Origin of the sequence: Paenibacillus sp. FSL R7-0333 (assembly GCF_038000365.1) — a bacterium.
Lineage (GTDB): Bacteria > Bacillota > Bacilli > Paenibacillales > Paenibacillaceae > Paenibacillus_AQ > Paenibacillus_AQ silagei.
The window spans coordinates 288,358-346,028 of record NZ_JBBOBZ010000001.1; the positions used below are offsets into that span (position 1 = coordinate 288,358).

The following is a 57,671-nucleotide window of genomic DNA, read 5'->3' on the forward strand; positions in this document are numbered from 1 at the left end:
TACCATTCGACAAGCTGCTGGGAACGGCGCTTACCGCGCGCAACTGGAACACCCTGAACAAGGTAGCAGCGCTGGCCAGTAAGCCGTAAAGGAAATAGTTGCTCTCCCAAATACCCCACCAGAATATATCACTTGGTGGGGTATTTGGCGTGTCCGACACGTTCAGCAAACATTCAGCGGGCATTCATTGCCGGTTAAGGTACGGATGCCATAATACACCTAAGAAATGAACGAATCGGAGTGGATCAAACGATGAAAATACTGAAGAGGCCGGGTACCGATGTTGTACTGGTAATGATTATGCTGCTGGCAGCCGTCCTGTACGGATACGGAATCTGGAATGACCAATATGCCAATACGTACTATACAACCGCAGTGGGCAGCATGCTGCAGAGCTTCCATAACTTCTTCTTCGCTTCCCTGGATTCAGCAGGGTCTGTAACGGTCGATAAGCCGCCGGTAACCTTCTGGCTGCAGACCTTAAGTGCGCTGGTCTTCGGCCTGCATGGCTGGAGTGTCATTCTGCCGCAGGTGCTCGGCGGTGTAGGCTCGGTACTCTTAGTCTATCTGCTGGTGAAGCCTTCCTTCGGACGGGCGGCGGCACGGCTTGCAGCGCTCGTTATGGCGGCTACCCCGGTAGCAGCGGCGGTAAGCCGGACGAACAATATTGATGCGCTGCTGGTATTCACTTTACTGCTGGCAGCATGGTTTCTCTTCCGAGGTACCCGGACCCACCGGACGGGTAGCCTGCTCGCCGCCTTCGGGCTCATCGGTGTCGCCTTCAATGAGAAGATGCTGCAGGCTTATATGGTTCTTCCGGCCTTTTATCTATTCTATCTTCTGGCAGCCAAGGTGAACTGGAAAAAGAAGACCGGCACCCTTGCAGCCTGCACTGCCGTACTGCTGGTAGTGTCTCTATCCTGGGCTGTAATTGTCGATTCCATTCCGGCAGATGAGCGGCCTTACATCGGGAGCAGCGGCACCAATTCTGTGCTTAATCTGGCTTTTGGCTATAATGGTGTGTCCCGCTTGACCGGTGACCGCGGGGCAGGCGGAAGCGGTGGCTTCGGTGGCGGTATGCCCGGAATGAACGGGGAAATGCCGGAATTAGGCGGTGAATTCCCGCCCATGGATGGAGCTGATGGACAAGGGGGCGCAGACGGGCAAGGGGCGACGAACGGCCGTGATTCCGCCGCCGCCGGGGACAATCAGAGCCGTGACAGCGGCGGGACTGCTCCAGGCCAGGACGGACGCGGTGGCGGAATGGTGCCGGGCGGTCAGGACGGCGGACGGCGCGGAGAAGGAGCGGAAGGCGGGTTCGGCGGCCCGAACGGACGCGGAGGAATGAACGGCGGCGGCATGTTCAACACAGGCACTGCCGGTCCGCTGCGGCTGTTCCAGCAGGAGCTGTCCGGCCAGGCGAGCTGGCTGCTGCCGTTCGTGCTGTTTGGCAGCATCGGGATCTTGGCCAGCCTGCGCCGCAGGAGCTTCACCCGGCAGCATAAGGAAGCCATCTTCTGGCTGGCCTGGCTGGTCCCGGTCATGGGATTCTTCAGCATTGCCGGCTTCTTCCACCATTATTACCTGATTATGATGGCTCCGCCGGTGGCGGCGCTGGCAGGTGCAGGCTGGTCTCAGCTCTGGAGCTACTATAAGGAACGGAAGGCCTGGCTGTCCTGGCTGCTGCCCGCAGCGGTGCTGGCTACAACGGTACTTGAGGTGTACATTATCCGTCCGTACGACGATACGATCGGCAGCGGCTGGTCCTCCGGTATTCTGGCAGCAGGTCTTGCCATGACGGTACTGCTGGTCATTCTGCGGCTGCTGAAGGCGCTACGCGATAAGCCCTCCTGGTTACATGCCGCTGCGGTAACTGGGTTCCTGGTACTGCTGATTGGCCCGCTCTACTGGGCATTTACACCGATTGTCTATGGGAATAATAGTATGACTCCAGCAGCAGGGCCGAACAGCGGCAGCTCCTTCGGGATGGGCGCAATGGGCAACATGCCCAACATAGCCAACATGCCCGACATAGCCAACATGCCCAACATAGCCAACATGGGCGGCATGGGGGGAAGGAATAACGCTGCCGGTATCAATGAGTCTCTGCTGACCTATCTCAAGGAGCATAATACCGGCGAGAAATATCTGTTCGCAGCGATGGATTATGGAACGGCAGGCCCGTATATCATCGACGAAGGGGAGCAGGTCGTCATCCTGAACGGCTTCAATGCGTCAGATACGCCCTACACCCCAGCCACTCTGAAGGAGCTTGTAGAGAGCGGGCAAGTGAAGTACTTCCTGGTCACCAGCGGCGGCATGGGCGGGATGCGGGGCGGCGGCAGCTCGGAGATTACGGAATGGATTACCTCGAACGGGACGGAGGTTCCGGCCGCAGACTGGCAGGGGACGCAGAACAGCGGCAATGCCGGAACCTTGTACGAGATCACCCTGAACTAACCTGCGGGAGCAGGAGATCAGGAAGCGCGTATATCCGGTCGTGTGCCGGCGCGCTTCCTTACTACTTTTGAGGAGGAGCTGCCCATGAGTGTTCAAGTGCGCTATTCCATTATAATACCGATGTTCAATGAAGAGGCTGTTATTCAGGAGACCTACCGGCGCATCAAAAAAGTAATGGGCATAACAGGCGAGCCCTATGAGCTGATCTTCGTCAATGACGGCAGCACGGACAACTGCGCGCAGATGATCGAGGAATACAGCTATTGGGATGAAAGTGTGAAGCTGATCGATCTGTCCCGCAATTTCGGGCATCAGGTCGCTATTACCGCAGGTATGGATTATGCGCTGGGCGATGCGGTCGTGATCATTGACGCGGATCTCCAGGACCCGCCCGAGCTGATTCCGGAGATGATTGCGGAGTGGAAGCAAGGCTACCAGGTCGTGTATGCCAAGCGGATCAAGCGAAACGGAGAGTCCCTGTTCAAAAAGTGGTCGGCCAGCTTATTTTACCGGGTGCTGCGTTATTCGACCGATATCTCCATTCCGGTGGATACCGGCGATTTCCGCCTGATGGACCGTAGAGTCTGCGATGAGCTGAAGCGTCTGCCTGAGAAGAACCGCTTCGTTCGCGGTCTCGTCAGCTGGGTTGGATTCCGCCAGAAGGCGATAGAATACGAGCGGGAGGAGCGGCTGGCCGGAGAGACCAAATATCCGTTCAGACGGATGCTGAAGCTGTCGCTGGACGGCATTACCTCCTTCTCTTATAAGCCGCTGAAGCTGGCGGGTGTTCTTGGAGCACTGCTCTCCGTATCCGGGTTTCTGTACCTGATGTATGTACTGTATATGGCGCTCTTTACGGATGCGGCCGTGAAGGGCTGGGCGTCGATGATCGGGATCACCTTGACCTTCAACGGGTTCGTGCTGCTCATGCTGGGTATTCTGGGGGAGTATGTCGGACGGATCTATGATGAATCGAAGGGCCGTCCCCTCTATATCGTTCAGGAATTCTACAGCGGCAGGCCGCAGCAGAACGCGCAGGAGCAGAGAGTCGCCAGTCTCAACAAATAACTATATTCCTTCCACATCAAAAAACCGCCTCTCCTCCAAAAAGGAAAGGCGGTTCTTATGTAACAGCTGTATCTGCTAAGCCTTCAGCAAATCGTGATCGACATACCGTGCACCGTTCAGCTCACTGATGATGTTGACGGCCACCTTGGCGCCGTCCCCGGCAGTGATAATCGTATGGGCCTCATTCCGGCGCTCATTATTTATAGTGGGGATCTATTGATTTAAAAGAAAGAATGTCCTCCATATCTAGTCGATGTATGATAATGCGCATGATATACAAAACCTAATGCTTGATCTACATTTAACTCAGGCCCTGCAGGGATAGTACCTCCGCCTGCTTCTAGCGCAACTAAAAATGCATTTGATGCATCAATTGACCAAACATTATTATTGTAGATATCAGGACTTGCCAGCCTTACAGTTGCTACACCAAGAGATATTCCAGGTCCTATTCCTACCTGCCCGGATATTATTTTAGCTTGGTAATGATTGAATTTTTTCTCGCTTCGTAATTTTGAAACAACTGAGTCCCAAATGGCATAGGTTACTCCTCCAATAACTACAGCAGTACCAGCTGCAAGTAATTGTGCTAGTAGCCATTCACCGATTATGACACCAATTGGTACCAATACTGGAACAGAAGCTGTTGTTTTATCCTGCTCAATTTGAAAAGTCTGGTTAGTCTCCGTGTCAGTAAATGTTGCATTAATTAGATCTCCGTTCTCTCCCGTAAGTTCATTAATTACAACATTATATATCTTTTCGTTTTTGCCTGTAATAGTTGAAGTTTCATTTGTAGTAAATGTAATTTCATGAGTGTTTTTGTCCAAGGTCATTTTACCGACAGTTTCATCAGCTCTAGATGTTTTGAAAAGTGTATTGGGAGTGTTTGCAAATTTTGTGGTTATGCTTAATGTTTCATCATTATTTTCTAAAACTTTATAATTTGATGAAAATGTTTCAACTTGTTGTTCATCAGCAAATACACTAAGTTTGGAGAATCCAAAAACTAATGCAACAGAGAGGACAATTGCAAATATTTTCTTAAGAGTTGACGGGATTTTCATTAATATATTTCATCTCGCTTCCAAATTTAATTTGTCAATGAACCGTATCCATAAACTTTATCATAACCTTTTGATCCTAGATCTTTAGACATATCTTTAAGTTTATTTTTTATAGCCTTGACCGTTGAAGAATTAGATGGGTATGACGAAGATGCCAACAAGTTTGCTACGATCCCTGTAACATGAGGTGCCGCCATTGAAGTGCCTTCATATATGCCATAACCATTGTTAGGTGCTAAACTTAATATTTCTACACCTGGTGCACTAAAGTCAATTTTTCCGGTTGATGCCAAATTATAGGGGTGTTCTAAATGGTCAATCGCAGTAACCGAAAAAACCTCTTCGTAGGCTGCGGGATAATCAACTTCGTTTCTGTAGTTATTTCCTGCCGCTGCAACTAAAATTATTCCTCGGTCGTAGGCATCAGTTACAACTCTTTTTAATTCGTCGTTTCCTTTTTTGATACCTATACTGATATTAATAATATCAACTTGGTTTTGGATGCACCATTTAATACCTTCGATAAAATCATCAATTTCACCCTTGCCATCTTTATCAAGAACTTTAACTGAGTACAGTTCTGCAGATAATGCAATTCCAATTAAGCCTATATCATTGTCGTTTGAAGCAATTACTCCTGCTACTGCAGTTCCATGACTAAACTCATCTGAGGCATCCTGATCGTGAGTGATTGTGTTGAATTCTTTAACAATTTTCCCCTCAAGATCTTTATGGAATTTGTCAATCCCACTGTCTAATATCGCCACTTTTACTTTTCTGATTACTTGTTTATTTTCGATTTGTGTTTGGTATTTAACTCCCCAAGGAACTCGCTGCTCAACACTAAAATCAATAGATTCAATATCAGATTCAGAAAGAGGGCTGATTATTAAAGAATGAGTGGAATATTTACTCATGAAATAAATCAGTATTGAAATTAAACCAACAAATAAAAAAATATAGGCATACTTTTTCTTGTTTGAAACATTTACCACCACCCATTTATAGTATAAATAAGGAAACTTAAAAATATTATATCATTATAGAAAATAATGTAACTATGTATTACGAACTATTTTTATAACCACAATTTGTTACTTTATGTCGACAGGTGGAAAATCATTTAGTCTAAATCCTTACACCCGATTAACATGTAAAAGCACTAAGCATTAAATTGTTTGATAAAAGCAAGTTTCGGTAGATTCCCGTGCTGTGACTTCGCGCTGAACCTGCCCTGGTTTCATCCGCTCGGGCGGACGGGAATCTTCCAGAATCTAAATCGGCTGTACGTCCATAAGATCAAGATCAGTAGAATTTCAGTATTGCAGGGCAAGCGCAGGTCTTAAGTCTGATTCTTTCGTCCTGCATACAAAATGAGACCATGAACGGAGTGAACAGATGATTCAGCTATGGCTTGGTGAAGTCCAGGGGTAAAGGCAAAATAAACTTGACGATGGGAATGGAGGCGGGGTACCATATATGTGGGATATTACCTTTATCTTGGGAATTTTGTCTGTGGTGAATTTGAAAATTAAACTTAAAATGTAAGGGGAAATATTTTTATTTTATCAAGGAGGTTTTTATTATTTTTGAATTAATATCACTGAAATTACCTGAAGGTTGGACAGTTCATATTAATGAATTTTCAGAAGAATTATACGATTCAAACACCTCTTTTGAATCTTTAAAAGAAAATCTTCTCCTGCTTTCTAATCCTTATAAAAATCGTATAGTTGATGTTGGTTGGTATCCTGCGAGACAGAAAGACGGTGAATACTGTTTGATTATTATGAAGATGGGTGTTAATGGTATAAATACTATGCTCTATTCATCTGATGAAGATGTAGTGTTTACTTATCGAATTAAAGATATTAATCAACTGGTGGATAAAATAAATGAAATATTAAAAAATACACCTTAACAAATATTTTTAATAATCCCGTAGGCAAGGTAGAGAGACCTTGAAAGCAGCGCCCTCACCCGGAGTGCTGGATTTATGCGAATAAGCATTTTTAAGCTAAAAACGAATAATCAAATGTACCAAATACAACAGATCGCCTTGTTGGATGAATTAAAGTGAAATCTATTGTAGAAAATGCAATTGGAGCTAGTACACGCACTACGGTCGTAGCGCTAACTCAAATAAAAGGGGCTGTCCCAATAGTCATGTAATGACCATTGGGACAGCCCCTTGGTGAGCAGTCGCAACCTATGCTTTCAGCAAATCGTGATCGACATAACGTGCACCGTTCAGCTCACTGATGATGTTGACGGCCACCTTGGCGCCGTCCCCGGCAGTGATAATCGCGTGGACACTCATTCCGGCAACGGTTCCGGCGGCCCAGATTCCGTCGATGTTGGTTCTGCCTTCCGGTGTGGCGGCAATCACCGTCTTGATTCTTGGCTCCGTACCTTCTTTGGTCGTTACTCCGGCTGCGGCAGCCAGATCCGTCAGAACACCTGTCGCCAGCACGACATGCTTAGCTTCATAAGTAGCTCCGCTCTCTATCCCGATGACGAAGCCCTCACCGCTGGCTTCCAGTGAGGTCGCCTGTCCGGCAACCAGCTCGGCCCCGAACTTTACGGCCTGCTTATGTCCGGTTTCTACAAGATCAGGTCCGCCGATCTCGCTAATTCCGTAATAATTCTCATACCAGCCTCTGCGGGTCATACCTTTGTCGTTGTCAATCAGCAGTGTTTTTTTGCCGGCCTTGGCTGCGAACAGGGCGGCGCTTGCACCGGCAGGACCGGCGCCGATAATGGCGATTTCGTACATGAGATACCCTCCTAAAAGTTTTGATAGCATAACCTCATTGAATCACTTCGCAAAACTCGCTTCGGAAGCATATGCTTTAAGTTTTGATAGCATAAACCTCATGGAACCACTTCGCAAAACTCACTTCGGAAGCATATGCTTAAGCTTTGATAGTCTATAACTATTATATCGCTATTTACAGCTCATTGGCTAATCCCGCAGACATGGAAGGGAGACCTTAAAGGCAGCCCCCTCACCCGGGGTGCTGGATACAGTAACGTCCCCCTGATGCGCTTCGGCAATGGACCTCGTAATCGACAATCCAAGCCCGGAGCCGCCGTATTTGCGTGTGCGGGAGGAATCGCTGCGGTAGAAGCGGTCGAAGACATGCGGGAGATGCTCCGCAGAGATGCCGGAGCCGTTATCCTTTACGGTCAGCTCTGCCAGTTCTCCCGCGGCGTGCAGAGATATATGGATGATGCCCTTGACCGCATCGGTATGCTGAACCGCATTGTGGAATAGATTAAGAAGGACCTGTCTGATCTGGTCAGGATCAACCAGGCACCGGATGCCGCAGGCCAGGTCGAAGACGACCTGCCGCTCCCCGGCCAGTACCCGGAGCTGCGCCTGCATGCCGTCGATCAGCTCGCCCAGCAGTACCTGCTTGACCCGCAGCCGGGGTGCGCCGTCCATCCGGGCGAGCAGAAGCAGGTCCTCCACCAGCTTGTTGATCCGCTTGGCTTCACCATGCATGCTACTGAGCGCGCTGTAGAGCTGTTCCCGGTTATCGGCAGCTCCGCGCAGCAGCACCTCCAGGAAGCCGTAGATGGACGTCAGCGGCGTCCGCAGCTCATGGGAAGCATCGGCGGCGAACCGGCGCATCTGCTCTTTCGCCTCCCGCTCATTCTTGAACGAAATCTCCAGCCGCTCCAGCATGCCGTTGAAGGACTGGGAGAGCTGGTCGATCTCAAGCTGGCCCTGATCCTCAGGGAACCGCACATTAAGGTTACCGGCATCGATGATCTGGGCCGATCTCCCCATGTTGGATAAGGGGACCAGCGTCTTGCGCAGCGCTGGCAAATACAGCAGCAGCCCGGCCAGCAGAGCCGCTACAGACAACGCGCCGAAGATAAGCAACTGCTGCAGGATGACATCCCTCAGGGGGCCGGTCTCCACCGTCATCTGCAGGAGCATCCGGGCAGCACCCGGTCTGCCGAGGTTCATGAAGACAGCCAGATGCTCACTGCCATCCCCGGCGGTAATCAGCCGGTAGTCCCCATTTGGCTTGAACGTGGGGAGCTTCAACAGCTGGTCATAGGCCTCATTACTCATTCTCGGAGCAGGCGAAGCGGACAGAGTCTCTTCCTTCAAATCCATGAAGCCGCCATCCTGATTGTAGATAGCGAGGGTAGTATGGGCGTCCAGCAGCAGGGGACGATGGTCTCCCCCGGGTCGTCTGTTACCTGCATTATTGAAGATTTCAAATGGCACAGAGCGTATCTGGGTCTCCATCGCCTCTGCCCGGTTGCTGTAGATGAAATTTCGCATGAGTACATACTGGAGTGTGCCGATCAGTATAAGCAATCCTGAGAGAATGAGCAGCGAGGTGACGAGCAACTGCTTGCGCAGGGAACGCGGAGCATGGAATCTGCCCGTGAATCTACGGGTCCGGGCAGTCATACCAGATCCACCCGGTACCCCGCCCCGCGCAAGGTGCGGATGATCCGGTGCTCCTTGTCGCCGAGCTTCTCCCGGAGGGAGCGGATATAGACCTCCACGATATTCTCCTCCCCGCCGAAGTCATAGCCCCACACCTTGTCCAGAATCATCGGCTTGCTCAGGACCAGTCCGTGGTTGATCACCAGATACTGCAGCAGCTCATATTCGGTCGGAGACAGCTCCAGCACCTCCTCCTTATGGCGGATCTCCTTGCGGCGGCCGTCAATCCGGAAGGGGCCGCAGCGGACCTCGCCGAGCAGGCCGGGGAACTGGTTGCGCAGCCGGGCCTGAATCCGGGCCAGCAGCTCCTCGAAGCTGAACGGCTTCACCATGTAATCATCTGCGCCCAGGGACAGACCCGTGACGCGGTCGTCCACCTCATCCCTCGCGGTCAGCATAATGATCGCCACCTCCGCTTCCTCGGAACGGAGGCACCTGCAGACCTCGAATCCGTCCATGCCGGGCATCATCACATCGAGAATAACGACATGCGGCTTGAAGTCGGCCGCCGCTGACAGGGCTTCAGCGCCATCTGCGGCGGTCTGCACCTCAAAGCCTTCATTGATTAGGCCCAGCTCCAGGAACTGAAGGATATGAGGCTCATCATCCACCAGGAGTAGCCGGACACCTTGGGCTGCTTTCATTAGCAATTCCTCCATATCCAGTAATTAAGTAAGTATAGTATGTCCATAGTTTGAAGCCACAGGTTGAAGGTTTGCTGAAAATAGGTCTTTGGAGCCAAACCTTCGATTCATTCGCGCTGATTGCGGTTAATCATATTAATCTAATTATAGTGATTTATCGCGCCATGAATATGAAATATAGTTAGAAATTAATCAGTTTAAGGCGGACAATAAAGGGTTTTGACGGCGGGTATAGAACACTATTAGAATAAAAGGATACAACCTGGTTTTTGCTTTTGATTCGGCTTAACCGGTAATATGTCCCGATCAGCTGTTTTCCTCCCCGTATCACCCGTATTCATCCTGTCTCTGCATTTCTTTTGGGCTACATCTTTTCACAACACTTCTTTTTAGGGTATTTACTTAGGTCTAACTTCACAGCATCACTCATTCAACCTAATTTATTACATGTTCCATTACCCATAAGTCAAGGAGGCTCTTCCATGAAGAAAAAAGAGATGGTAGCCATGCTATTGGCGGGAGGCCAAGGGAAAAGATTAAAAAGTTTGACCAAATCGATTGCCAAACCGGCTGTTTATTTCGGAGGAACCTACCGGATCATCGACTTCCCCCTAAGTAACTGCTCCAATTCGGGCATCGATACCGTGGGTGTGCTGACACAATATGAACCGCTGGTGCTGCATTCGTATATCGGAGTCGGCAGCGACTGGGATTTGAACCGCAAGGATGGCGGCGTATTCGTATTGCCACCGCATGAACGGGAGAATGGAAGCAGCTGGTACCGGGGAACGGCGGATGCCATTTACCGCAATCTTAAGTTCGTGGATCAATTCGATCCGGAGCATGTGTTAATTCTGTCGGGAGACCATATTTACAAGATGGATTATCATGCCATGCTGCAATATCACAAATCCAAGAACGCCGACTGCACCATCTCGGTCATTGACGTTCCATTGGAGGAAGCGAGCCGCTTCGGCATACTGAATACGGAAGATGATCTGAAGATCTACGAGTTCGAAGAGAAGCCAGCCCAGCCTAAGAGCACACTTGCTTCTATGGGGGTATATATTTTCAAATGGGATGTTCTGCGCAAGCATCTGCTTGAGGACGGGGAGAACGCCGGATCATCCCATGACTTCGGTAAGGACATTATTCCGATGATGCTGGGTGAAGGCCAATCCCTGTACGCTTATCCTTTTGAAGGCTACTGGAGAGATGTAGGTACGGTAGACAGTCTGTGGGAAGCGAATATGGATCTTCTGAGCGATACGCCTCCCCTGAACCTGAACGATACCGGCTGGAGAATCTTCACCCGTAATCCGAATCAGCCCGCACAATATGTGGCACCGGGAGCCAAGGTATCAAGCTGCATCATTAATGAGGGCTGCATCGTGCATGGCGAGGTGAAGCACTCTGTCCTCTTTTACGGGGTTGAAGTGGGCGAAGGCAGTGTCATCACCGACTCTGTCATTATGCCCAAGGTGAAGATCGGCAAGAACGTGAGAATTCACAAAGCCATCATCAGTCAGAACACGGTCATTGAGGATAATATGGAAATCGGCGCCGACCGGGAGAATGAGAATGAAATTCTGCTGATCGACAAACGAAGCAAGAAGCTCAAATCTGTAGCAGCCAAAACCATATAACCACAAGAGGGCGGGGGATTCCGATGAAAGAGCTTATGGGTGTAATTAATCTTGATCATGAATTGGATAATTTAAATGAACTGACCTATTTCCGCTGCGGGGCAGCGGTCCCCTTCGCCAGCCGGTACCGGCTGATTGATTTCGTCTTGTCCAACATGATGCGTGCAGAGCTGGAGAGCGTGGGACTGTTCGTCCGCCGCAAATACCGGTCGCTGATGGATCATCTCGGTGACGGCAAATCGTGGGATATGAACCGTAAGCACGGCGGACTGTTCATCCTGCCGCCAGACTGGAATGACCCTACGGACACTTCCCTGGGAGACCTGCAGCATTATCATAACAATCTGGATTTCTTCAAAAGGGCTTCGGCCAAATACATCGTCTTCTCCGGCAGCCAGCACATTAACACGGTGGATCTGCAGGACCTCTATCAGTATCACCTGGAGCAGGGCGCGGATGTAACGATGGTCTACAAGCAGATTGACGAGCTTCAGCCGGAGCATGATCCGTGTCTGCGGGTCGAGCTTAATGACGACAACCTCGTTACGAATATTCACCATGAGAAGCATCATCCGAATGTGTATCTGGACATCTTCATTATGGAGAAGAAGCTGTTCCTGGAGCAGGTGGAGCATTGCATTGCCCATGGCGAGAGCTATTTCTTCCGCGATGCCATTCAGAAGAACCGCCACAAATTCAAAATCTCCGCCTATGAATATAAGGGTTACCATGCCGTTATCAATTCGCTGGAGAGTTACTATAAGAACAGTCTGGAGCTGCTGAAGCAGGAGAATTACTTCGGCCTGTTCAAAGAGAATCCGGTGCAGACCAAGATTAAATACGAGGCGCCTACCCGTTATCTGGATAGTGCGTCGGTCAGCAACTCGCTGGTGGCCAACGGCTGTGTAATCGCCGGGGCGGTGGAGAACAGCGTTATTTTCCGGGGCGTACAGATTCGTAAGGGTGCGAGAATTATTAATTCTGTGATTATGCAGAAATGCGTGATTGAAGAGAATGCCGTGATTGAGAATGTGATCATGGACAAAGATGTGCATCTGAGCAAAGACCGGATACTCGTTGGAGACAGCAGGCGTCCATTTGTCATAGCCAAGAGCAGCAAGATATAATATCTGGATCAGGGGAAATGTGCCACTTCAGGGCATTTCTTCTGATCCAGTGTTGTAATAGGCACGATTATCAACCAATACATGCATGTGTAAGGAGGAACCTGCTGTTGTTCAACGATAAAGAGACTTTCAAACAAGTGTTCCGTGAGAAACTCATCGGGAAATTAGGCAAGCCGCTGGAAGAAGCTTCGAACGCCGACATTTATAATATTCTCGGCAACATGATCCGGGAGAGTGCCGGTAAGGACTGGGCGGACACCAATCAGAAGTTCAAGATCGACAAGGATAAGCAGGTATATTATTTCTCCATGGAATTCCTGATCGGCAGGCTGCTGGGCAATAACCTGCTGAATATGGGCGTGCTGGAGGTTGTCCGCGAGGGCCTCGCGGATCTGGGGTTCTGTCTGCAGGATATCGAAGAGGTGGAAGCCGATGCCGGTCTGGGCAACGGGGGGTTGGGCCGTCTGGCCGCCTGCTTCCTGGATTCGCTCGCTTCCCTGCAATATGCAGGACACGGCTGCGGCATCCGTTATAAATACGGCTTGTTCGAGCAGAAGATTGTAGACGGCTATCAGGTGGAGCTGCCGGATTACTGGCTGCAGAATGACAACGTGTGGGAAGTACGCCGCGAGGACAAACAGGTCGAGGTGCATTTCTGGGGACAGGTGGACACCCGCTGGGAGAATGATGAGCTTGTGTTCGAGCACAAGGATTATGAAGCTGTACGGGCGGTTCCGTATGATATTCCGGTGATCGGTGCAGACCGCAGACATGTGAACACGCTACGGAACTGGAGTGCCGAGTCCATCACCCAGCCATCGAGAGTCTTCGGCGCTCAGGGCGGTACGGATTATCACAAGTTCCTGGAATACAAGCGTTCGGTGGAATCTATCTCTGAATTCCTGTATCCCGATGATTCCCAGTACGAAGGCAAGCTGCTTCGTCTGAAGCAGCAGTACTTCATGTGCAGTGCCGGCCTGCAGAGTATTATCCGGACCTTCGCCAAGACGGGTCTGCCGATTGACAGCCTGCCTGACAAGGTAGCTCTGCATATCAATGACACTCATCCTACGCTGGTGATCCCTGAGCTGATGCGCATCCTGATGGATGTCTATCATCTGGGCTGGGATCAGGCCTGGAGCATGACTACCCGGATGGTGTCGTATACCAACCATACCATTCTGAGCGAAGCGCTGGAGAAGTGGCCGATCGGCATGGTCAGAGAGCTGCTTCCGCGCATCTTCCTGATTATTGAGGAGATTAACGCCCGCTTCTGCGGCGAGCTTATGAGTAAATATCCCGGAGACCAGGACCGGATCAATCAGATGGCGATCATCCATGACGATCAAGTACGGATGGCACATCTGGCGATTGTCGCCAGCCACAGTGTGAACGGTGTAGCGGCGCTGCATACGGAGATTCTGCAAAAGCGTGAGATGCGGCTGTTCAATGAGATGTATCCGCACCGCTTCAATAACAAGACCAACGGCATTACGCACCGCCGCTGGTTGCAGCATGCCAATCCCGAGCTTGCCGGACTGATCAGCGAGTCCATTGGCACCCGCTGGATGCATCAGCCCCAGGAGATGATCGGACTGATCAAATACAGCGAGGATGCCTCCTTCCAGGAGCAGGTGGCCGCCATCAAACGCCGCAACAAGCTGCATTTGGCTGAATATATCACCAGTAAGCACGGTATTGCGGTAGATCCCGACTCGATCTTCGATGTACAGGTCAAGCGCCTGCATGCCTATAAGCGCCAGCTGCTGAACGTGCTGCATATTATGCATTTGTATAATCAAATCAAGGATAATCCATCCATTAATATCGTGCCGCGGACCTTCATCTTCGGTGCCAAGGCTGCTCCAAGCTATCATCTGGCCAAGCGGATCATTAAGCTGATCAATACGGTGGCTGATGTAGTGAACCGGGATCCGGACATAAACGGGAAGATCCGTATCTTCTTCCTGGAGAATTATTCGGTATCGCTGGCGGAGAAGATTATTCCGGCCGCCGATGTTAGCGAGCAGATCTCCACGGCGAGTAAGGAAGCCTCTGGTACCGGCAATATGAAGTTCATGATGAACGGTGCGCTGACGATTGGAACCATGGACGGGGCAAACGTGGAGATGCATGAGATGGTAGGGGACAATAATATGTTCCTGTTCGGCCTCCGGGCAGAGCAGGTACTTGATTATTACCAGTACGGCGGATACCACGCCCGCGATATCTATAATGGCGACGGCCGGGTAAAAGAAGTCTTGGATCAGCTAATCGTCCCTGGCCCCTTCAGCTCCCATGCCCAGGAGTTCGATACACTCTTCCAGTCGCTGATTGATAACAATGACGAATTCTTCGTGCTTAAGGATTTCGCCAGCTATGTGGAGACCCATGTCAAGATTGACCTGGCTTACCGGAACCAGAAGGAATGGCTGAAGAAGTCCATCATCAATATCGGCCATTCCGGCAAATTCTCCAGCGACAATACGATTAGCCGCTACGCCGCCGAGATCTGGCATATCGATCCGGTCCGGCTGTAACGCCATCGGTACAGGCTGCAGCTTCATAGCCGCAGCTTCAGGTGGTATAATCAGAACAGCAAAAGCCGCCCCACCCAGGAATAATTCCTGCGGTAGGGCGGCTTCTTTGGTGCATAAGAATTGATATGTTTTGGGGTCCCCGCAAAGTACCTGAGTCATCATCAAAGCTAAGCTCCACTTTGTGGGGGTATTTTGCGGTTCAGGACTTACTTGCTGCTGATGATGAAGGCTAGCCTTATAGCACCTCGGATACCATGGCTGCGAACCGTTCGAGGAAGCGGCGCTCCTCGTCGTCGAAGCGGTGCTTAAGCGGGCTGTCGATATCCAGTACGCCATAGAGGGTGTCCCCTTTGACCAGTGGAACAACAATTTCGCTGTTAGAGGCAGCATCGCAGGCAATATGTCCCGGGAAGGCATGAACATCGCCGACGACTAGCGTGCGGCGCTCGGCGGCTGCGGTTCCGCAGACACCGCGGCCCAGCGGAATGCGGATGCAGGCCGGAAGTCCCTGGAAGGGGCCGAGCACCAGCTCTGTGCCCTCATACAAGTAGAAACCGGTCCAGTTGGTGTCCGGCAGAGAGAGCTTTAACAGCGCCGAGGCGTTGGCCAAGTTGGCAATGGCGTTCGGTTCACCCTCCATCAGTGCCCCGAGCTGGCTGAGAACGGCTTCGAACCGTTCGCTGCGAGTGCCATCATAAGGCATGGCTTGAAACATGAAGCATCACCTTCCTGTACCTTGAGTCAGTATGAATCCCATAACTGTTAACTATCAAGATAGTACAGGGAAGCGCAATACGTCAAGCATTAACGGGGGATTAACAGGTTTTACCGCTTAGTGGAAGAAGAGGAAGAAGCAAGAATTACTTAAGCGGGGATGTTTCCGGGAACTCAGGGCAGGGTAATGCTTTTATAAATACAGCAGGCTAGTAGCCAGAAGGAGTGAAACATGCGCGCCGACGTACAGAACTTGTTTATTGGAATCCATATGCTATATTGTGCACATGAGAAGGATCTGACACTAACGGAAATGCTGCCGGAGCTGGAGAACCTGGGGTACCGGGTGGCGGAGCGCGAAGTGAAACAGGAGCTGGAACGGCTGACACAGGAGAATTTCCTCACCGCCCATGGCGACGCTTATAGTGTCACGGGAACAGGAATCGAAGAGTTCAAAGCCATTCAGGCCAAGCTTGGTGTACTGTGCACCGAAGTGCTTAAGCCGGTTAAGGCAGCGGGTGCGTCGGGTTAAGTCTGAATGCAGCTGCAACGAATGGAACATAACATAAGGGATAAGGTACAGCGTCTGACCGTGTGGCGGCAAGCCATGGGGGCAGACGCTATTTGTGATGGGTAAGCGGGAGTGACAGGTAAATGCGCCGTCCGGGCAGAATAAGATGTATACTGATAGGGTTGAAAGGGGACGGGAACATGTATGTGTGCGGGGGGGTTATCCCGGAACTAAGCGGACGGAGGGTGCGTCTGCGGGCGATGCTGCCGGCGGATGCGCAGGCGCTGTTCGCAATTTGGAGCCATCCGGCAGTAGCGCCCTGGCTGGATGGCCCGCCTCTGTCCTCTGTGGAGGATACGGAAGCAATGATTGCCCTGCTGGCGGAGTGGGCGGTGGAGGAAGAGAGCCTGCGCTGGAGCATCCTGGGGCCGGAAGGCCGTGTCATCGGCAGCTGCGGCTATAACCACTGGCAGCTTCAAGGCGCTTACCGGGGAGAGATCGGCTTCGAGCTGTCACCTGCAGCCATGCGCCAGGGGTACATGCAGGAAGCGCTTAATCTTGCGCTTGCGTTCGGCTTCCAGAGCATGGGGCTGAACCGGATGGAAGCCTTGTGCCATCCGGGCAACCTTCGGGCAGAGCGTCTGCTCACGGGACTTGGCTTCCGGCAGGAAGGACTGCTGCGGCAATACCGGCATACAGCATCGGGCTATCAGGATGTAGTGATGTATTCCCTGCTGCAAGGAGATACGGGCGCAGGAGAGAGAACAGAGAGAACATAGAGAGAAGGTATGGATTCATTGAGTTCAATGGGGGACAAGCAGCGGAAGTTAATATTGACAGGCGTACTGCTGGCTACATTTCTGGCAGCAATTGAAGGGACGGTAACGGGTCCGGCGGGGCCGGCCATCGTAGGGGATTTCCAGGGGATGCAGTGGCTGAGCTGGATCTTTACAGCTTATCTGCTGGCGATGGCAGTGACCACGCCGATTTTTGGCAAGCTGAGCGATCTGATCGGAAGGAAGCCCGTGTTCATTGGCGGCGCCGTAGTCTTCCTCGCAGGCTCGCTGTTATGCGGAGTCTCGCAGAGTATGCAGCAGCTGATTATTTACCGGGGGATTCAGGGGATCGGTGCGGGGGCACTGATTCCGATGACTTTTACCATTATTGGAGATATCTACAGTCTGAAGGAACGGGCGAAAACGCAGGGGCTGCTTAGCTCAGTGTGGGGGATTTCTTCGCTGGTCGGGCCGCTGCTTGGCGGTTATGTAGTGGATTACTTAAGCTGGCGCTGGGTATTCGTGTTCAATCTGCCGTTCGGCCTGCTGTCGATTATCTTCATCTCGCGTTATCTTAAGGAAGAGAAGGTCCGCCGCAAGACGAAGATCGATGTAGCCGGAGTGCTGCTGTTCGCTGCGGGAATGGGGGCGCTGCTGTTTGGCCTGACGACTGGGGGGCAGAGTCTGCCTTGGAATTCTCCGCTGCTGCTGGCTATTCTCCTGGCGGCTGTCTTGCTCCTGGTGGTGTTCCTGTTCGTGGAGCGCCGGGCCGCCGAGCCGATGCTGCCGCTGGAGCTGTTCTCCATCCGTAATATTGCAGTCTCTACAGGTGCAAATCTGCTGGTCAGCACGCTCATTATCGGTCTGTCTACGTATGTTCCGCTGTGGGTGCAGGGCGTATTCGGCAAAAGCGCTGCCCTCTCGGGCCTGCTCCTGGCACCGATGTCGGTCGGCTGGATGCTGGGCTCCATCGCGGGCGGGCGGATGATTCTGCGTGCAGGCACCCGCCGTACGGGAATGCTCGGCCTGTCGCTGATTGTTATCGCAGCCGTGGGGCTTACGCTGATGAATGCAGACTCCTCGCAGCTGCTGCTTCTGGTGCTGATGCTATTCTGCGGGGTGGGCTTTGGCTATGCCTCGACCGTCTTCACCATTATCGCCCAGTCCTCGGTGCAGCATGAGCAGCGCGGTGCGTCTACGGCACTGAACACCTTCACCCGCTCACTCGGGCAGACGGTGGGGGTGGCAATCTTCGGCTCCTGGCTGAACTTCAGTATTGACCGGAGTTTGGCGGAACAGCCAGGGGCAGCCGCCTCCGGCGCAGATATTAACCAGCTGCTTAACCCGCATAGCGGAAGCGTGCTGCCTAAGGAAGCCTGGAGCAGTCTGCAAGGTGCGCTGGAGGGCGGTCTGCACTCCCTGTTTATCGTGATGGCAGTGTTCGCTGTGATCTCCCTGGTAATCTCGGTGCGTCTTGACCAAGGGGTGCCTTCCATACAGGAAGTAAATACACCATCGAAGCGTTAAGCTTCAACTCGTAGCACGGATTGTCCTGATTATGAGATTTATCGAGTGAGGGCTTGAACATACAAAAATCGCTCCTTTGGGGATGGATGGCGACTTCCATTTACCAGAAAGAGCGATTTTTTGTGTTTATTTAGAGAACTATGATTTTCTTCTATTGTGGATTATAGAGAAATCTTGCAAAAAGTGCAAGAATATTGCCCCGTAGGAGCGGTTTATGCTGAAATCCTGCAGGAAATGCAACAAATTTAGCGCTAACTTGCTCTGAACATCGGAATTTGTGCAAATAATGCAACATTGTGCTTCAGTCAGTAACTTTTATAAAGGAATCCTGCAAGATGTGCAACAATGCTGCTCCTTACAAGCTGATCACGCCTGATCCTGCTCAAAACAAAGGGCTGTTCCAAGCAGCCGTTACCTGCTTTTTGGAACAACCCCTACATTGGCTTGATTAGTGAATTCATTCACAACCGCCGATTCCTCAACTAAGCTTACTTGCGCGGGAGCGGGGAGAGCTTCTCTGCCTGCAGGCCCATCTTCTTCAGCAGCACAATCATCTGTTCCTTCTCTTCATCGCTGAGTCCGCTGAAGGCCAGATGCAGGCGCTCCGAGTACTTCGGATACATCTCGTTCATCAGGCGTTCGCCCTCGGTAGTCAGCTCGGCAAAAATAACACGGCGGTCACTGGGGCAAGGCTTGCGCTGCAGGTAGCCGCGTTCTTCCAGCTTGTCGATCACATAAGTTACGTTGCCGCTCTGCAGCAGCAGCTTGGCACCGATCTGCTGGATCGGCTGCGGTCCTTTGTAATAGAGAACCTCCATGACTGCGAAGGCGGTCGGGTTGAAGCCTTCGATCTTGCTGCCGGTTACAGCATGCTCGTTAATGCTCTTGAAGGACTTGGCAAAAACTCTGTACAAATGCAGGGTCAACTGAGTATCGCGTTCATAGGATTGTATCATGCTTCTCCACCTCTATTGTTAATCGTACGGGCTTATCCGCACGGTTTGGAATACTTCCTTCCGGATATCTAGCTTTTACAATACGTCAAACAAAGATTGAAAAACATGTCATTTGTCACAATAAGCACACTTTTAATTATAAAAAATTGAACAATCTTTTGAAGGACGGGTGAAGGGTGAAAATTATTGCAGCAAAGGTCCGTCTATGGTGCTATGATCGCATTATATTGAATGATGATGCAGGGGATGGAGATAGATATGGAAGAGACAGAAGGCTCAGTCGAACAGAAGGCTCCGAAGCAGACGGAGGATCGTGTCAACAAGTATTACGACGATGATGAGGACGAAGAGGATACTGTGCTTGATGTGATGATTGAGGAAGCGGGCTATGAGGCAGGAGATATCCGCATCTCAGGAATCTCCTTCCAGGTGAGAAAGGGAGAGCTGCTGGGACTGATCGGACCGAACGGGGCTGGCAAAAGCACTACGATCAAGACGCTGCTTGGTCTGCTGAAGCATGCCAAGGCCCGGGTGAAGCTGGGCGGTGAGAACCAGTCCTACGCCTACGTGCCGGAGCAGCCGGTATTCTACGAGGACCTTACCCTGTGGGAGCATCTTGATCTGGCTGCCGCTGCCTACGGCTTAAGCTATGAAGCCTTCGAATCCACGGCGGAACAGCTGCTGGTACAGTTCAGCATGACCCATGTGCGCGATGATCTGCCGGCGGGCTTCTCCAAGGGGATGAAGCAGAAGATGATGCTCATGCTCGGCTTCCTGGTACAGCCGGATGTCTATATTGTGGACGAGCCGTTCATCGGCCTTGATCCCAGGGCCACCAAGGATTTCCTGCGCCTGCTGGAGGCGGAACGGGAACGCGGCGCCGGGGTGCTGATGTCCACGCATGTTCTGGATACAGCGGAGAAAATCTGCGACAGCTTCATTCTGATCTCCGGAGGCAAAGTTGCCGCCGAGGGGACACTTGCGGCGATACGCGGGGAAGCGGGGCTGCCGGAGGGATCGCTGTTTGATTGCTTCGACGAATTAACATGAGCCGGAATTCATTTGCGTTCCCGGCTGCAAGGAATCTCTTAAGACGAAGACTGTTCTCCCATTTCCGGGAGCAGAGTGCTATTATCCGTACGGCTGTAGACTGGACGGTCCTGCTGTATATCCTCATCCCGGGGGGCCTCCTCGGCGGCCGCTTCTATTATGGCTACTGGAACGGCAATCTCCCGGGTTGGTTCAGCCATGTACCCTTTGTGGTCGTGCCTTCGCTGCTGGCCATTCTGCTGGCTACCGGAGGTATCGTACTGCTGCTCCAGGAAGGCGATCTGCTGTTCCTGCGGCAGCGGCAGAACTGGATCAGCACGATCCTCAAGGGCGGGATGGTCTATAGCCTAGCGGTAACTGCGCTGAAGATGGCGGCGGTGTACGTCATTCTGCTGCCGTTTCTGATCCGCGGCTACGATCTGAGCACGGCAAGCGCCTATGGCCTGCTGGCGCTGACCATAACCTGCAGCTGGGCCGTTAAGCTGCTGGGCCATATCGTCAAGGTACAGCGGCAGGGCTTCCGCCGCCGGCTGTGGCTGATCCTGGCGGTGGCCGTACCCTGCGGGATCTACCTGCGTCTCGCGCTCTTCTGGAAGGACAGCCCGGCCCTTCTGTTCCTGGCGGCAGCCGCCTACGCGGTGGTGACCGTCCTGGCCTTCAGAGCCCGCCTGCGTCTGCGCGGCACGTTCATGAATGATGTGCGCGAAGACTACAAGCAGCGGATGAGAATTGCGGCGATTCTGCTGCGCCGTGTGCTGGATAAGCCGCGGCCGACACGCTATAAGCCCTGGATCTTCCGCAAGTCACAGCCGCTGCTGGCTTCGAAGCTGCCCGAGAGCCGCTTCGCCGCCGCAGGGATGAAGGCGCTGCTGCGCAATCCGGCCCACCTCAAGCTGTATTTGCAGTTCACCGGGGTGTCGCTGATAGCAATCTTTATTGTACCGGTAGTGCTGAAGTGGCTGTTGTATATTGTCTTAACTAGTATGATGGCGTACTGGCTGACCTCCTTCTGGAATCTGTTCTCCGGGGATGATTATATCGGCATTCTACCGTTCACCAAGGTGCAGAAGGCGGACGCCGGTTCCAAGGCGATGCCTATTCTGCTGATGCCCTTCGCCGTTCTGTGCTCCGGAGTGCTCTGCATGCCAGCCTATGGCTGGTGGGGCTTGCTGATCTTTATCCCTGTCGGGGCTGCCGCCGGAATCTGGATCGGCCGCATCTTCAGTGTCATAAGGTTTGCAAGATAACAGCAAAAAGCCTTCCTCCACAAGCCGAGGCCACTGAAAAAGTCCATAAAGAACTGAAAGAGACATTCGACACAAAGAATGTCTCTTTTTCTCGTTACAATAAAAGAATTAAATCAAAGGCTGGTGGTCTTCATGCTTCCTAAGCAGCAAAGTTTTATCTTGAGCCCGTATATCGAACTTTACAATATACTCATTCCAAAAGATAACTTGTTGCGGCGCATGGACGAGTTGGTGGACTTCAGCTTTGTTTATGAGGAACTAAACAAAAGCTATTGCCAAGATAATGGACGAACCGCGGTAGACCCGGTCCGAATGTTTAAATATCTATTGCTTAAATCGATTTATGACTTGTCTGACGGCGATCTTGTGGAACGCACCAAAACCGATTTGTCGTTCAAGTTTTTTCTACATATGGCGCCTGAGGAAGAGGTTATTGATTCTAGTTCACTGAGCAAGTTTCGTAAGTTGCGGCTGAAAGATATGAAGTTGCTCGACTTACTTATTGGCAAAACGGTAGAGATTGCCATTCAGCAAGGAATCATTCGCAGTAAATCTATTATTGTCGATGCTACCCACACGAAAGCCCGCTATACCCAAAAAAGTCCGCAAGAGGTGCTGCGAGAACGTTCTAAGAAGGTACGAAAAGCGATCTATGCCTTAGATGAATCCATGAAAAGTTCCTTTCCAGTTAAGCCCGTTACGAATGTACTGGAAGATGAAATCGGGTACTGCCAAGATCTCATTGAGGTCATTGAGAAGGACGGACGTTTTACCGGACTCCCCAAGGTCAAAGAACCCTTCAATCTGTTGAAAGAAACCGTTGCTGATGATGTTGAACAGTTGCAGACGTCTACTGATCCAGATGCCAAAGTGGGCCACAAAAGCGCAGATTCCTCATTTTTCGGGTACAAAACCCATATCGCGATGAGTGAAGAGCGAATCATTACGGCAGCGACTATTACCACGGGAGAACGAAACGACGGGAAGGAACTGCAAACTCTCATTGAAAAGAGCGAAGCTGCGGGCATGAGCGTAGAGACAGTCATTGGAGACACGGCCTATTCAGAAAAAGACAATATTGCTTACAGTACGGAGCAGGGCATTGAACTTGTGGCCAAATTAAATCCACAGATTACGCAAGGAAACCGAAGGAAAGAAGACGAATTCGATTTTAATAAAGATGCGGGTATGTATGTTTGCCGAGCCGGGCATCTGGCCATTCGAAGAGCACGGCAAGGCAAAAAGGGACAGGGCAAAAACCAAAAAGAAACCTACTTTTATGATATTGAAAAGTGTAAACGATGTCCTTTAAAGGAAGGGTGCTACACAGAAGGTGCTCGGAGTAAGACCTATTCGGTAAGTATAAAGAGCAACGAACACGCCAAGCAAGCTGTGTTTCAGGAAAGTGAAGCCTTTAAGGTCAAAGCGAAAGAGCGCTACAAAATAGAAGCCAAGAATAGCGAACTCAAACACAGACACGGGTACGATGTTGCATCTTCCTCGGGTTTAGTTGGCATGGAGATTCAAGGCGCCATGGCGATATTCACTGTTAATTTAAAACGAATATTGAAACTCATGGAGTAACCAAAGTTGAAGAAAGTAGGTAAGAAAAAGACGACGTCCATTCGGAGGACCGAATAGCGTCGTCTTTTTGATACGTTTTTTTACTTTTTCTAAGAACGACTAGTTTTTCAGGAGCCTCCACAAGCCGGGGGAAGGCTTTTTGCTGTTACGGCTGTTCTGGCTGTCACTGGCAGCATCCGGGATGTTTCTCAGATCGCAAGCCAGACAGAAGAAGCTAACTATAGGCGCTGCTTATCCGCCTTACTGCGCCGCTGCATGCTTACCGGCAGTATAGCCGGTGGAGAAGGCGGCGGTAATATTATAGCCGCCGGTATACCCGTGAATATCGAGAATCTCACCGCAGAAATAGAGGCCTGCCGTCAGCTTGGACTGCATGGTCTTGGGGTCGATCTCCTTGAGCGCAACTCCCCCGCCGGTCACAAAGGCTTCCGCCAGGGAACGTGTCCCATGAACCTGAACGGGCATCCGCTTCACCAGGGCAGCCAGCGCCCCAAGGCCAAGCTTGGGCAGATGATGGCCTGTAATCTCCCCGTCCAGCCCGCTCTTCGCCAGCAGCAGCGGGATCAGGCGCTCGGGCAGCAGGCCCTTCAGCGAATTTCGGATAGCCTTCTTCGGCTCCAGATCGAGCTTATTCTGGAGCATAGACTCCGCCTCCTGAAGGGACAGGTCCGGGAACAGGTCGATGGACATCTCCACGGTATCGTTTCCCGACTTCTGCTGAACCTGGCGGAGGAACTGGCTGCAGCGCAGCGCAATCGGGCCGGATAAGCCGAAATGGGTGAAGATCATATCCCCCCTGTGAGAGATCACTTTCTTGCCCTTCTGATTCCAGACGCTCAGCATGACATCGCGGAGGGACAAGCCCTGCAGCTCCCCGGATTTGATCCACGCCTCCCGGGAGAGAATAGGGACCTCGGTCGGGAACAGCTCCGTGATCGTATGTCCGGCAGCGGCAGCCCAAGGGTACCCGTCGCCGGTAGATCCGGTCTGCGGCACGGACTTGCCTCCGGTGGCGATGATGACAGCCTTCGCGCCGAACGCTTGGCCTGACTCCAGGCGGATGCCCCGGACTGCTCCTTCCTCGTAGAGAACCTCACGGACCGGGCTGTCCGTCATGATCTGCACACCAAGGCTCCGCACTTTGCCTATCAGAGCGGATACTACGCTTGCGGCCTTGTCCGATACAGGGAACATCCGCCCGTTATCCTCCTCCTTCAAGGCAATACCCAGCCCCTCAAAGAAATCTATAATATCCCGGTTGTTGAAATGATCAAACGAGCTGTATAAAAAACGGCCGTTGCCCGGAATATGGGCGATCAGCTCCGAGGTCTCCTTTATATTGGTAACATTGCAGCGCCCGCCGCCCGAGATTCCCAGCTTGCGGCCAAGCTTCGCTCCTTTGTCGATCAGAAGTACGGATGCTCCGTGTCCGGCTGCGGCTACGCTGGCCATCAGCCCGGACGGGCCGCCTCCAATGACGATTACATCATAGTTACTCATTCATTTGCTCCTTTTGCTTATTGCGACACTCTATTAACGGCATCATACCATTCCAGGCGGAGTGTAGCCAGGTCCAAGCGACCGAAACCTGATTATCGTTGTCAGGAATGCGCGGTTATGCTTTAATCTAAGTGGAAAAGGAATTTTAACCAATTTGAGGAGTGATTGCAATTATTTATGCGGTAAAGGATATTTTATTGCAAATATCGGCTGCCTGCATTTTTCTGTTTCTCTTTCAGTGGAGGCTGGACCGGGGCCATCCCTTGCGCAGGAACATCAGGTTTCCGGATGACCAGACCTTTCTGATGATCTGCTGCGCGCTGGGGATTACGCTGTGCATGGCACTGTCGGCCACGATGTTCGGGTTGGTCTATTTGAATCTGGCTATTCTCCCGGCGTATATTGGGATCTTATATGGTAATCTGCGCTCCAGCGTCTACCTCGCGCTATATTTCTTCTTCTGTACTGCCTTGTTCTCGGTGCCCTCAGGTCTGGAGCATCTCTTCCTGAATACAGGGGTGCTGCTGTATCCGCTGCTCTTCGGTATGTCCGGGATGTTCAAGAAATCTGCGATACCCGGCAAAATCTTCATCCTGTGGGGCGCACTTTTCCCGAGCATGTTATTCATAGTCATTGTACCGAATATACAGGGCAGGAACGTCATGGATATACCTCCCAGCGAAGCGGCTCTCGCCGGACTATACGGATTAACGGCCCTAATTCTGGGCGCCTTGTTCATCACCTATATCGATAAGGCGTGGGACAAGCTGCAGGTCAGGGTCGAAATGCAGGGAATCTCGGAGAAATTCCAGTGGGAATCGGAGAAGCTGCAGCAGATTACAAATGTAGTTCCGCTGAATATTATGGAGTTCGATGACAACGGGTATGTGACAGAGGTGAATGAATATATGCTGAGCCTGATGCAGCGTCATTGTCCCTTGTTGACCAGAGAGTTTATTTTGTCCAGGTCGGCTAGTGATATCTTCGGCCAAAGCATGGATCAGGCTACCCTGGACCGGTTACAGGCGGTTCTGCGGAGCAGACAGCGCTCCAATACCAAGATCAGGGTCGATTCGATGACCTATCATATTTTTACCGCGCCGCTCCAGCATGAATCAGGGCTGCCGGGCGGCATCGTCATGATTATTCAGGATTTGACGGAAGAGGAGAAAATACGCAGTGAGCTTGACAATGTCGAGCGCCTATCGCTGGTCGGGCAGATGGCTGCGGGCATTACGCATGAGATCCGTAACCCGATGGCGGTAGTTCGCGGCTTCCTGCAGCTGATGCGGGAGAAAAGCCCGGAGGATCTCCACTCCTATTATCATATTGTCATGGAAGAGCTGGACCGGGCCAACAGCATCATCAATGACTTTCTGTCGCTGGCACAGACCCGTGTATCGGACAAGGAGCCGGCCGGGCTCCAGCATATTCTGGAGGAGCTTACGCCGCTGATCTGGGCGGATGCCAATCTCCGCGGCCAGAGTGTGGAGCTGAAAATCAGCCCGGCCATGCCGCTGCTGCAGCTGAATGTCCGGGAGATCAAGCAGCTGATTCTGAATCTGGCCCGCAACGCCATGGAGGCGATGGAGGCCAAGGGCGTACTGACGCTGGCTGCCTGTGAGCATGAGGATACCGTGCTGCTGATTATAACGGATACCGGAAGCGGTATGCCCGAGAGCCAGCTGCAACAATTGTTCACCCCGTTCTTCACCACTAAGAGCCAGGGGACAGGTCTTGGGCTGTCGCTCTGTCTTAGTATTGCAGAGCGGCATAACGGGACGATCCGGGTAGAATCGGAGGTCGGGTGCGGGACCTCGGTCATCGTTACTTTTCCGGTGGAGTCCAGAGAGGGAGCGGTCCAGAGCCCTGTATATATGTAGCAGAATTCACGGGACGGCACCGTTTCGGGGCTGTGCAGCGGCAGGCTGCGTCTCTTGCTTTCGCAGAGTATGTATGTATAATAAAGTTAGCAAGTAGTGCTGGAACGCGGTAACGTTATCCGGGTTCTGACCTTATCTCAATTCAAGTGATGAAGGAGAGTGCAGAGAAATGTCCATGTCTTTTAATCAATATATGAGAGATTCCATTCAACCTATGCGCGATGATCTGACAAGCATCGGATTTCAGGAGCTATTAACCCCGGAGGATGTGGAAGCAGCCCTTCCGGCAGCCAAGGGAACTTCGCTGGTTGTTGTGAACTCCGTATGCGGCTGTGCCGCCGGACAGTGCCGTCCAGGGGTAGCCCAGGCGCTGCAGAACGAGATTCTGCCGGATCACCTGTTCACCGTATTTGCCGGTCAGGAGAAGGAAGCTACCGCCAAGGCGCGTGAATTTTTCGCACCGTATCCGCCATCGTCCCCTTCCATCGCGCTGATGAAGGACGGCGAGCTGGTTCACTTCATCGAACGTCACGGTGTGGAAGACCGTTCGGCCGCCGAGATTGCTGCGGAGCTGAAGGAAGTTTTTGACCGCGTGTGCCAGTAATAATGTCCTGCAGCCTGAGGGCAGCAGCATGAATATGTAATGATCCCGCATCAGCCAGCCGTCAGCCGGGGGCTTGGCTCATGCGGGATTTTTTTCTAATGTTAAGGGCAGGGATTACAATTCTAAGAAACGGGGTGGTCCTGTGAGTCTGCAGGAAGAGATTATTGCTACGCTGGGAGTTAAGCCGGCGATTGATACGGATGCGGAGATACGTAAGCGTGTAGATTTCCTGAAAGCGTATGCGCTCCAGGCGGGGGCCAGAGGTCTGCTGATTGCGATTAGCGGGGGTGTGGACAGCGCGGTGGCTGCGGGTCTGTGCAAGCTGGCTACGGACGAGCTGACGGCGGAGGAAGGCAAGGAGTATATGACACTCGGGGTGTTCCAGCCTTACGGGGAGCAGGAGGATATTGAGCACAGCTATGCGGTGGCCCGGGCTTTTGAGCTGACCCATACGGTGGAGACCAATATCGAAGAAGCGGTGAACGAGATCGCCCTGGAGGTTGAGCACAGCCTGAAGGCCCTGGGCCAGCACAAGCATATTACCCATCAGGGCAAGGGGAATGTAAAAGCGAGAACGCGGATGGTGATGCAGTATGCGCTTGCTTTTGAGAACAATCTGCTGGTGGTGGGTACCGATCATGCCTCTGAGGCCATTACCGGATTCTATACGAAGTGGGGCGATGGCGCCGTCGATATAACACCGCTGTCCTCCCTGAACAAACGGCAGGTACGGCAGCTGGCTGCGGCGCTTGGCGTGCCGGCGGATATCGTAACCAAAGCGCCGACGGCCGGACTCTGGCCGGGCCAGACGGATGAGACTGAGCTTGGAATCACCTATGAGGAGAACAGCGATTATCTGGAGGGGAAGACCGTCAGCCCTGAAGCGGCTGAGAAGCTGGAGCGCTTCTTCCGGAGAACGGCGCATAAGCGCGATAGTATTCCGGGGATCTAAACTGGTTATGCCGGAGCCGCCGGGGCGCTGCGCTTGATGCAGACGCTCCGGCGGTTTTTGTGTAAGAGTATGCTGGTGCGAAGGCGAACGAGCCGAATGTATGCGGAAAACCGAATACAATGTGTGGCGCGAAGGCGCATCGGCCGAATGTATGCGGAAAACCGAACACAATGTGTGGCGCGAAGGTGCATCGGCCGAATGTATGCGGAAAACCGAATACATTGTGCTGGTGCGAAGGTGCATCGGCCGAATGTGTGCGGAAAACCGAATACAATGTGCTGGTGCGAAGGTGCATCGGCCGAATGTGTGCGAAAATCCGAATACAATTAGTCGGCCAGGTATGTGAGACTCATTATAAATGTACGGCCTACTTCGCCAGCACCCGGTCGATGAACTCTCTGGTAGCGGATATCGCCTGTTCTAACTGGGGGGTAGTTCCGGCAAAAGGATGAACGGTGCCAAAGGTATGATTGCCGCCGGGAATCTGCACCCATTCGATATCCGGCCGCAGCCGGATCAATTGCTCGGAGCCGCGCCGCAGATGCTCGCCGTCCTCACTGCCTTGAATCAGGACAACGGGGAAGTTGGCCTGCTTCATCCGCTCTAGAATCTGGTAACGCTCCGCCTGTTGCTCCAGATCCTCTATAATGATGGCGTCCAGCGGCATTTGCTGGCCGGTCCGTCCGTTGAGCACATGGGTCCGGCCCTTTTCCCGCATTTCACTCTTCTGCTGCTCTGTGAACAGATCCAGGTTAGTGATCCCGTTCCAGGAGATGACCCCCGCAATTTCTGCCGGATGATCCAGTGCGTAGAGGAGCGAGTCGCCCCCGCCGCGGCTATGCCCCAGCAGGAAAAGCGGGAGGCTGCCGAACCTGTGGTGCTGGCTCAGATAAGAGAGCAGGATCTCCATATCCTTGATCTCACGCTGGTAGGTGTTGCGGGCGAATTTGTCCAGCTCGGTGAAATTCTGCAGATCCTCGCCGATGCCGGCATGGGAGAAGTTGAAGCTGATCACTTCATGCTCGTCGCTGAGCGCCTGTGCCGTATACGGGAACATCCCCCAATCCTTGAAGCCTTTGTAGCCGTGAGCGATAACCACCACACTCCGGGGCTCTCCCTGAGCGGGAAAATGGGAGCAGCGAAGCACCGTATCCTCTCCTGCGGGTAATTCAAAATTACGGGACATAAGGTATTCTTCCTTTCCTTCATCTCTTGGAACTGGCGGTTGTACTTCTTTACCAGATATACCTGATTTGCGGGTGATAGACTTTCAGTTTTTTTTCTTTTAAGATAGCAGAAAGCTGACGCTAAGACTATTATTAATAATACTTGGCCAGAAAGCTGACAGGCCTCACTGTTACATGAGATCTGTGGAGTCCTAGCAAGATCATATCATTAGACGCAGGGTAAGGATAGAAGGTAATATAAGAGGGTTAAGGAATGCAGAGCCAGGAGAGGTGTGGGAGTGTGATTTACGGAATCGGGCATGATGTGCTGGAAATCGGCAGGGTTGCCGGGATTACGGAGAGCAGCCTGGGTAGCCGCTTCTCCCGGAGAATTCTGACCGGGCCGGAGCGGGTGCTGGCCGCAGGCAAAGGCGCGAAGACAGCGGAATTCACCGCCGGGAGATTCTCGGCCAAGGAAGCGGTTGTGAAGGCGCTGGGCTGCGGAATCGGTCAGATGGTGGGCTTTCAGGACATTGAGATTCTGCCGGATGCGCTGGGCAAGCCAGTAGCCATACTGTCTGCGGAGGCCTGGGCCCGGCTGGGGCTGCCGGAGCAGGAGTATGTCATTCATCTCACCATTACGCACAGCCGCGGACTGGCCTCGGCCTTCGCGGTGGTGGAGCGGACGACCGGCCACAGCCTGTAACTATATAATTATGAACGGCAAGGAGAATAACGATGACCACAGATGAGAAGCAAATAGAAGCGCAGCAGGAAGCCAAGTTATTCTTCAGCCGGTTCCTGCTGGAATGGTACCACCTCCAGAAGCGGGACCTGCCGTGGCGGCGCCACCGTAACCCGTATTACATCTGGATCTCTGAGATTATGCTGCAGCAGACCCGGGTAGATACAGTAATTCCTTATTTCAACCGTTTCATTGAGCAGTTTCCAACCGTGGAGGCGCTCGCTGATGCACCGGAGGAAGAGGTGCTGAAATGCTGGGAGGGCCTTGGCTACTACTCGCGTGCCCGGAATCTCCAGCATGCTGCGAAGCAGGTCAAGGAGCTGTACGGGGGGCAGGTGCCGGATGACCGCGATGCCGTATTCGGTCTCAAGGGCGTAGGCCCGTATACAGCCGGTGCTATTCTGAGCATCGCGTTCAACCGGCCGGAGCCGGCGGTGGATGGCAATGTGATGCGCGTCCTATCCCGGTATTTCCTGATTGAGGATGACATTGCCAAAGGCCCGACCCGTGTGAAAATGGAGAAGCTCGCCGCCGAGCTGATCCCCGAAGGGGAAGCGGGCAGCTTCAATCAGGCGCTGATGGAGCTTGGCGCGCTCATCTGCACGCCGAAATCACCGCGCTGCCTTCCGTGCCCGGTGATGGAGCACTGCGCCGCGCGGCTGGTGGGCTGCGAGGCCTCGCTGCCTGTCAAGACCAAGGCGAAGCCGCCGCGTCCGGAGGAGCGGCTGGCTGCCCTGGTGGAGGGCCGCGGCGAGCACGCGGGCCGGGTACTGATCCGGCAGCGGCCGGCCAGCGGGCTGCTGGCCCGCATGTGGGAGCTGCCGCACTGGCCTGCGCCGCCTGCTGAGGCTGGCGGTGCGCGCGGTGCGCTGCTGCCGGAAGCGGCAGCGCTGGACCGGCTGCGCCGGTCCATGAGCCAGGCCGGGATTCACGCCCGGCCTGAGGGGCACTGGATGGCTGCGGAGCATACATTCAGCCATATTGTGTGGACCCTGCAGGTGTACCGCTGCAGGGAAGAGGCGGCGCTGCCGCTGGCAGCGGAGAGCCGCGCCGTGTACGGGGCGGCGCAAGCGGAGCGCGGCGGCAGACCGCTGGGCGGCGCAGACGGCCCGCTGAGCGCAGAGGCCGGGGCAGTGCTTGCGGCGCTGGGGGCACAGCCGGCGGAAGACGCACCGCTGGCGCTGTTCGACAGCGGGGATGCCGCAGCCGACGCGGCAGACAGCGGAGCGCAGCGCTGGATCAACCGTGAGGACATGAAAAATTACGCCTTTCCGAATGTGTTCCTCAAGCTGCTGAACAGCTATTTCGATGAGCAAGGGACGTAGGCTCCAAGCTGTTACCGCTATGCTAATCCCTGCTGAGCCATACAGATCACCAACGGACAAGCATAGCTGCTGCGATCCTTCTCAATAGAGTGCCACCGCTTCCGTGTGCTGTTGTGCAAATGTAGGGGGCTTCGGTTGTGGACAAACTGGAATTAAGTACTACCTGACCTCAACAGCCTAAAGTATAGTATATGTGCGCCACTAACCGCGCCGGAATCAGACTGCAAAAACCCATTAAAAGTGCCGGAAGTGAGCCGCATGGCCGAACCAAAGGGATATATCCCATTAAATGTGCCGAAAGTGGGCCGCACGGTGAAATCAGAGGGATAAATCCCATTAAATGTGCCGAAAGTGGGCCGCACGGTGAAATCAGAGGGATTAATCCCATTAAATGTGCCGAAAATGGGCCGCACGGTGAAATCAGAGGGATAAATCCCATTAAATGTGCCGAAAATGGGCCGTACGGCCGAACCAAAGGGATAAATCCCATTAAATGTGCCGAAAGTGGGCCGCACGGCCGAACCAAAGGGATAAATCCCAATAAAAGTGCCGGAAGTGAGCCGCACGGCCGAACCAAAGGGATAAATCCCATTAAATGTTTCGAAAGTGGGCCGCACGGTGAAATCAAAGGGATAAATACCTTTGAATGTGCCTGAAGTGGGCTGCACGGGTGAAATCAGAGGGATAAATCCCATTAAATGTGCGGGAAGTGGGCTGCAGGCGTAAATGAGGAGCACAACTACCCCTGAATTCGCCAAAAGTGGGCGGTAGAGCAAAATGAGGAGCACAACTACCCCTGAATCCGCCAAAAGCGTGCGGTTGAACGAAATGAGGAGCACAAATACCCCTGAATGGTCAAAAGTGGGCGGTTGGGCGAAATGAAGAGCACAAATGCCCCTGAATGGCCAAAAGTGGGCGGTTGAGCGAAATGAGGAGCACAAGTGCCCCTGAATTAGCCGAAAGCGTGCGGTTGAACAAAATGAGGAGCACAAGTACCCCTGAATTGGCCGAAAGTGGGCGGGGCGAGCAAAATGAGGAGCACAAGTGCCCCTGAATTAGCCGAAAGTGGACGGGTCGAACGAAATGAGGAGCACAAATACCCCTGAATGGCCAAAAGTGGGCGGTTGAGCGAAATGAGGAGCAGTTGGCGGCTGGCACGAATAAAGGGCGACTAAGCACCTTCCCATCTCCTCGCGCCCTACCAACTCTACCCACGCCCTGCCCCCCTGCTAACTCCCGCTCCACCCCAATCCCCACCCCACCCCAAACCCCGCACCGATCCGCCCCGGATGTAAGTTGCCATAAGCCAGGAACGCGAGACCAAGGAGGTAAAGGATGAAGACGATTACCATATATGATATCGCCAAGGAGGCCCAGGTGTCCGTAGCCACAGTCTCCCGTGTCCTCAACAATACAGCTCCGGTCAAGGAGAGCACCCGGGAGATCATCATGGCTGTGATTGAGAAGCATCAGTTTCAGCCGAACGCGCTTGCCCGCAGCCTGCTCAAGAAGGAGACCGGCACCATCGCGATGATTCTGCCTGACATCACCAACCCTTTTTTCCCGGAGGTCTTCTGGGGAGCCGAGAATGTGGCCAGAGAGAAGCATTATACCTTCTTCCTCTGCGATACGGCGGGGGAGCATAGCCGCGAGTCGGAGTACCTTAGCATCCTTCGGGAGAAAAGAGTGGATGGGATTATTTTCCTGGGCGGCAGAATTAACCTGAACCAGTGTCCGCCGGCGTTGTCCCAGGAGGTTGTGGAGCTGTCAAAGCATGTGCCGATCGTGCTGGTCAACGGCAATCTGCCCCGGAGCGGTCTGCACCGCATTTACACCGATGAAGAAGAAGGGGCGGCACTGGCCACCCAGCATCTGCTAGACCTGGGGCACCGGAGAATCGGATTCCTCGGGGGAATGGAGGAGACCTCCACGACTCAGGTGAAGCTGAAGTCCGTAAGGATGAAGCTAAAGGAGCAGGGGCTTGAACTGCGCAAGGATTGGGTCATGTTCCACGACTTCTCGATCGAGGGCGGGCGGAAGCTGATGGACCGGATGCTGGAGCAGGAGGAACGGCCGACAGCGGTATTGTGTGTAAATGATTTTACGGCTATCGGCGCGTTGAAGTCGGCCACCCAGCATGGGCTAAAGATACCAGAGGATCTGTCGATCGTCGGGTTCGATGACTCGCCCTTGTCCAGAGCGGTTATTCCGGAGCTGACCACGGTGTCGCAGAACACCAACCAGCTGGGGGAGCTGTCTGTAGAGATGCTTCATGAGCTGATTAGCGGCGGAAATCCCAGGAAACGTACGGTGCTCCAGCCAAAGCTGGTGGTACGGGACAGCACGGGCCGTCCGAAAAATACCGCAGAATAGCTCACGCAATAGCACGCATAGTAGCCTAACGGAAGCTGCTTACCAGACAAGTCTGCCGTGCACGCATTCAAGTATGTTCATCCAGGGCCGGTCAAGAACTTTCCAGGCGTATGTGGAGTGCGTCAGCACGAGGGGGCCTGTATTCTGGAAAGTTTTTGGATTGAAGCATGAAATTTGTGTAAAGTAGGATTGACCAGGGGATAACCAGAAGTTATAATGAAATGGATTTCATGAAACCCATTTCATTATTTTTTAGAGTTTGAGTAAGCGGTTACTCTGGCGGTACATATGGGACAAGGAGATTTTGCGAATTTACTGATAATTTGAAAAGTATAAGAATTCGCAGCCGTAACCCACCACTCATCCGGATATTTCCCGCGAGAGAGGTGCCGACCTCAGAGGGACGGCATGGCCCGTGCACCGTTGCTCCTGATACGCCCTCTGAAGCGGTATCGCTCTCAATGGGACGGCAAGGGCCGTGCAATAATCCTTATCCTTCTCTCGGGAGAGGCACCTGCACCGTTGCTCCTGATACGCCCTCTGAAGCGGTATCGCTCTCAATGGGACGGCAAGGGCCGTGCAATAATCCTTATCCTTCTCTCGGGAGAGGCACCTGCACAGTTGCTCCTGATACGCCCTCTGAAGCGGTATCGCTCTTAATGGGGCGGCATGGGCCGTACAACAATCCTTATCATTCCCTCTGAAGCGGTATCGCTCTCAATGGGACGGTAAGGGCCGTGCAATAATCCTTATCCTTCCCTCTGGAGCAGCACCGCCCTTAAAGGGACGATTCAGCCATGCAATGCTCCTTATCTTTCTTGCTTATACGGCACCACCCTTAGGGGGCGGCAATAACCGTATCCAAGTTCATTTATTTCCAAGTTTTCTTTTCATCATCTCAAGGGTAGTCTTAAGGGCTTATATGCTGGCATACGCCACTATATAAATATGACATCGGGAAGGGAGCGGGGGACGGACGCAGACATGCTTGAATCAGTTCAATCTTGGATCAGTTCAATCTTGAATCAGTTCAATCTTGGATTAGCTTAACATCACTGAAATTAGGGGAGCGTGGCGAACAGTGAAACAGTTGAAGAAGAAAAGCTCGGCTTGGTTCATGCTGATGACAGCCGTAGTTACACTTGTAACCGGTTGCAGCGGAGGGAATAATGCGTCTGCACCGGCAACACCGGCGGCGGAGGCGACTCAGGCTCCGGCAGCCAGTGAAACGGCACCAGCAGCAACGGAAGCGCCTTCGGCAACGCCGGCTGCTAATCTGAACGGGCGGGAGATCCGCATCTCCCACTGGTGGGATGCCACTCCTGTCGGGGATTCAGAGGCAGATGAGCTTGCCCGCGAACGGATCAAAGCGGTGGAAGAGAAATACAATGTCAAGATTAAATACTTGAATACAGAGTATTGGTCCACCGCCGAGAAGCTGTCCTCTTCCGTTATGGCGAGCGATCCGTTTGCCGAGATTGTCCGGCTGCCTGACGGCTTCATCTGGGGCCTGATGCATGGCGGCTTCCTGACACCGCTGGATGATTATCTGAAGGATTCACTCATCGATCAGAGTGTGATTGATTCCATGCGCTTCGGCGGCGATAAGGTCTATGGCCTGGAGAGCTGGTATAGCCCGAACGACAGCGGCGTGTTCTACAACAAGCGTATTTTCAAGGAAGCGGGCCTGAAGGACCCGCAGCAGCTGATGGATGAGGATAACTGGAACTGGAATACGATGCTTGATGCGGCGAAGAAGCTGACGATTGACAAGAACGGGGACGGGAAGATGGACCAGTACGGTCTGGCCGGAGCCCATTATGTGATCTCGGAGCTGCTGATCGCCAGCAACGGCGGCAAAATCTACGACGAAGCTACCCAGAAGGCGGTCTTTGATTCACCGGCATCCATGGAAGCGCTTAACTTCCTTCATAAGCTGTACACGCAGGATAAGGTGTTCAAGCCGAACGAAGGCAACGACTGGGAAGACCCGGCCAAGTATTTTGGAGAAGGAACCGTTGCGATGTATCCAGGCGGCCTGTGGGAGATCGAGGGACGTATTCTCGGCAAGATGAAGGATGAATGGGGATATGTCTATATTCCAAAAGGACCGCAGGCGGATAAGTACTACGATCCGCTGGGCCAGACAGCAGCCTATGCCATTCCCAAAGGGGTTAAGGATGCGGATACCATCGTGAAGATCTGGGAGGATCTGCAGCCGTTCGACAGCTGGCAGGAGAACCGCAGATTGTCGATGGAGAATATTTTGCCGGATGAAGCCTCTATCGCCAATGCGATGAATGATGAAGGTAAGGTGGAGCGGGTCTTCGGCGGACGTTACGGCGGTCTTGGCGTCAAGGATCAGCTGGATAAGGTGACTGAGAAATTCCTGAAGGGCGAGATTACACCGTCCACCGGGGTGGCCCAAGTCATTGGAACGGCGCAGGCCGCAGCCAAGAAAGTACTAAGCGGTGAGCAGGATAAAGAGAAGAAATAGGTAGCTCGACAGCTCATAACAAGGATGATTCCTGCTTTTCCTGCGCAATACCTGCTGTGTTTGTCTGCAAAATCGGCAGCCGCCCTTATAGGGCGGCGTAGCCGTGTGCGCTTGAAATATAAGGATTTATATGTTTCACACAATTATTTATCCTTCTATTCTGCACCACCTGTATCACTCTTAATATGCAAGTCTGCTAGAGGAGGGAACCCGAGTGAGAATATCATTATCCCGGCGGATGATGAACCGGACACTTGTAACCGTCATGCTGATCTCCATGATGGCGCTGCCTGCGGCAAGCGCAGAGCTGCCTGCTGCCCAGGCGCAAGGTGTGACGGGGAACGGGCAGGAGGTGCGGCAGCTGCCTGAGGGCAGCTATGAGCATTATCTGCAGCAATATGAGGGCGAGGAGCAGCCACGCGAAGAAATTATGCTGAAGGGAGCTGATTATACCGGGGCCGAGGGGATGAGTCCGGAGGTGCTAACTGAGCTTGGCGGGGAGACGGGAAGATACGTCAGAACGGAGGAGAGCGGTTCGGTAGAGTGGCAGCTGGATGTGCCGAAGTCCGGACTGTATCACATCTCTGTCCGGTATTATCCGGTGAAGGGCAAAAGCTCGGCGATTGAACGTGAGCTGCTGATCGACGGCAAGCTGCCGTTCACCAGCGCCCGCAATCTGTCCTTCGGGCGGATCTGGGTCAATGAGAACCCGGAGATCCAGCAGGATAACCGGGACAATGATCTCCGGCCGCGCCAGATTGAGGCCCCGACCTGGCAGGAGACGCTGCTGAGAGATACGGAAGGCTACTATGAGGAGCCGTACCAATTCTATCTGTCGGCCGGGCGGCACACCTTGACGATGGTGTCCAGCAGAGAGCCGATGGTCATCGACTATATTAAGCTGCACAGCTACGATGCACCCGCTGCCTACGCAGAGGTGAAGCAGAGCTACGAAGCTAAGGGGTATAAGGCCACCAGCGGCCACTCGGTTAAGGTGCAGGGGGAAGACGCTGCTTACAAATCCTCCCCGACCTTGTATCCGGTCACAGACCGCTCAAGCCCTGCAACAGAGCCGTACGATGTGTCCAAGATCAGAATGAACACGATTGGCGGCAACAACTGGCGGGTACCGGGCCAATGGATCGCCTGGGAAGTGGAAGCGCCGGAGGACGGTCTGTACAACATCACCATCAAAGGCCGGCAGGAGCTGCTAAGAGGGATATATTCCACACGCTCTATGCGGATTGACGGAGAGATTCCGTTCCGGGAAATGCTACAGATTCCGTTCTACTATGATTCGGATTGGCAGATGAACCGGCTGGGGAACGATGAGGAGCCCTATTTATTCTATTTAAGCAAAGGAAAACACGAATTACAGCTGGAGGTCAGCCTCGGGGCCATTGCACCGCTCTTGCGCCAGGTGGAGGCCAGTGTGCTGGACATTAATGCGATGTACCGGAAAATCCTGATGATTACAGGCAATGTGCCTGATCCGTACCGCGATTATAAGCTGGAGGAGCAAATCCCGGATATGACGGCGGTCTTCCGTGAGCAGAGCAAGATTCTATATGGCGTATCGGAAGAGCTGGTCCGGCTTACAGGGGAAAAGAGTGATAAAACCGCAACCTTGAATAAAACTGCCTATCAGCTGGCGGACATGGCCGACAAGCCGGAAACGGTGCAGAAGCGGCTGTCGCAGTTCAAAATCAATGTCGGCAGCGTCGGCTCCTGGATTCTGGAGGTACGGGAGCAGCCGCTGGAGATTGATTACCTGCTGCTCTCTTCGCCGGATGTGAAGCTGCCGAAGGCGAATGCTTCCGGGTTCAGGAAGCTTGTGCATGAGGTGTCGTCCTTCACCCATTCGTTCTTCGAGGATTACAACACGATTGGCAATACCACGGAGAACGGCGAGACCATTGATGTATGGATTGGAACCGGCCGCGACCAGGCGCAGGTGCTGAAGGCAATGATCGATGATACATTTACCCCGCTTACCGGCATCGGTGTCAATCTGAAGCTGGTGAGTCCGAATGTGCTGCTGCGCGCCTCGCTGGCCGGGGAAGGCCCGGATGTGGCGATGCAGGTCGGCAATGATATGCCGGTGAACTTCGGGATGCGCCAAGCGGCAGAGGATCTGTCGAAGTATCCCGGCTATGAGGATGTGGTGAAGCAGTTCAGAGACAGTGCGCTCGTGCCGTACCGGTTCGAGAATCAGGTCTTTGCCCTGCCGGAGCAGCAGATCTTCAACATGCTCTTCTACCGCAAGGATATTCTGCAGGAGCTGAATCTTGATCCGCCGCAGACGTGGGATGAGGTATATGCAATGATTCCGGTGCTGCAGAAGCACCGGATGGATATGGCGCTGCCGCTCGCGCAGACGACAGGTGTGCCGGTGCTGGAGGTCAACCGCGCCTATGCCATGCTGCTCTATCAGATGGGCGGATCATTTTATCTGAATAACGGAGCCAAGAGCGGACTTGATACAGAGACCGGGCTGGCTGCCTTCAAGAACTGGACCAATTTCTATACCAGCTACAAGCTGCCGCTGATCTTCGACTTCCCGATGCGGTTCCGTACCGGCGAGATGCCGGTCGGCATTCAGGACTATACCTTCTATAACTATCTGACGGTCTCTGCGCCGGAGATTAAGGGGCTATGGGAATTCATTCCGGTTCCGGGGACGAAGCAGCCGGACGGCAGTATCCGCAGGGACGTTGCCAGCGGGGGCACCGCCGCCCTGATGCTGAGGCAGGCGGGGAACAAGGATGCCGCCTGGGAATTCATGAAGTGGTGGGTCGACAAGGATTCGCAGGTCCGCTTCGGCCGGGAGATGGAGGGCCTCATGGGCGCGGCTGCACGGTATCCGACCGCCAACGTTGAAGCGCTTAAGGAGCTGCCGTGGCCGACTAGCGATTACCGCCATCTGGAGGAGCAGTGGCAATGGGTGCAGGGTGTACCTGAGGTGCCTGGCGGTTACTTCACAGGACGCCATCTGGACAATGCCCTGCGCGAGGTCATCAACAATGGAACGAACACCGCTGATGCCCTGTACGATTATGTGCAGGAGATCGACTATGAGATTGATCAGAAGAGAGCAGAGTTCGATTTGAAACGAAGGGAATAGGGAGGGACTCTTGTGCAGAAAGTGAAAAATACGGCCGAACCCTTGATTCAGTCCCGGCTGTCCCCTTCCGGGCTGCGTAATTACTGGGCTTTGTTCGGCAAGGATGTGCGGCGGGATAAGCACCTGTACGTCCTGCTGGCTCCATATATGGTGCTGTTTCTATTGTTTACCGTACTGCCGGTGGCGATTTCAATCATCTTCAGCTTCACGCACTTCAATATGCTGGAGATGCCGCGCTGGATCGGCTGGGAGAATTATTCCAAGCTGCTCTGGAACGATGATGTGTTCCTGATCGGGGTCAAGAATACACTGATTTTCTCGGTCGTTACCGGACCGGTCAGCTATATCGCCTGTTTTCTGTTTGCCTGGCTGATCAATGAGCTGAATCCCAAGCTGCGGGCGTTTATGACCCTGATCTTTTTTGCGCCGTCGATCTCGGGGAATGTATTCTTCATCTGGCAGATCATCTTCTCCAGTGACTCCTATGGGATCATCAACGGACTTCTCATGCAGCTTGGCGTAATCTACGAGCCGATCCAATGGCTGCAGGACCCCAAGTATATGCTGGGGATCATCATGCTGGTACAGCTCTGGCTAAGCCTCGGGACCAGCTTCCTGGCCTTCATCGCCGGCCTGCAGACCGTTGACAAGACGTTGTATGAAGCAGGGGCTGTGGACGGTGTCAAAAACCGCTGGCAGGAGCTGTGGTTCATTACGCTTCCTTCCATGCGCCCGCAGCTGATGTTCGGCGCGGTTATTCAGATCACTGCGTCGCTGGCAGTTGCTGATGTAGCTATGGCGCTGGCAGGCTTCCCGAGTGTGCAGTACGGGGCGCATACGATTGTAACCCATCTGGTGGACTACGGAACGATCCGCTTCGAGATGGGCTATGCCTCGGCGATTGCCACCGTGCTGTTCGTGATGATGCTGGGCAGCAATCTGATTGTTCAAAAGCTGCTGAAGAGGGTGGGTGAATAAGCGGGATGAAGCTGGCGATACGTCTGAATAAAAAAGTAAACCGTTCCTGGCAGGTCGACGCCCTGCTGTTCCTGGCCCTGGCCGGATTCGGATCATTCATGGCGATTCCGTTAATTTATGTCATTAACAATGCGTTCAAGCCGCTGGATGAGCTGTTTATTTTCCCGCCTACGCTGTTTGTACGTAATGCCACGCTTGAGAACTTCGCCAATCTGTTTCAGGTGATGAAGAATTCCTGGGTGCCGTTCTCCAGATATATATTCAACACGGTATTCATTACCGCTGCCGGTACAGCCGGGCATATCCTGCTGGCCTCGGCGGCGGCTTACCCGCTGGCGAAGCATAAATTCCGCGGCTCTAAGGTGCTGTTCACCGTGGTTGTCCTGTCGCTGATGTTCTCACCGCATGTCACCGCGATACCGAACTATATGATTATGTCCGCTCTGGGCTGGATGGACTCCTACCAGGCGGTTATCGTTCCTGCCTTTGCCTATCCGCTGGGACTCTATCTCATGAAGCAGTTCATGGAGCAGATCCCGGATGCGCTGCTGGAGGCGGCGAAGATAGACGGGGCCAGTGAATACCGCATCTTCTGGCAGGTTGTCATGCCGCTGGTGAAGCCGGCCTGGCTGACGCTGCTCATTCTGATGATGCAGATGCTATGGGGCACGGACGGGGGCAGCTTCATCTACAGCGAGCAGCTCAAGACGTTGCATTACGCGATGGGCCAGATTATTCAGGGCGGGATCGCCCGTGCAGGAGTCGGAGCCGCGGTAGCGGTGATTATGATGACCGTGCCGATTGTGACGTTCATTCTGTCACAGAGCAATGTGATTCAGACGATGGCTTCGTCCGGCATGAAGGACTGAAGCGATGGAGGCGTTAGGGTTGAGAATAAAGTCATCAATACTGGTGCTTGTATCCGTGCTGCTGCTTGTGAGCCTGTGCCCTAGGCCGGCCGGGGCTGCGCCGTATGAAGGATATACCTACTCCTACTGGGGAGACGCGGTTCAGTCGCCGATTGCTTATCTTCCTTCGAGGGCCATCAGCGGGCTGGAGGCAGGGACGGGAGCCTGGACCGCTCCGGGAGACCTGTTTGTCTCAGCGGAAGGGCTGCTCTATGTGCTCGATTCCGGGAACGGGAGGATTGTGGTGCTGGATAAGGAGTGGAACACACTCCGTGTCATCGAAGGCTTCCGGAACGGGGAGAAGAAGGACAGCTTCAATAACCCGGAAGGTCTCTTCGTTACGGACGCCGGCCGGATCTACGTGGCGGATACGGAGAACAGACGGCTGGTCGAGCTGGACGGCACAGGGACCTTCGTGCGGGAGATCGGGGCGCCGAAGGCGGATGTGATCGGAGCGGGTTTTGAGTATTTTCCGCGGAAAGTGATTGTGGATAAGGCAGGCCGCATCTATGTGGTCGGCAGAGGGGTCTACGAAGGGCTGATCGAGTTCGACAGCGACGGGCAGTTCACAGGCTTCATGGGCACGAACAAGGTGCAGTTTGATCCGGTGGATCTGTTCTGGAAGTCGGTATCGACCAAGGAGCAGCGCGAGAAGATGGTGCAGTTCATTCCGCTGGAATTCAATAATGTCGATGTCGATGAGGATGGCTTCATCTATACCACTACGGTGGATAAGAAGACCTTCTCTCCGGTAAAAAGACTGAATCCCTCCGGCATCGATGTCCTGCGGGTTGGCGGGGAGATTCCACCGATTGGAGATCTGAGTAAGGACCGCTCCGCCTTCATTGACATTGATGTGACCGGAAACGGGGTCTACCGGGCACTGGACGCCACGCGCGGGCGGATCTTCACCTACAATGAGGACGGCAAGCTGCTATATGTAATCGGCCAATTGGGCAGCCAGCTCGGCACATTCAAGAACCCGGCGGCGCTGGAGAGCTATGAGAATGCGATTTATGTGCTGGACCGTGATCTGGGGAGAATTACCGAGTTCACGGTGACCCGGTTCGGCAGCATGGTGAATGAAGCCAACACCCTGTACAGCTCCGGCAAGCATGATGAAGCCGCGAAGCTGTGGCGGGAGGTGCTGAAGCTGGATGCCAACTATGAGATGGCGTATGTTGGCATCGGCAAATCGCTGCTCCGCCAAGGCGAATACAAGGAGGCTATGACCTATCTGAAGCTGGGCAATGACCGCGAATATTACTCCAAGGCACTTGGGAAATACCGCAGGGAGTATATGCGCGATCACTTCAGCATCTATATGACGGGAATGATAGCCGTGCTGCTGGGCGGCTACGTGATTGCCCGCCTTGTGAAGCGGCCGAGAAAGGGAGGGAGGGTCCAGGATGCTATTTCTTAAGGACATTAAATATTCACTGCATGTAGCAGTACACCCCTTCGACGGATTCTGGGATCTGAAATACGAGAATAAGGGTAAGCTGCGAATGGCACTGGGCATTCTTATATTCCTTACCCTGACCATGATCGTGAAGCGCCAATATGTGGGCTATGTGGTCAATTATAATCACCCGCTAGCACTGAACAGCATCAATGAGCTCAAGTATATTATTTTCCCGTTCCTGCTCTGGTGCCTGGCGAACTGGTCGCTGACGACGCTGATGGACGGGGAAGGGAAGTTCGCGGAGATCGTCATTACGACAGGCTACGCCCTGCTTCCGCTGATTCTGATCAACATTCCCAATATCCTGCTCAGCAACGTGATTACGCTGCGGGAGGCTTCCTTCTATCATTTGCTGGATGCTCTGGCCACGCTGTGGTTCGTGTGGCTCTTGTTCATCGGGACCATGACGGTTCATCAGTACACGGTGCTCAAAACGATTACAACCATGCTGCTGACGCTGGCCGTGGCGGGCATCATCATCTTCCTGGGCCTGCTGTTCTTCAATCTGATCCAGCAAATTGTCAGTTTTGTCTACACCGTCTACCAGGAGCTTTCACTTCGCGGATAAGAAAGGAGGAGCCAGGCTTTGAAGAAGAAGCTAACCATCATTGCAATTGTGCTTATGCTCAGCGGCGCAGCCGTCCTGCCGTACGCGGACTTGGCCGAATCCGCACCTGAAGCTGAATCGGCGGTACAGTCTGAAGCAGCGATACAATCCTCAGCGCAGAGCGTGCAGGACACCCCGAAATCGCCGGAGCTATCTGCAGACATGAAGGAGGCACTGGACAACGAATATCTGACCCTGTATCTGAATCAGATGACCACGGAGATCGCCGTTAAGGATAAGAAGAGCGGAGCACTCTGGTATTCTAACCCGCAGGACCGCGAACAGGATGCTGTCGCCACCGGATATAACAAATCCAAGCTGAATGTGCAGGTGGAGCTGACCTATTATGACAGCAAGGGCAATCTGATGAACTACGACAACTACATCCACAGTGTGCAGAGCGGCCAGTTCACCATCGAGGAATCGGGCGACAGCCTGAATATCGTGTATACGCTGGGGGAGGTCAAGAGCAATATCGACGGTATTCCCAAATACATCAGTGAAGAACGCTTTCGTACCCTGATTATCGGCCGCCTTGAGAAGGACAGTGACAAGAAGGAGATCGAGAAGCGGTTCAGGTACGATGAGCCGAACAAGCGGTATGAAAGAAGGGATACCTCCTTCAAGGGAGTGGGGCTGAAGAAGGTGACCTCCCTGTTCGGGCAGATCGGCTATGATGAGGCGCAAATCGCCATCGATAAGGCGGCCTACGGTGAAGAGGAGGACGGAGCCGCTCTGGTGACGCTTCCCCTGGAATACCGGCTGGACGGGAAGCTGCTGCGGGTAAGCATCCCGGGCGATAAGGTCCGTTATCCGGATAATATGCATATTCAGAGTTTGTCGCTGCTGCCGTTTTTTGGGGCGAGCGGGACGAAGGATGAAGGCTACAGCCTGGTGCCGGACGGCTCCGGGTCGCTGATACACTTCAATAATAACAAGCTCTATGCTACCCCTTACCGTACCGCGATGTACGGGCCTGATGCTGCGCTGACCCAGCTGGGGCAAGTGCAGAAGGAGGAGACCGCACGGCTGCCTGTATTCGGCATGAAGGTTCAGGACCGCGGCTTCCTGGCGGTGATCGAGAGCGGAGATGCGGTTGCAGCCGTGGAGGCAGACGTCAGCGGACGGCTGAATCAGTATAACTATGTCTTCTCCAGCTATACGCTGGGCAGTCTGGAGGAAGTGACGCTGACCAACGGCTGGCGCTCCAGTACGGTGAAGCAATTTCAGGCAGGTATCTTCCCCGGAGATATCACTGTAGCGTACAGCTTCCTTGATCAGGAGGAAGCCAGCTATTCAGGCATGGCTGCGAAATACCGGGAGTACTTAATCGAACATACCGGGATGGCAAGGCTGGAAGAGGCGGAGGACGTTCCCTTCTACCTGGAATTGATCGGCGGCATTCCGAAGAAGAAATTCTTCCTGGGCATTCCTTACAGCGCTTATGAGCCGCTTACTTCCTTCAAGGAGGCCGAGGTCATTCTGGAGCAGATGCAGGAGAAGGGGATCGGGGACATTCAACTGCGGTATACCGGATGGTTCAACGGCGGCATCAACCATAATTACCCGAAGGGCGTATCGGTGGACAGCAAGCTTGGCGGGGCAAAAGGGCTCAAGGAGCTGCAATCTTACGCACAGGATAAGGGAATTACACTGTATCCCGATGCTTCATTTCTGCAGACCTTCCCGGAAGCCAAGGGCTTACGCAAATCACAGGCCTCCCGGCTGATTACGGGCAAGCTGGCGCATACGTATCCCTATGATATCTCTGACCTCAAGCAGGATGTGAAGCAGCCCTCCGGTTATGTCGTCAGTCCCCGGGTACTGCCGGGTGTGGTAGACGGCTTCCTCGGGGATTATACAGCGCTTGGAGTGGACGGCTTGTCCCTGCGGGATCTCGGCAGCGGGCTGAATTCCGATTTCAATGCGGAGAATCTGGTTGACCGCCAGCGGGCCGAGGGAATCGTCAAGGAGCAGCTGGAGCGCATGAGCAGCTCGGTGCCCCGCTTGATGGTGGAAGGCGGCAATGCGTACGCGGCGCCCTTCGCCCGTCATATAGTGGCTGCGCCCATGCAGAGCAGCGGGTTCAATATTACGGATGAGAGCATCCCCTTCTTCCAGATGGTGTACCACGGCTATCTGCAATATGCCGGAACCGCCTGGAATATGGCTGACGATCAGGATGCATCACTCAGCCTGCTGAAGGCGCTGGAGACCGGGAGCGCACCTTATTATACCTGGTTCTATGCAGATCCCTCTGCGATCAAGATGACAGGCTTCGACCGGCTGTATTCAGCCGATTACCGCAGCTGGATTGACCAGGCAGCCGGGCAGTATCAGGCCTTGAGCCGTGTACTGAAGAGTGTCCAGTCCCAGACGATCAAGGAGCATAAGAAGCTTGCGGCCGGTGTCTATCAGACGACCTATGAAGCAGGTACCGCAATTATAGTGAATTATAACCGTGCACCGGTGACTGTGGGCGGAGTAACCGTAGACGGACGGAATTACCGGGTAGGAGGTGAGCAGCAATAATGAAGCTTAAGAAGCTGTCCCTGGAGCAAAAAAACAGATATTACGGCCTGTACTTTATTCTTCCCTGGTTCGCGGGCTTCTGCTTCCTGTTCCTGACGCCGCTGCTGTCTTCCCTGCGGTTCAGCCTCAGTAACCTGCAGGTCAATGATGAGGGCTTCACGCTGAAGTATATCGGACTCGCGAACTTCCGGGAGGCGCTGTTCTCCCATGAATCCTATGTCCGGACATTAACGGAATCCGTGATGAATATCGTGCTGAACACCCCGCTTATTCTGATTTTCAGCCTGTTTTTCGCTGTGCTGCTCAATCAGAAATTCCATGGCAGAGTGCTGGCCCGGGCCATCTTTTTCCTGCCGGTTATTCTGGCCTCGGGCATTATTGCCAGCATTGAGAACGGCGATCTGATGCAGTCTGTGGTGCGCAGCGCCAGTGATTCCACGGGCGGAGGGCTGTCGGTGATCAAGAATCTGGAGCTGACCACGCTGCTGATCGAATCCGGTCTGAGCCCCACTGTGGTGCAGTATCTGACTGGGGCGGTGAGCCGGATCTATGAGATTGTCAGCCAATCGGGCGTGCAGATCCTGATCTTCCTGGCGGGGCTGCAATCGATTTCCCCTTCCCTGTATGAGGCGGCGAAGATTGAAGGCTCCACAGGCTACGAGGCCTTCTGGAAAATTACGTTTCCGATGATCGGCCCGCTGATCCTGACGAATCTGGTCTATACCATCATCGACAGCTTCATCAGCGACCAGACCAGCCGCATGGTGGTGGATACAGCGTTTAAGAGCTTCAATTTCGGGCTGAGCGCAGCCATGTCCTGGATGTATTTTGCCATCATTGCGCTGCTGTTGTGGATTACGACGGCGCTGATCTCACGCAAAGTCTTTTATCAAGACTAGCGGTTAGGAAGGAGGAACATTCATGAAGACAGAGACCGCAGCAATGCCGCACCGCTCCAGGAAAGAGCAGCTGCACAGGCTGGCCTCGGCCGCTTATTGGGTAGAATTTTCGAAAAAATGGTTATGGGTCATCGCCCGCTTTGTGCTGGTCTTCGGTATCTCGTTCGTCATCCTGTACCCGATCCTGCTGAAGCTGTCGATTGCGTTCAAGAGTATGGATGATTTGTATGATTCCACCGTGATCTGGGTCCCGCAGGCCTTCACCCTGGAGAACTTCAGGCTGGTCTTCACAGCGATGAACTATCCGGCAGTCCTGCGGAACACCCTGCTGTTGTCCTCAGCGGTTATGGTGCTTCAGACGATCATCTGTGTGCTGGCCGGTTACGGCTTTGCCCGAATTAAGTTCAGGGGGAGCGGGCTGCTGTTCGCGGCAGTGATCTTTACGATCCTTGTCCCCTCCCAGACAATCATGATTCCGCTGTACCTGCATTTCAAGAACTTTGACCTGTTCGGCCTGATTGAGCTGTTCATGGGGAAGCCGGCGAATCTCATTAACACGTATTGGCCGTTTATTATTTCTTCAATGCTCGGGATGGGCGTTAAGACAGGGCTGTATGTCTATATTTTCCGCCAGTTCTTCAAGGGCATTCCACGGGAGATTGAGGAAGCGGCCTATGTGGACGGAGCAGGCTATTTCACCACCTTCGCCCGGGTGATTCTGCCCAATGCCATTCCGTCTATGGTAACGGTAATGCTGTTCTCCTTCGTGTGGCAGTGGAATGACTCCTTCTTCACCAATATGTATCTGAACGAACCGAAGGTCATGTCATCGATGATGTCATCGGCGGGCTACGGCATTGCTACCTACATGACCGGCGGCGGCCAGGCAGCGAATTCGCTCGTTCAGGACCCGTTCTTCATGTCCATGATGATGAATACCAGTGTGCTGATGGCGATTCTGCCGCTAATTATTCTCTATGTATTCGTTCAGCGGCATTTCGTTGAGAGTGTGGAGCGGTCCGGTCTGGTTGGTTAGGAGGAGGATAGGAGCATGAAGCGGCTGGCAGTTACGGCGGTTATCGGCGTTGTTCTAGTGTGTGTTGTTGTTGTTGTTGTAATTCTGTTCAGTAATAGGAAAGAGGAGGAAATCCCTGTGCAGCACCAGAAACCGCCGGATGCGGCAGTGACGATAGACGGCAATGTCCGCTATCAGACTATCGATAACTTTGGCGCATCCGACGCCTGGTCCATGGACCCCCTGGGGAAGGAGTGGACCGAAGAGAATAAGAACAAGGTGGCAGATTTGCTGTTCTCACGTACCGAAGGAATCGGGCTGTCGGCCTGGCGCTTCAATATAGGCGCAGGCTCGGTAGAGACCGATCAGGCGATCATTCCAGATCCGTGGCGAAGAACGGAAGCCTTCAAAATAACGGAGGAAGCGCCGTACGACTGGAGCAGGCAGGCAGGCCAGCAGTGGTTCCTGCGGGCGGCTAAGGAGCGCGGAATCGAATCCCTGATTGCCTTCGTCAACAGCCCGCCGGTCTGGATGACCCGGAATGGTCATGCCCAGCCTGATCCAGAGGTAGGGTCCAGTAATTTGAAGGAAGGCTCTGAAGCGGCCTTCGCCTCTTTCCTGATTGAGGTGCTGGAGCATTTCAAGCAGGAGGGCCTTGAATTCGATTATATCAGTCCCGTTAACGAGCCGACCTGGGACTGGAATCATGCGCAGCAGGAAGCCAGCCGGTACAACAATGACGACCTGAAGCGGGTGATTCTGGAGCTGCATGCCCAGCTCCGCGCCAGCGGGCTGGAAGCGCAGATCAGTGCCCCGGATGGGGTGGAGATTACCTCTCTGCTGGATGATGAACACTACCGGGAATTCACGGGCAGCGGCGTCTATTCCAGCGGGGCTAACAGCCTGGGGCTGGGAAAATACCGTGAATATATTAAGGACCTGCTGGGTGACCCTGTGCTGAAGGAAGCGGTAGGCAACAAGATCGCCTCGCATTCCTACTGGTCCGACTACAGTCATTCCGGCGACGACCGGTTGGTGAAGCTAAGAAGGCTGCTGGAGCGCAATCTGAAGCAATATGATCCGCAGGCCAAATATTGGGTCACCGAATACTGCATTATGGGCGACTATGGCCCGGGACGGGATCTGGGGATGGAGCCCGCGCTGCAGGTGGCGCGCACCATTCACTTCGATCTGACCGAGGCGGATGCAGCCGCATGGCAGTGGTGGACCGCAGTGTCCAAGGTAGATTACAAGGACGGCTTGTTATACACCGATTACACTCAGCCTGGGGATGAGCAGAACATCCTGACCTCGAAGATTCTGTGGTCGCTCGGTAATTACAGCAGGTTCATCCGTCCCGGAGCGGTGCGGATTGCACTCTCCGGTCTGAGTCAGGAAGCCGGAAGCGGGCTGCTCGGCTCGGCTTATGTGCACGAGGAGGAGCAGAGCATGACGGCGGTGCTGGTGAATGACAGCCTGGAGGAGAAGCGGGTGCAGCTCACGCTGAGCGGACTGGGACTAAAGGCATCTGCCTTGCGTTCCTATGTAACCAATGAGCAGCTGGATCTGGCCCGCGGCGAGGATGTGGCTGCTGATGAAGCTGCTAATGGGACAGCAGATGGGGAGCAGGTATTCCAGGCCTTGATTCCGGCCAAGTCGGTGGTGACCCTGATGGCAGGCGGGCCGGAGTTAGAGGAGCAGGCAGGCCAGCCGGGTGAGGTTGCCGGAACTCGGGTTACCGGGACTCAAGCTGCACAGGACTTTCCGGCGGCGGCGGACTATGCGGGCTATCTGTTCAGCTATTTCACAGGCGAAGGGACCGGGGACGGCGAGCAGGTATACTTTGCCCTCAGCGAAGGCAATGACCCGCTGCATTGGCAGGAGCTGAACGGCGGGAAGCCTGTGCTAATCTCCCCCTTGGGCAACAAGGGAGTCAGAGATCCCTTCATCATCCGTTCGCCTGAAGGGGGACAGTTCTATCTGATCGCCACCGATCTGAAGATCAACGGCAATTGGGATTGGGGCGCAGCCCAGACACGGGGCAGCCGGTCGATCATCGTGTGGGAATCGGATAATCTCGTGGACTGGTCGGAGCCTTGGGAAGCCAAGGTCTCGCCGGAGGAGGCGGGGAATACCTGGGCACCTGAGGTGATCTATGACCAGGAGAGCGGAGAATATATCGTATTCTGGGCCTCGCGGATGTACGCCGATTCTACTCACACCGGGGACGCCTACCAGACAATCCTGTATAGCAAGACACGCGATTTCCGCGCGTTCACAGAGCCGCAGGTCTATATGGACTATGGGCATTCGATCATCGATACCACTATGGCGGCATATAACGGGAAGATTTACCGATTCACCAAGGATGAGCGCGAGCAAGGCCCGGAATCCCCTTTTGGCAAAATGGTGTTCCAGGAGTCCCTGGATTCGGTATTTGCGCCTGCGGTGAAGCTGCTAAGCGGAAGTGTCGGCGGACTGAAGGGCATTGAAGGGCCAACCCTGTTCAAATCCAACACGGAGGAGAAGTGGTATCTGTTTGTGGATGAATTCGGAGGGAGAGGGTACATCCCGCTGGAGACGGAAGATCTTGATTCGGGCAAGTGGACGGTATCCACTGATTATGAGCTGCCGGCCAGCCCCCGCCATGGAACGGTAATTCCGGTTACCCGGCGTGAGTACGACGCTCTATACGCCAAGTTCATACAATGATCTAAGGCCGGGCCTAACGTACACGCTGGACGGGGCCGGTATACAAAAACAGGTTCACCCTTGCCATTACGGCAGAGGTGAACCTGTTTGCTTAGAGCATCATGCTGAAGGCAGATGCTTATTTCGCGCTTTCGTAACGCTTGCCGACTTCTTCCCAGTTCACTACGTTCCAGAACGCCTTGATGTAGTCAGGACGTTTGTTCTGGTAGTTCAGGTAGTAGGCATGCTCCCATACATCGAGGCCGAGGATTGGAGTTGCGCCTTCGCTGATCGGGTTGTCCTGGTTCGGTGTGCTGGTTACAGCAAGCTTGCCGTCCTTCACAACGAGCCAAGCCCAGCCGCTGCCGAAGCGTGTAGTAGCTGCAGCCGCGAAGTCTTCCTTGAATTTATCGAAGCCGCCCAGCTCGCTGTCAATGGCAGCAGCCAGTGCGCCAGTTGGTGCGCCGCCGCCATTCGGTCCAATCACTTCCCAGAACAGGGTGTGGTTGGCATGTCCACCGCCGTTGTTGCGGACCGCTGTGCGGATCGCTTCCGGTACAGCGTTCAGGTCGGTCAGAAGCTCATCGATGCTTTTGTTTTGCAGTTCGGGTGCCTTTTCCAGTGCGGCGTTCAGGTTCGTCACATAAGTGTTATGGTGCCTGTCATGATGAATCTCCATCGTCAATGCGTCGATGTGTGGTTCAAGTGCGTTGTTCGGATACGGAAGTGCCGGTAATTGAAAAGCCATGGAAAAATCCCTCCTGATTATATGTTGGTTTGGTTATATATCCTTCGAGATACTACTATTAAAACGTATCTGGAACAATAATGCAACACTAAATAAACAAAAATGTTTAAAAAGTATTTTCCCGTCCGTAGCTCACTGAAAATGTTAAGGCTGTGTTAAACTAGTGAGGCTTCGTAACCGGGACGTTTTGACTACTATAATCTCCTAATAGATGTTAAATATGAAACTATATTGAATGTAAACGCTTCATATCAAGCGCTTTCAAAAGAAAAATGATGATAACGCGAGAAAAGTGTGCTTTAATAGAGACAAAAGCAGGTATTCCTCGGTTTTTGATGCTTTTTTCCACTTTATGCTGTTATGGAAACTCCTTCTTTTTGTAAAATCATAAGCCATAGAAAAGGGAGACTTGAAAGTATGCACGTTCGTTCCTTTCAATTAAGCGATGTAACTCCAGTGACTGAATTGCTGCAGACCGCATTATCGGAAGAATGTTTCGAGAGCACGATCGAGCCTTTCTCCAGGCAATTGTCATGGGATTCTGATCTCATTGTAGTTGCTGAGGATGAAGGAGAAATCATCGGTGCGCTGATTGGTACGATTGAGAAGAATCACGGCTGTTATTTCCGCATTGCCGTCCATCCGGATTACCGCCGCAGAGGAGTCGGTAAGAGTCTTGTAACGGCTATGGAGAGCAGATTTCAGGCGCGGAAGGTCAGCGGCATTTATGTTGCCGTCGATGAACACAATTCTTTTGCAATGCCTCTATATGAAGCCATGGGTTATGACGAGAACCACATTTTCAAATCCGTGCGCAAGCTGAGCATTGTCGGGTAACTGTTGCTGAACCGCTGCTGTAAGCGGAATCAAAGGTCAGAGTAGAGAACTGTTGCAGGGCGGATACTTTGAATATGGGTATTCCTGCATAGTCTGTTTCATTATACTAAAGCATATCTTCCCTATGTCCATTGCAAATGGGCGGGAGATATGCTTTTCTATTGTTAAGGAACGGATAACCCAATCGAAGCAAGTAGGTGGCCTATGAACCGGGAGCTTGAAGAAGATTTCATGCGGAGCCGCAGACAAAGATACAGATCAGTGACGCATAACAAGTCCAGACAGAAGTCGAGAAGAACATGGATCAAGGATATGCGGGAGTGGATCATTACGGCGGGGATTGTGTTCGCTGTGATGTCGCTGCTTAATATCTATGTGTTCAATGTGTCAACTGTAATCGGCCAATCCATGGAGCCTACCCTCTATCAGGGGGAGAAGCTGATTATTAATAAAATCGCCCTCAGCTTCGGGAATCCGGGCCGCGGGGAGGTTGTCGTCCTTCATGATCCCAGTACGGGACCCAGCCGCAAGGAATATCTGGTCAAGCGGGTGATCGGCATTCCCGGCGACATTATTGAAGTACGGAACCAGCAGCTCTATCTCAACGGCAAGCTGCTGGATGAGCCATATATCGATACGTCTATAGAAGATCCCGATTTCAGCAGTCTGACCGTGCAGGCGGGGACCTACTTCGTCATGGGGGACAACCGGCATGCCGGAGCCAGCAAGGACAGCCGTTATTTCGGCGCTGTTGCAGGGGAGAGTATTGTGGGTAAGGTCTCCCTGATCTGGTGGCCTCTCTCTAAGATGAAGGCCCTGTAGAGCAACCTTAGTCAATCTATAAAGGAGAGGCGGATATGCACCTCAACATCCAGAAAGGTTACGCTCCGCCCCCTTCCAAATGGGAGGAACTTAAGGCAGAGATTAAGGCGGCTCTACCCGCGCTCGGTATCGATGATATCGGGTTCACCACTGCGGAGCCGTTTTTATATTTGAAGAACATTCTTCAGGAGCATCGGGACAAGGGGTACGAATCCGGCTTCGAGGAGCCTGACCTGGACAAGCGGACGGTTCCCGCCCTCCAGTCCGGGGAGCAGCCGCTCTCCATCATTGCGATTGCCGTGGCCTATCCCTCCAAGATGGAGAATCCGCCCAAATCCGAGCCGGGTGCACGCAGAGGCATTCTGGCCCGCGCCTCCTGGGGCCAGGATTACCATCATGTCCTTCGTGAAGCGCTGGCGAAGCTGGAGAGCTTCATCCGTGAGCGTGTCCCGGATGCTGTGCTGGAGAGCATGGTGGATACGGGAGCGCTGGTAGACCGGGCAGTAGCGGAGCGGGCAGGGATCGGCTTCAGCGCCAAAAATTGTGCGATTATCTCTCCCAAGTGGGGATCATGGATCTATCTGGGGGAGATGGTGACGAATCTTCCGCTGCCTCCAGACCAGCCTGTGGAGGAGGGCTGCGGTGACTGCACGAAATGCATCGATGCCTGCCCTACCGGCGCGCTGGTCGGACCGGGACAGCTCAATGCCCAGGCCTGCATCTCCTTCCTGACCCAGACCAAGGGCTTCCTGAGTGAGAACTATATGACCAAGATCGGGAACCGGCTCTATGGCTGCGATACCTGCCAGATTGTCTGTCCGCATAACCGGGGCAAGAACTGGGACCACCGCCCGCAGCTTCTGCCTGATCCTGAGGTGGTCAAGCCGCTGCTGCTGCCGATTCTGGACCTCAGCAACCGCGAGTTCAAGGAGAAGTTCGGCAGCAGCTCGGCGGCCTGGCGCGGCAAGAAGCCGATGCAGCGCAACGCGGTCATTGCGCTGGGCAATTTCAAGGAGGCTTCGGCGGTGCCGAAGCTGACGGAGCTTCTGCTGAAGGAGCCGCGGCCGGAAATGCGCGGAACCTCGGCCTGGGCGCTCAGCCGCATCGGCGGCGAAGAGGCGCTTGCGGCAGTCGAGCAGGCGCTGGAGAGCGAAGCGGACGCTACGGTGCGCGACATGCTGGAGCGGGCGCTGGACAAGCTCCGCGGGCAGGGAGCAGCGGACGGGGAATAAGCCGGAAATCAACCGTAGGCCAGCGGGATTTGCCAATTGCTGTCCAGTTGTTGAAATGCTATGATAGATTCGCGTGCCTGAACAGGGTTATCGCCAGACAATAGAGTACAAAGGTGGATTACAGATGAATATTGCATTGCCTATTATTACGCTTGTGGTAGGTCTGATCGGCGGATTCTTCATCGGTGTGTATTATCTGCGCAGACAGATGACAACGATGCAGAATGATCCTGAAATGCTGCAGAAGGTTGCCAAGCAAATGGGGTATAACCTGAACGGGAAGCAAATGCAGCGTGCCCAGCAGATGATGAAGAACGGTAATCCGCCGGGGCGTCCTGCTGCGGGCAAAGGACATTCCCGCAAGAAGTAATAATGATGATCGTATGAAATAGATAAGAGTCAGCTGCAGGTGCGGAAGGGGGGAGTTTTCATGGGGGGCATCAAGGAGTACAAGAACGGGAAGGTTTCTGTAAACCGTGAGCAGATTGAGTATCATGTTGAGAAGATTCTGGAATTAATTGGTGAGGATACGAGCCGTGAAGGCCTGCTGGAAACACCGGCCAGAGTGACCCGGATGTATGAAGAGATCTTCGGCGGTTATTCCGTTGATCCGCGCGAAGCGCTGGGCGTAACCTTCGACGAGTCTCATGAAGAGCTGGTCATTGTGAAGGATATTGTCTACTATAGCCAATGCGAGCATCACATGGCTCCATTCTTCGGCAAGGTGCATATCGGTTATGTGCCCAGCGGCCGCATTGCCGGACTCAGCAAGCTGGCCCGGCTCGTAGAAGCGGTCAGCCGCCGGTTACAGGTGCAGGAGCGCATCACAGCCCAGATCGCCGACATCATGACCGAGGTGCTGAATCCGCACGGTGTCATGGTTGTAGTCGAAGGGGAGCATCTGTGCATGTGTGCCCGGGGTGTGAAGAAGCCGGGCAGCAAGACGGTTACGATGGCCACCCGCGGCACCTTCCGTGAGGACGCTGCGGCAAGGGCCGAATTCCTGGCCTTGATCAAGGAATAAAGCCGGAGCCGGGAAGGATAAGCTTGCCGGACCGGCCCTGCAAGCGCAAAAGCCCGCCTGCCACTTCAACAGTGGCGGCGGGCTTTTGCGCGCGAAGGTGCGTGGCTCAAATGTATGCGAAAAACAACATACATTTGCTGGCACGCAGGCATGTGGCCCGAATGTATGCGGAAAATAGCATACATTTGCTAGCGCGCAGGCTTGTGGCCCCGAATGTATATGAAAAACAGCATACATTATGCTCGCTAGCAGGCACACGGACCGAATGTATGTGAAAAACAGTATACATTATGCTCGCTAGCAGGCACACGGCCTAAATGTGTGTGAAAAACAGCATACATTGTGCTCGCGCGAAGGTGTGTGGCCCAATACCTCCACAGCTTCTAATAAATTTAGAGAAATCCTGCAAGAAGTGCAACAATGCTACTCCATACAAGCAGCCGGTGAGAGTGAACAACCTCAGAATTGGCCAGAGATACGCAAAACGCCGCCATGAGAGGGAGGAATCAGCCTCAGAAAGGCTGCCAGACCAGCTTGCGGGCGGCCCCGTAGCGCTCGGCGACATAAGGCCAGTTCACGACTCTCCACCAGTCCTGGATGTAATCGGCGCGGTTGTTCTGATGCTTGAGGTAATAGGCATGCTCCCACACATCGAGCGCCAGCAGCGGAACGACATCCCATTGGGACAGATTTTGATGCTTCTCAGCCGTCAGGATCTCCAGTCTGCGGCTGCGCGGGCTCCAGACCAGAATAGCCCATCCGCCGCCCTCGACTTTACCCGCGGCCTCAGTGAACTGGGTCTTGAAGGCGTCATAGCTTCCGAAGCTGCGTTCTATAGCGTCCAGCAGGGCGCCGGAGGGGCGGCCGCCTCCTTGCGGGGACATGACATTCCAGAAGATCGTATGCAGATAGTGTCCGGCTCCATTGAACGCAAGCTCCCGCTCCCAATGCTTAACCAGATCGTAGTCGCCACTCAGGCGCGCTTCCGCCAGCTTGTTCTCCGCCTTGTTCAGCCCGTCTACATAGCTCTGGTGATGCTTGTCGTGATGAATGATCATCGTCTTCTCGTCAATATACGGCTCCAGTGCATTATAGGCATAAGGCAGAGGGGGAAGCGTATGCCCGCCGATGGGAACCGAGCCTGCCTCGCGGGATTCCCACAACGGAACTGCGAAGCTTCCTGTTCCCTGTAGACTGTCTCCGCCTGCAGCAGGATCGGGTGAAGGTGCGGGTTCAGCCTGTTCCGGCGGATTCATCCGCAGCATCCCGGGTCCGTAGTCCGCAGGAGTCAGGGCGGCCAGTACAGCGAGGAAGTATTCGGACTCCCGGATGAAGTGCAGCAGCGTGGTTCCCGCCAGGGGGAAGGCATTGACGGCGGCGCTGGCCTCCTTCATGGCCTTCAGGTGCCGGATGAATTCGGCGGACTGGTCGCAGGCGGTGTGCAGCAGCCGCCCGGCTTCGGCAGATGGACTCCCTGGACCGCCTGCGTCCGGTGCCTGCGGATAGGTGAGCAACTGCTGCGCCGTTTGTTCTGTAGCCAGGAAGACAATGGCCCAGTCCTCCAGCAGCTTTACATAAGGCTCCTCCAGGCGTGGGATGATCTGGATCAGGACCTCGGCATGCTCCTTCTCCTGATTTTTCCAGAAGGCAATCTCCCCTAGAATCTGTACTGGCGGCGGTGCAACGAATACATATGGCATAACATGCAGTCCTCCCGTCCTAAAGTTTCATCGGTCCATTATATGCCGGAGAGGGACAGCTTATGAGACTGGCCTGTGAGGGGAATTGCGGCGGATTGGAGGTCCTGTGCCCCGCACAGTAAAAAGGCATGCACAGAATGTATCACAGGATACATCTGCACATGCCTTAGGTAACGATAAGATGCTATTTGCTTGCGGTGGGGTTGCCTTGGCTCCCGCTGATCTGGGCCAGCTGCACATTCCCGAGAAAAGCGGATACCCGCCGCAGATACTCACGCGGGTGCTCGCGGAACAGCAGCTCATGATGGCTGTCCTCCACGATCCATGAATCCGAATACGGATTGCTCTGGTTCGCCGCCAGCTCCTCGGCAATCGGATAAGGTGCCTTATCGTCCTTGGTGCCGTGCATGAACAGTACCGGGAACGGATAATCCTCCGATTTGACCTTGGAGTAAGGAATCTGATTCAGTCCTGTGCCGTTCAGCACCGGGAAGAGCATCTCCATAATCTCCAGCGAAGGCTGGCGGGGAAGATTGATGTTCTGCTTGATGTTATGGTACAGGGTGTCCGGCTCCAGCAGGAAGGTGCTGTCCAGAATCATCGCGTCCACATCTTTGGTTACAAGTCCTGCCTGCAGGGCGGTGCCTGCACCC

General features: G+C 53.6%; 45 protein-coding genes and 2 pseudogenes (2 of these 47 only partly in view). 33 read left to right on the forward strand and 14 right to left on the reverse strand.

Annotated elements, in window-relative coordinates:
• The 3 genes from MKY86_RS01255 to MKY86_RS01265 all read left to right on the forward strand — a co-directional run.
• A protein-coding gene (locus MKY86_RS01255; protein WP_076083882.1) for a DUF1697 domain-containing protein crosses the window boundary here: on the forward strand, positions 1-89 show its 3' end. Its footprint begins 457 nt before the window's first position; 89 of the gene's 546 nt are visible here — the last part of the coding sequence; its start codon lies off the left edge, out of view; its stop codon occupies positions 87-89.
• Positions 90-252: 163 nt separating this feature from the next.
• Complete coding sequence (locus tag MKY86_RS01260; protein WP_076083885.1) at positions 253-2,460, forward strand: glycosyltransferase family 39 protein; 2,208 nt, start codon at positions 253-255, stop codon at positions 2,458-2,460.
• Between the two features lie 84 nt (positions 2,461-2,544).
• The gene (locus MKY86_RS01265; RefSeq protein WP_076083888.1) at positions 2,545-3,528 is read left to right on the forward strand and encodes a glycosyltransferase family 2 protein; all 984 of its coding nucleotides are present in this window, start codon (positions 2,545-2,547) and stop codon (positions 3,526-3,528) included.
• 75 nt (positions 3,529-3,603) lie between these two features.
• Here MKY86_RS01265 and MKY86_RS01270 read toward each other — a convergent pair.
• The 6 genes and pseudogenes from MKY86_RS01270 to MKY86_RS01295 all read right to left on the reverse strand — a co-directional run.
• Positions 3,604-3,705 (reverse strand): annotated as a pseudogene (locus MKY86_RS01270) (pyridine nucleotide-disulfide oxidoreductase); the annotation flags it as partial.
• 44 nt (positions 3,706-3,749) lie between these two features.
• Positions 3,750-4,595: a hypothetical protein gene (locus tag MKY86_RS01275; protein WP_076083891.1), complete on the reverse strand. Its 846-nt coding sequence runs from the start codon at positions 4,593-4,595 to the stop codon at positions 3,750-3,752.
• Positions 4,596-4,621: 26 nt separating this feature from the next.
• On the reverse strand, positions 4,622-5,512 hold the full coding sequence (locus MKY86_RS01280) for a S8 family serine peptidase (RefSeq protein ID WP_083685647.1): 891 nt from the start codon (positions 5,510-5,512) through the stop codon (positions 4,622-4,624).
• 1,292 nt (positions 5,513-6,804) lie between these two features.
• Positions 6,805-7,371 carry an FAD-dependent oxidoreductase gene (locus tag MKY86_RS01285; RefSeq protein WP_076083897.1) on the reverse strand — a complete coding sequence of 189 codons (567 nt, stop codon included), beginning with the start codon at positions 7,369-7,371 and terminating at the stop codon, positions 6,805-6,807.
• A 189-nt stretch (positions 7,372-7,560) separates the two neighbouring features.
• The gene (locus MKY86_RS01290; protein ID WP_076083900.1) at positions 7,561-9,030 is read right to left on the reverse strand and encodes a sensor histidine kinase; all 1,470 of its coding nucleotides are present in this window, start codon (positions 9,028-9,030) and stop codon (positions 7,561-7,563) included.
• On the reverse strand, positions 9,027-9,713 hold the full coding sequence (locus tag MKY86_RS01295) for a response regulator transcription factor (RefSeq protein WP_076083903.1): 687 nt from the start codon (positions 9,711-9,713) through the stop codon (positions 9,027-9,029). The genes MKY86_RS01290 and MKY86_RS01295 overlap by 4 nt, the downstream gene beginning before the upstream one ends.
• 482 nt (positions 9,714-10,195) lie before the next feature.
• On the opposite strand from MKY86_RS01295, the gene MKY86_RS01300 reads away from it, so the two are divergent.
• From MKY86_RS01300 to MKY86_RS01310, 3 genes are all read left to right on the forward strand, one after another.
• On the forward strand, positions 10,196-11,359 hold the full coding sequence (locus MKY86_RS01300) for a glucose-1-phosphate adenylyltransferase (RefSeq protein ID WP_076083906.1): 1,164 nt from the start codon (positions 10,196-10,198) through the stop codon (positions 11,357-11,359).
• 23 nt (positions 11,360-11,382) lie between these two features.
• Complete coding sequence (gene glgD, locus MKY86_RS01305) at positions 11,383-12,486, forward strand: glucose-1-phosphate adenylyltransferase subunit GlgD (RefSeq protein WP_076083909.1); 1,104 nt, start codon at positions 11,383-11,385, stop codon at positions 12,484-12,486.
• Positions 12,487-12,593: 107 nt separating this feature from the next.
• Positions 12,594-15,026: a glycogen/starch/alpha-glucan phosphorylase gene (locus MKY86_RS01310; protein ID WP_076083912.1), complete on the forward strand. Its 2,433-nt coding sequence runs from the start codon at positions 12,594-12,596 to the stop codon at positions 15,024-15,026.
• Between the two features lie 235 nt (positions 15,027-15,261).
• Here MKY86_RS01310 and MKY86_RS01315 read toward each other — a convergent pair whose 3' ends face one another.
• Positions 15,262-15,741 (reverse strand): GAF domain-containing protein, encoded by a 480-nt coding sequence (locus tag MKY86_RS01315; RefSeq protein ID WP_076083915.1) that lies wholly within the window; start codon positions 15,739-15,741, stop codon positions 15,262-15,264.
• 231 nt (positions 15,742-15,972) lie between these two features.
• Here MKY86_RS01315 and MKY86_RS01320 point away from each other — a divergent pair, with 231 nt between their 5' ends.
• The 3 genes from MKY86_RS01320 (at position 15,973) to MKY86_RS01330 (ending at position 18,554) form a co-directional block, all read left to right on the forward strand.
• Positions 15,973-16,272 (forward strand): hypothetical protein, encoded by a 300-nt coding sequence (locus MKY86_RS01320; protein WP_036700151.1) that lies wholly within the window; start codon positions 15,973-15,975, stop codon positions 16,270-16,272.
• Positions 16,273-16,451: 179 nt separating this feature from the next.
• Positions 16,452-17,030, forward strand: coding sequence for a GNAT family N-acetyltransferase (locus tag MKY86_RS01325; protein ID WP_076083919.1), 579 nt, complete (start codon positions 16,452-16,454; stop codon positions 17,028-17,030).
• 27 nt (positions 17,031-17,057) lie between these two features.
• Positions 17,058-18,554 carry an MDR family MFS transporter gene (locus MKY86_RS01330; RefSeq protein ID WP_445669925.1) on the forward strand — a complete coding sequence of 499 codons (1,497 nt, stop codon included), beginning with the start codon at positions 17,058-17,060 and terminating at the stop codon, positions 18,552-18,554.
• Between the two features lie 488 nt (positions 18,555-19,042).
• Here the strand turns inward: MKY86_RS01330 and MKY86_RS01335 are convergent, their stop codons facing one another.
• Complete coding sequence (locus tag MKY86_RS01335; protein ID WP_036722277.1) at positions 19,043-19,510, reverse strand: MarR family winged helix-turn-helix transcriptional regulator; 468 nt, start codon at positions 19,508-19,510, stop codon at positions 19,043-19,045.
• Between the two features lie 369 nt (positions 19,511-19,879).
• Between MKY86_RS01335 and MKY86_RS01340 the strand changes: the two genes are divergently transcribed.
• From MKY86_RS01340 to MKY86_RS01350, 3 genes are all read left to right on the forward strand, one after another.
• Positions 19,880-20,560: an ABC transporter ATP-binding protein gene (locus MKY86_RS01340; RefSeq protein WP_340827757.1), complete on the forward strand. Its 681-nt coding sequence runs from the start codon at positions 19,880-19,882 to the stop codon at positions 20,558-20,560.
• Entirely contained in the window at positions 20,539-21,807 is a 1,269-nt protein-coding gene (locus tag MKY86_RS01345; RefSeq protein ID WP_340825737.1) for an ABC transporter permease, read from the forward strand. Before MKY86_RS01340 ends, MKY86_RS01345 begins: the two co-directional genes overlap by 22 nt.
• 132 nt (positions 21,808-21,939) lie before the next feature.
• Positions 21,940-23,391, forward strand: a complete 1,452-nt coding sequence (locus tag MKY86_RS01350) for an IS1182 family transposase (protein WP_340825740.1) — start codon at positions 21,940-21,942, stop codon at positions 23,389-23,391.
• A gap of 240 nt (positions 23,392-23,631) precedes the next feature.
• Here the strand turns inward: MKY86_RS01350 and MKY86_RS01355 are convergent, their stop codons facing one another.
• The gene (locus MKY86_RS01355; protein ID WP_076086765.1) at positions 23,632-24,891 is read right to left on the reverse strand and encodes a BaiN/RdsA family NAD(P)/FAD-dependent oxidoreductase; all 1,260 of its coding nucleotides are present in this window, start codon (positions 24,889-24,891) and stop codon (positions 23,632-23,634) included.
• Between the two features lie 263 nt (positions 24,892-25,154).
• On the opposite strand from MKY86_RS01355, the gene MKY86_RS01360 reads away from it, so the two are divergent.
• The 3 genes from MKY86_RS01360 (at position 25,155) to nadE (ending at position 28,330) form a co-directional block, all read left to right on the forward strand.
• Complete coding sequence (locus tag MKY86_RS01360; RefSeq protein WP_340825742.1) at positions 25,155-26,774, forward strand: ATP-binding protein; 1,620 nt, start codon at positions 25,155-25,157, stop codon at positions 26,772-26,774.
• Positions 26,775-26,943: 169 nt separating this feature from the next.
• On the forward strand, positions 26,944-27,378 hold the full coding sequence (locus tag MKY86_RS01365) for a BrxA/BrxB family bacilliredoxin (protein ID WP_036722287.1): 435 nt from the start codon (positions 26,944-26,946) through the stop codon (positions 27,376-27,378).
• A gap of 142 nt (positions 27,379-27,520) precedes the next feature.
• Entirely contained in the window at positions 27,521-28,330 is an 810-nt protein-coding gene (gene nadE / locus MKY86_RS01370) for an ammonia-dependent NAD(+) synthetase (protein WP_076086768.1), read from the forward strand.
• A gap of 367 nt (positions 28,331-28,697) precedes the next feature.
• On the opposite strand, the gene MKY86_RS01375 is transcribed toward nadE, so the two are convergent.
• Positions 28,698-29,516, reverse strand: coding sequence for an alpha/beta hydrolase family protein (locus MKY86_RS01375; protein WP_076086771.1), 819 nt, complete (start codon positions 29,514-29,516; stop codon positions 28,698-28,700).
• Positions 29,517-29,797: 281 nt separating this feature from the next.
• On the opposite strand from MKY86_RS01375, the gene acpS reads away from it, so the two are divergent.
• Together acpS and mutY are read left to right on the forward strand one after the other, a co-directional pair.
• The gene (acpS, locus tag MKY86_RS01380; RefSeq protein ID WP_076086774.1) at positions 29,798-30,202 is read left to right on the forward strand and encodes a holo-ACP synthase; all 405 of its coding nucleotides are present in this window, start codon (positions 29,798-29,800) and stop codon (positions 30,200-30,202) included.
• Between the two features lie 32 nt (positions 30,203-30,234).
• Positions 30,235-31,566, forward strand: coding sequence for an A/G-specific adenine glycosylase (mutY, locus tag MKY86_RS01385; RefSeq protein WP_076086778.1), 1,332 nt, complete (start codon positions 30,235-30,237; stop codon positions 31,564-31,566).
• A gap of 152 nt (positions 31,567-31,718) precedes the next feature.
• Here mutY and MKY86_RS01390 read toward each other — a convergent pair whose 3' ends face one another.
• Entirely contained in the window at positions 31,719-32,405 is a 687-nt protein-coding gene (locus tag MKY86_RS01390; RefSeq protein WP_340825746.1) for a hypothetical protein, read from the reverse strand.
• Between the two features lie 496 nt (positions 32,406-32,901).
• Here MKY86_RS01390 and MKY86_RS01395 point away from each other — a divergent pair, with 496 nt between their 5' ends.
• The 11 genes from MKY86_RS01395 to MKY86_RS01445 all read left to right on the forward strand — a co-directional run bounded on the left by MKY86_RS01395 (position 32,902) and on the right by MKY86_RS01445 (position 50,676).
• On the forward strand, positions 32,902-33,939 hold the full coding sequence (locus MKY86_RS01395) for a LacI family DNA-binding transcriptional regulator (RefSeq protein WP_076085581.1): 1,038 nt from the start codon (positions 32,902-32,904) through the stop codon (positions 33,937-33,939).
• A 1,081-nt stretch (positions 33,940-35,020) separates the two neighbouring features.
• Positions 35,021-36,436: an extracellular solute-binding protein gene (locus MKY86_RS01400; RefSeq protein ID WP_076085578.1), complete on the forward strand. Its 1,416-nt coding sequence runs from the start codon at positions 35,021-35,023 to the stop codon at positions 36,434-36,436.
• Between the two features lie 214 nt (positions 36,437-36,650).
• Entirely contained in the window at positions 36,651-39,560 is a 2,910-nt protein-coding gene (locus MKY86_RS01405; protein ID WP_340825750.1) for an extracellular solute-binding protein, read from the forward strand.
• 72 nt (positions 39,561-39,632) lie between these two features.
• Positions 39,633-40,538 (forward strand): carbohydrate ABC transporter permease, encoded by a 906-nt coding sequence (locus tag MKY86_RS01410; RefSeq protein WP_425355130.1) that lies wholly within the window; start codon positions 39,633-39,635, stop codon positions 40,536-40,538.
• A gap of 5 nt (positions 40,539-40,543) precedes the next feature.
• A complete protein-coding gene (locus tag MKY86_RS01415; protein ID WP_076085569.1) occupies positions 40,544-41,407 on the forward strand; it encodes a carbohydrate ABC transporter permease in 864 nt (287 codons plus the stop codon).
• Positions 41,408-41,426: 19 nt separating this feature from the next.
• Entirely contained in the window at positions 41,427-42,869 is a 1,443-nt protein-coding gene (locus tag MKY86_RS01420) for a tetratricopeptide repeat protein (RefSeq protein ID WP_340825753.1), read from the forward strand.
• A complete protein-coding gene (locus tag MKY86_RS01425; protein ID WP_076085563.1) occupies positions 42,856-43,479 on the forward strand; it encodes a Yip1 family protein in 624 nt (207 codons plus the stop codon). Before MKY86_RS01420 ends, MKY86_RS01425 begins: the two co-directional genes overlap by 14 nt.
• An 18-nt stretch (positions 43,480-43,497) precedes the next feature.
• A complete protein-coding gene (locus tag MKY86_RS01430; protein ID WP_076085560.1) occupies positions 43,498-46,050 on the forward strand; it encodes a DUF5696 domain-containing protein in 2,553 nt (850 codons plus the stop codon).
• Positions 46,050-46,949 carry a carbohydrate ABC transporter permease gene (locus tag MKY86_RS01435; RefSeq protein WP_076085557.1) on the forward strand — a complete coding sequence of 300 codons (900 nt, stop codon included), beginning with the start codon at positions 46,050-46,052 and terminating at the stop codon, positions 46,947-46,949. Before MKY86_RS01430 ends, MKY86_RS01435 begins: the two co-directional genes overlap by 1 nt.
• 22 nt (positions 46,950-46,971) lie before the next feature.
• Positions 46,972-47,985 (forward strand): ABC transporter permease subunit, encoded by a 1,014-nt coding sequence (locus tag MKY86_RS01440; protein WP_083685753.1) that lies wholly within the window; start codon positions 46,972-46,974, stop codon positions 47,983-47,985.
• 15 nt (positions 47,986-48,000) lie between these two features.
• Entirely contained in the window at positions 48,001-50,676 is a 2,676-nt protein-coding gene (locus tag MKY86_RS01445) for a glycoside hydrolase (RefSeq protein ID WP_340825756.1), read from the forward strand.
• A 118-nt stretch (positions 50,677-50,794) separates the two neighbouring features.
• Here the strand turns inward: MKY86_RS01445 and MKY86_RS01450 are convergent, their stop codons facing one another.
• The gene (locus MKY86_RS01450) at positions 50,795-51,403 is read right to left on the reverse strand and encodes a superoxide dismutase (RefSeq protein WP_036723775.1); all 609 of its coding nucleotides are present in this window, start codon (positions 51,401-51,403) and stop codon (positions 50,795-50,797) included.
• A gap of 417 nt (positions 51,404-51,820) precedes the next feature.
• Between MKY86_RS01450 and MKY86_RS01455 the strand changes: the two genes are divergently transcribed.
• The 5 genes and pseudogenes from MKY86_RS01455 (at position 51,821) to folE (ending at position 55,318) form a co-directional block, all read left to right on the forward strand.
• Positions 51,821-52,240 (forward strand): GNAT family N-acetyltransferase, encoded by a 420-nt coding sequence (locus MKY86_RS01455; RefSeq protein ID WP_036723776.1) that lies wholly within the window; start codon positions 51,821-51,823, stop codon positions 52,238-52,240.
• A gap of 204 nt (positions 52,241-52,444) precedes the next feature.
• Positions 52,445-53,062 carry a signal peptidase I gene (lepB, locus tag MKY86_RS01460; protein ID WP_081751075.1) on the forward strand — a complete coding sequence of 206 codons (618 nt, stop codon included), beginning with the start codon at positions 52,445-52,447 and terminating at the stop codon, positions 53,060-53,062.
• A 35-nt stretch (positions 53,063-53,097) separates the two neighbouring features.
• Positions 53,098-54,285 (forward strand): annotated as a pseudogene (gene queG / locus MKY86_RS01465) (tRNA epoxyqueuosine(34) reductase QueG); the annotation flags it as partial.
• A 133-nt stretch (positions 54,286-54,418) separates the two neighbouring features.
• A complete protein-coding gene (locus tag MKY86_RS01470; RefSeq protein ID WP_036700040.1) occupies positions 54,419-54,664 on the forward strand; it encodes a YneF family protein in 246 nt (81 codons plus the stop codon).
• A 60-nt stretch (positions 54,665-54,724) separates the two neighbouring features.
• The gene (gene folE / locus MKY86_RS01475; RefSeq protein ID WP_036723782.1) at positions 54,725-55,318 is read left to right on the forward strand and encodes a GTP cyclohydrolase I FolE; all 594 of its coding nucleotides are present in this window, start codon (positions 54,725-54,727) and stop codon (positions 55,316-55,318) included.
• A gap of 512 nt (positions 55,319-55,830) precedes the next feature.
• Here folE and MKY86_RS01480 read toward each other — a convergent pair.
• Positions 55,831-57,018, reverse strand: coding sequence for a Fe-Mn family superoxide dismutase (locus tag MKY86_RS01480; RefSeq protein ID WP_076085551.1), 1,188 nt, complete (start codon positions 57,016-57,018; stop codon positions 55,831-55,833).
• A gap of 184 nt (positions 57,019-57,202) precedes the next feature.
• Positions 57,203-57,671, reverse strand: the 3' portion of a protein-coding gene (locus tag MKY86_RS01485; RefSeq protein WP_076085584.1) for an alpha/beta hydrolase. 530 nt of this gene lie beyond the right edge of the window; only the last 469 of its 999 coding nucleotides appear in the window; its start codon lies beyond the right edge, outside the window — the gene reads right to left on this strand; it ends in the stop codon at positions 57,203-57,205.

Coding starts and splice junctions, on each gene's coding strand:
- MKY86_RS01260 (WP_076083885.1), top strand. CDS start 253: ATGAAAATACTGAAGAGGCCGGGTACCGATGTTGTACTGGTAATGATT.
- MKY86_RS01265 (WP_076083888.1), top strand. CDS start 2,545: ATGAGTGTTCAAGTGCGCTATTCCATTATAATACCGATGTTCAATGAA.
- MKY86_RS01275 (WP_076083891.1), bottom strand. CDS start 4,595: ATGAAAATCCCGTCAACTCTTAAGAAAATATTTGCAATTGTCCTCTCT.
- MKY86_RS01280 (WP_083685647.1), bottom strand. CDS start 5,512: ATGAGTAAATATTCCACTCATTCTTTAATAATCAGCCCTCTTTCTGAA.
- MKY86_RS01285 (WP_076083897.1), bottom strand. CDS start 7,371: ATGTACGAAATCGCCATTATCGGCGCCGGTCCTGCCGGTGCAAGCGCC.
- MKY86_RS01290 (WP_076083900.1), bottom strand. CDS start 9,030: ATGACTGCCCGGACCCGTAGATTCACGGGCAGATTCCATGCTCCGCGT.
- MKY86_RS01295 (WP_076083903.1), bottom strand. CDS start 9,713: ATGAAAGCAGCCCAAGGTGTCCGGCTACTCCTGGTGGATGATGAGCCT.
- MKY86_RS01300 (WP_076083906.1), top strand. CDS start 10,196: ATGAAGAAAAAAGAGATGGTAGCCATGCTATTGGCGGGAGGCCAAGGG.
- glgD (WP_076083909.1), top strand. CDS start 11,383: ATGAAAGAGCTTATGGGTGTAATTAATCTTGATCATGAATTGGATAAT.
- MKY86_RS01315 (WP_076083915.1), bottom strand. CDS start 15,741: ATGTTTCAAGCCATGCCTTATGATGGCACTCGCAGCGAACGGTTCGAA.
- MKY86_RS01320 (WP_036700151.1), top strand. CDS start 15,973: ATGCGCGCCGACGTACAGAACTTGTTTATTGGAATCCATATGCTATAT.
- MKY86_RS01325 (WP_076083919.1), top strand. CDS start 16,452: ATGTATGTGTGCGGGGGGGTTATCCCGGAACTAAGCGGACGGAGGGTG.
- MKY86_RS01330 (WP_445669925.1), top strand. CDS start 17,058: ATGGGGGACAAGCAGCGGAAGTTAATATTGACAGGCGTACTGCTGGCT.
- MKY86_RS01335 (WP_036722277.1), bottom strand. CDS start 19,510: ATGATACAATCCTATGAACGCGATACTCAGTTGACCCTGCATTTGTAC.
- MKY86_RS01340 (WP_340827757.1), top strand. CDS start 19,880: ATGATTGAGGAAGCGGGCTATGAGGCAGGAGATATCCGCATCTCAGGA.
- MKY86_RS01350 (WP_340825740.1), top strand. CDS start 21,940: ATGCTTCCTAAGCAGCAAAGTTTTATCTTGAGCCCGTATATCGAACTT.
- MKY86_RS01355 (WP_076086765.1), bottom strand. CDS start 24,891: ATGAGTAACTATGATGTAATCGTCATTGGAGGCGGCCCGTCCGGGCTG.
- MKY86_RS01365 (WP_036722287.1), top strand. CDS start 26,944: ATGTCCATGTCTTTTAATCAATATATGAGAGATTCCATTCAACCTATG.
- MKY86_RS01375 (WP_076086771.1), bottom strand. CDS start 29,516: ATGTCCCGTAATTTTGAATTACCCGCAGGAGAGGATACGGTGCTTCGC.
- mutY (WP_076086778.1), top strand. CDS start 30,235: ATGACCACAGATGAGAAGCAAATAGAAGCGCAGCAGGAAGCCAAGTTA.
- MKY86_RS01395 (WP_076085581.1), top strand. CDS start 32,902: ATGAAGACGATTACCATATATGATATCGCCAAGGAGGCCCAGGTGTCC.
- MKY86_RS01415 (WP_076085569.1), top strand. CDS start 40,544: ATGAAGCTGGCGATACGTCTGAATAAAAAAGTAAACCGTTCCTGGCAG.
- MKY86_RS01425 (WP_076085563.1), top strand. CDS start 42,856: ATGCTATTTCTTAAGGACATTAAATATTCACTGCATGTAGCAGTACAC.
- MKY86_RS01435 (WP_076085557.1), top strand. CDS start 46,050: ATGAAGCTTAAGAAGCTGTCCCTGGAGCAAAAAAACAGATATTACGGC.
- MKY86_RS01440 (WP_083685753.1), top strand. CDS start 46,972: ATGAAGACAGAGACCGCAGCAATGCCGCACCGCTCCAGGAAAGAGCAG.
- MKY86_RS01445 (WP_340825756.1), top strand. CDS start 48,001: ATGAAGCGGCTGGCAGTTACGGCGGTTATCGGCGTTGTTCTAGTGTGT.
- MKY86_RS01450 (WP_036723775.1), bottom strand. CDS start 51,403: ATGGCTTTTCAATTACCGGCACTTCCGTATCCGAACAACGCACTTGAA.
- MKY86_RS01455 (WP_036723776.1), top strand. CDS start 51,821: ATGCACGTTCGTTCCTTTCAATTAAGCGATGTAACTCCAGTGACTGAA.
- lepB (WP_081751075.1), top strand. CDS start 52,445: ATGAACCGGGAGCTTGAAGAAGATTTCATGCGGAGCCGCAGACAAAGA.
- MKY86_RS01470 (WP_036700040.1), top strand. CDS start 54,419: ATGAATATTGCATTGCCTATTATTACGCTTGTGGTAGGTCTGATCGGC.
- folE (WP_036723782.1), top strand. CDS start 54,725: ATGGGGGGCATCAAGGAGTACAAGAACGGGAAGGTTTCTGTAAACCGT.
- MKY86_RS01480 (WP_076085551.1), bottom strand. CDS start 57,018: ATGCCATATGTATTCGTTGCACCGCCGCCAGTACAGATTCTAGGGGAG.